Annotated in this window: 56 protein-coding genes and 1 pseudogene; 30 read left to right on the top strand and 27 right to left on the bottom strand. The window is 70.2% G+C overall.

Features of this window, described 5'->3' with window-relative positions:
* Positions 1-159: 159 nt before the first annotated feature.
* A complete protein-coding gene (locus tag C3492_RS39615) occupies positions 160-1,389 on the bottom strand; it encodes an IS110 family transposase (RefSeq protein WP_103817448.1) in 1,230 nt (409 codons plus the stop codon).
* A 391-nt stretch (positions 1,390-1,780) separates the two neighbouring features.
* Positions 1,781-1,918 (bottom strand): annotated as a pseudogene (locus C3492_RS39610) (IS5/IS1182 family transposase); the annotation flags it as partial.
* Between the two features lie 34 nt (positions 1,919-1,952).
* On the opposite strand from C3492_RS39610, the gene C3492_RS39605 reads away from it, so the two are divergent.
* Positions 1,953-2,387 (top strand): NucA/NucB deoxyribonuclease domain-containing protein, encoded by a 435-nt coding sequence (locus C3492_RS39605; RefSeq protein WP_181140793.1) that lies wholly within the window; start codon positions 1,953-1,955, stop codon positions 2,385-2,387.
* 53 nt (positions 2,388-2,440) lie between these two features.
* A complete protein-coding gene (locus C3492_RS39600; RefSeq protein ID WP_103817447.1) occupies positions 2,441-2,944 on the top strand; it encodes a hypothetical protein in 504 nt (167 codons plus the stop codon).
* 549 nt (positions 2,945-3,493) lie between these two features.
* On the opposite strand, the gene C3492_RS39595 is transcribed toward C3492_RS39600, so the two are convergent.
* The gene (locus tag C3492_RS39595) at positions 3,494-3,928 is read right to left on the bottom strand and encodes an ATP-binding protein (protein WP_103817453.1); all 435 of its coding nucleotides are present in this window, start codon (positions 3,926-3,928) and stop codon (positions 3,494-3,496) included.
* A 21-nt stretch (positions 3,929-3,949) separates the two neighbouring features.
* Between C3492_RS39595 and C3492_RS39590 the strand changes: the two genes are divergently transcribed.
* Entirely contained in the window at positions 3,950-4,750 is an 801-nt protein-coding gene (locus tag C3492_RS39590) for an aminoglycoside adenylyltransferase domain-containing protein (protein WP_103817446.1), read from the top strand.
* 793 nt (positions 4,751-5,543) lie between these two features.
* Here the strand turns inward: C3492_RS39590 and C3492_RS39580 are convergent.
* Both C3492_RS39580 and C3492_RS39575 read right to left on the bottom strand, forming a co-directional pair.
* Complete coding sequence (locus C3492_RS39580; RefSeq protein WP_103817445.1) at positions 5,544-6,041, bottom strand: Pycsar system effector family protein; 498 nt, start codon at positions 6,039-6,041, stop codon at positions 5,544-5,546.
* Entirely contained in the window at positions 6,025-7,266 is a 1,242-nt protein-coding gene (locus tag C3492_RS39575; RefSeq protein ID WP_103817444.1) for an adenylate/guanylate cyclase domain-containing protein, read from the bottom strand. The genes C3492_RS39580 and C3492_RS39575 overlap by 17 nt, the downstream gene beginning before the upstream one ends.
* Before the next feature lie 622 nt (positions 7,267-7,888).
* On the opposite strand from C3492_RS39575, the gene C3492_RS39570 reads away from it, so the two are divergent.
* Complete coding sequence (locus C3492_RS39570; protein ID WP_103817443.1) at positions 7,889-10,432, top strand: helix-turn-helix domain-containing protein; 2,544 nt, start codon at positions 7,889-7,891, stop codon at positions 10,430-10,432.
* A gap of 505 nt (positions 10,433-10,937) precedes the next feature.
* Here the strand turns inward: C3492_RS39570 and C3492_RS39565 are convergent.
* The gene (locus C3492_RS39565) at positions 10,938-12,296 is read right to left on the bottom strand and encodes a glutamate--cysteine ligase (RefSeq protein ID WP_103817442.1); all 1,359 of its coding nucleotides are present in this window, start codon (positions 12,294-12,296) and stop codon (positions 10,938-10,940) included.
* Positions 12,297-12,371: 75 nt separating this feature from the next.
* Here C3492_RS39565 and C3492_RS39560 point away from each other — a divergent pair, with 75 nt between their 5' ends.
* Positions 12,372-13,793, top strand: coding sequence for an NAD(P)/FAD-dependent oxidoreductase (locus C3492_RS39560; RefSeq protein ID WP_103817441.1), 1,422 nt, complete (start codon positions 12,372-12,374; stop codon positions 13,791-13,793).
* Between the two features lie 164 nt (positions 13,794-13,957).
* Here the strand turns inward: C3492_RS39560 and C3492_RS39555 are convergent, their stop codons facing one another.
* The 4 genes from C3492_RS39555 to C3492_RS39540 all read right to left on the bottom strand — a co-directional run bounded on the left by C3492_RS39555 (position 13,958) and on the right by C3492_RS39540 (position 17,003).
* Complete coding sequence (locus tag C3492_RS39555; protein WP_103817440.1) at positions 13,958-14,431, bottom strand: hypothetical protein; 474 nt, start codon at positions 14,429-14,431, stop codon at positions 13,958-13,960.
* Positions 14,432-14,578: 147 nt separating this feature from the next.
* Positions 14,579-14,914, bottom strand: a complete 336-nt coding sequence (locus C3492_RS39550) for a carboxymuconolactone decarboxylase family protein (RefSeq protein ID WP_014669719.1) — start codon at positions 14,912-14,914, stop codon at positions 14,579-14,581.
* Positions 14,914-15,468: a hypothetical protein gene (locus tag C3492_RS39545; RefSeq protein WP_103817439.1), complete on the bottom strand. Its 555-nt coding sequence runs from the start codon at positions 15,466-15,468 to the stop codon at positions 14,914-14,916. Before C3492_RS39545 ends, C3492_RS39550 begins: the two co-directional genes overlap by 1 nt.
* Before the next feature lie 179 nt (positions 15,469-15,647).
* On the bottom strand, positions 15,648-17,003 hold the full coding sequence (locus C3492_RS39540; RefSeq protein ID WP_258056174.1) for an MFS transporter: 1,356 nt from the start codon (positions 17,001-17,003) through the stop codon (positions 15,648-15,650).
* 76 nt (positions 17,004-17,079) lie between these two features.
* Between C3492_RS39540 and C3492_RS39535 the strand changes: the two genes are divergently transcribed.
* Positions 17,080-17,961, top strand: coding sequence for a LysR family transcriptional regulator (locus C3492_RS39535; RefSeq protein ID WP_103817452.1), 882 nt, complete (start codon positions 17,080-17,082; stop codon positions 17,959-17,961).
* A gap of 506 nt (positions 17,962-18,467) precedes the next feature.
* A complete protein-coding gene (locus C3492_RS39530) occupies positions 18,468-18,725 on the top strand; it encodes a hypothetical protein (RefSeq protein WP_258056173.1) in 258 nt (85 codons plus the stop codon).
* Between the two features lie 40 nt (positions 18,726-18,765).
* Here C3492_RS39530 and C3492_RS39525 read toward each other — a convergent pair whose 3' ends face one another.
* Entirely contained in the window at positions 18,766-19,746 is a 981-nt protein-coding gene (locus C3492_RS39525) for an Lrp/AsnC family transcriptional regulator (RefSeq protein ID WP_103817438.1), read from the bottom strand.
* Between the two features lie 116 nt (positions 19,747-19,862).
* Between C3492_RS39525 and C3492_RS39520 the strand changes: the two genes are divergently transcribed.
* The 3 genes from C3492_RS39520 to C3492_RS47060 all read left to right on the top strand — a co-directional run bounded on the left by C3492_RS39520 (position 19,863) and on the right by C3492_RS47060 (position 22,085).
* A complete protein-coding gene (locus tag C3492_RS39520) occupies positions 19,863-21,317 on the top strand; it encodes a carboxylesterase/lipase family protein (protein ID WP_103817437.1) in 1,455 nt (484 codons plus the stop codon).
* 88 nt (positions 21,318-21,405) lie between these two features.
* Positions 21,406-21,780 (top strand): DUF6338 family protein, encoded by a 375-nt coding sequence (locus tag C3492_RS39515; RefSeq protein ID WP_374938423.1) that lies wholly within the window; start codon positions 21,406-21,408, stop codon positions 21,778-21,780.
* Entirely contained in the window at positions 21,672-22,085 is a 414-nt protein-coding gene (locus C3492_RS47060) for a CHAT domain-containing protein (RefSeq protein WP_374938424.1), read from the top strand. Before C3492_RS39515 ends, C3492_RS47060 begins: the two co-directional genes overlap by 109 nt.
* A 608-nt stretch (positions 22,086-22,693) precedes the next feature.
* Here C3492_RS47060 and C3492_RS44995 read toward each other — a convergent pair.
* Positions 22,694-22,894 (bottom strand): hypothetical protein, encoded by a 201-nt coding sequence (locus tag C3492_RS44995; protein WP_181140792.1) that lies wholly within the window; start codon positions 22,892-22,894, stop codon positions 22,694-22,696.
* Between C3492_RS44995 and C3492_RS39505 the strand changes: the two genes are divergently transcribed.
* Both C3492_RS39505 and C3492_RS39500 read left to right on the top strand, forming a co-directional pair.
* The gene (locus tag C3492_RS39505) at positions 22,875-23,072 is read left to right on the top strand and encodes a short-chain dehydrogenase (protein WP_219822130.1); all 198 of its coding nucleotides are present in this window, start codon (positions 22,875-22,877) and stop codon (positions 23,070-23,072) included. The genes C3492_RS44995 and C3492_RS39505 overlap by 20 nt on opposite strands.
* Before the next feature lie 39 nt (positions 23,073-23,111).
* Positions 23,112-23,411: an SDR family oxidoreductase gene (locus tag C3492_RS39500; RefSeq protein WP_258056172.1), complete on the top strand. Its 300-nt coding sequence runs from the start codon at positions 23,112-23,114 to the stop codon at positions 23,409-23,411.
* A 413-nt stretch (positions 23,412-23,824) separates the two neighbouring features.
* Here the strand turns inward: C3492_RS39500 and C3492_RS39495 are convergent, their stop codons facing one another.
* From C3492_RS39495 to C3492_RS39485, 3 genes are all read right to left on the bottom strand, one after another.
* On the bottom strand, positions 23,825-24,721 hold the full coding sequence (locus C3492_RS39495; protein ID WP_219822129.1) for an alpha/beta hydrolase: 897 nt from the start codon (positions 24,719-24,721) through the stop codon (positions 23,825-23,827).
* Between the two features lie 36 nt (positions 24,722-24,757).
* The gene (locus C3492_RS39490) at positions 24,758-25,576 is read right to left on the bottom strand and encodes an enoyl-CoA hydratase/isomerase family protein (RefSeq protein WP_103817435.1); all 819 of its coding nucleotides are present in this window, start codon (positions 25,574-25,576) and stop codon (positions 24,758-24,760) included.
* A gap of 74 nt (positions 25,577-25,650) precedes the next feature.
* Positions 25,651-26,247: an enoyl-CoA hydratase/isomerase family protein gene (locus C3492_RS39485; protein WP_219822128.1), complete on the bottom strand. Its 597-nt coding sequence runs from the start codon at positions 26,245-26,247 to the stop codon at positions 25,651-25,653.
* Positions 26,248-26,594: 347 nt separating this feature from the next.
* On the opposite strand from C3492_RS39485, the gene C3492_RS39480 reads away from it, so the two are divergent.
* Positions 26,595-27,080 (top strand): helix-turn-helix domain-containing protein, encoded by a 486-nt coding sequence (locus tag C3492_RS39480; protein ID WP_103817434.1) that lies wholly within the window; start codon positions 26,595-26,597, stop codon positions 27,078-27,080.
* A gap of 372 nt (positions 27,081-27,452) precedes the next feature.
* Here C3492_RS39480 and C3492_RS39475 read toward each other — a convergent pair whose 3' ends face one another.
* Together C3492_RS39475 and C3492_RS39470 are read right to left on the bottom strand one after the other, a co-directional pair.
* Positions 27,453-27,821, bottom strand: a complete 369-nt coding sequence (locus C3492_RS39475) for a DoxX family protein (protein ID WP_103817433.1) — start codon at positions 27,819-27,821, stop codon at positions 27,453-27,455.
* Positions 27,822-28,003: 182 nt separating this feature from the next.
* Positions 28,004-28,480: a MarR family winged helix-turn-helix transcriptional regulator gene (locus C3492_RS39470; RefSeq protein ID WP_103817432.1), complete on the bottom strand. Its 477-nt coding sequence runs from the start codon at positions 28,478-28,480 to the stop codon at positions 28,004-28,006.
* A gap of 280 nt (positions 28,481-28,760) precedes the next feature.
* Here C3492_RS39470 and C3492_RS39465 point away from each other — a divergent pair, with 280 nt between their 5' ends.
* The 3 genes from C3492_RS39465 (at position 28,761) to C3492_RS39450 (ending at position 31,705) form a co-directional block, all read left to right on the top strand.
* Entirely contained in the window at positions 28,761-29,228 is a 468-nt protein-coding gene (locus C3492_RS39465) for a MarR family winged helix-turn-helix transcriptional regulator (protein WP_103817431.1), read from the top strand.
* A 690-nt stretch (positions 29,229-29,918) separates the two neighbouring features.
* Positions 29,919-31,016 carry a CE1758 family FMN-dependent luciferase-like monooxygenase gene (locus C3492_RS39455; RefSeq protein ID WP_103817429.1) on the top strand — a complete coding sequence of 366 codons (1,098 nt, stop codon included), beginning with the start codon at positions 29,919-29,921 and terminating at the stop codon, positions 31,014-31,016.
* Entirely contained in the window at positions 31,013-31,705 is a 693-nt protein-coding gene (locus C3492_RS39450; RefSeq protein WP_103817428.1) for a CE1759 family FMN reductase, read from the top strand. The genes C3492_RS39455 and C3492_RS39450 overlap by 4 nt, the downstream gene beginning before the upstream one ends.
* Before the next feature lie 153 nt (positions 31,706-31,858).
* Here the strand turns inward: C3492_RS39450 and C3492_RS39445 are convergent, their stop codons facing one another.
* Positions 31,859-32,617: an SDR family NAD(P)-dependent oxidoreductase gene (locus tag C3492_RS39445; RefSeq protein WP_219822127.1), complete on the bottom strand. Its 759-nt coding sequence runs from the start codon at positions 32,615-32,617 to the stop codon at positions 31,859-31,861.
* A gap of 781 nt (positions 32,618-33,398) precedes the next feature.
* Between C3492_RS39445 and C3492_RS39440 the strand changes: the two genes are divergently transcribed.
* From C3492_RS39440 to C3492_RS39390, 11 genes are all read left to right on the top strand, one after another.
* Positions 33,399-34,298: a VOC family protein gene (locus C3492_RS39440; RefSeq protein WP_103817426.1), complete on the top strand. Its 900-nt coding sequence runs from the start codon at positions 33,399-33,401 to the stop codon at positions 34,296-34,298.
* Positions 34,299-34,483: 185 nt separating this feature from the next.
* Entirely contained in the window at positions 34,484-35,191 is a 708-nt protein-coding gene (locus tag C3492_RS39435) for an alpha/beta fold hydrolase (RefSeq protein WP_103817425.1), read from the top strand.
* Positions 35,192-35,331: 140 nt separating this feature from the next.
* Positions 35,332-35,730 (top strand): Zn-ribbon domain-containing OB-fold protein, encoded by a 399-nt coding sequence (locus tag C3492_RS39430; RefSeq protein WP_219822126.1) that lies wholly within the window; start codon positions 35,332-35,334, stop codon positions 35,728-35,730.
* 13 nt (positions 35,731-35,743) lie between these two features.
* Complete coding sequence (locus C3492_RS39425) at positions 35,744-36,538, top strand: crotonase/enoyl-CoA hydratase family protein (RefSeq protein ID WP_103817423.1); 795 nt, start codon at positions 35,744-35,746, stop codon at positions 36,536-36,538.
* Between the two features lie 47 nt (positions 36,539-36,585).
* Complete coding sequence (locus C3492_RS39420; protein ID WP_219822125.1) at positions 36,586-37,368, top strand: enoyl-CoA hydratase; 783 nt, start codon at positions 36,586-36,588, stop codon at positions 37,366-37,368.
* 340 nt (positions 37,369-37,708) lie between these two features.
* Positions 37,709-39,508, top strand: coding sequence for an FAD-dependent monooxygenase (locus tag C3492_RS39415; protein ID WP_181140791.1), 1,800 nt, complete (start codon positions 37,709-37,711; stop codon positions 39,506-39,508).
* Entirely contained in the window at positions 39,508-40,350 is an 843-nt protein-coding gene (locus C3492_RS39410; RefSeq protein ID WP_103817420.1) for a fumarylacetoacetate hydrolase family protein, read from the top strand. Before C3492_RS39415 ends, C3492_RS39410 begins: the two co-directional genes overlap by 1 nt.
* A gap of 221 nt (positions 40,351-40,571) precedes the next feature.
* A complete protein-coding gene (locus C3492_RS39405) occupies positions 40,572-41,735 on the top strand; it encodes a steroid 3-ketoacyl-CoA thiolase (protein WP_103817419.1) in 1,164 nt (387 codons plus the stop codon).
* Positions 41,736-41,829: 94 nt separating this feature from the next.
* Positions 41,830-43,446, top strand: coding sequence for an AMP-binding protein (locus tag C3492_RS39400; protein ID WP_219822124.1), 1,617 nt, complete (start codon positions 41,830-41,832; stop codon positions 43,444-43,446).
* A 263-nt stretch (positions 43,447-43,709) separates the two neighbouring features.
* Positions 43,710-45,236, top strand: a complete 1,527-nt coding sequence (locus C3492_RS39395) for an MFS transporter (protein WP_103817418.1) — start codon at positions 43,710-43,712, stop codon at positions 45,234-45,236.
* A gap of 47 nt (positions 45,237-45,283) precedes the next feature.
* Entirely contained in the window at positions 45,284-46,471 is a 1,188-nt protein-coding gene (locus tag C3492_RS39390) for a thiolase family protein (protein WP_103817417.1), read from the top strand.
* 56 nt (positions 46,472-46,527) lie between these two features.
* On the opposite strand, the gene C3492_RS39385 is transcribed toward C3492_RS39390, so the two are convergent.
* Both C3492_RS39385 and C3492_RS39380 read right to left on the bottom strand, forming a co-directional pair.
* Positions 46,528-47,436, bottom strand: coding sequence for a LysR substrate-binding domain-containing protein (locus tag C3492_RS39385; RefSeq protein ID WP_181140790.1), 909 nt, complete (start codon positions 47,434-47,436; stop codon positions 46,528-46,530).
* A 318-nt stretch (positions 47,437-47,754) separates the two neighbouring features.
* Entirely contained in the window at positions 47,755-48,519 is a 765-nt protein-coding gene (locus tag C3492_RS39380; protein ID WP_103817415.1) for an SDR family NAD(P)-dependent oxidoreductase, read from the bottom strand.
* A 228-nt stretch (positions 48,520-48,747) separates the two neighbouring features.
* On the opposite strand from C3492_RS39380, the gene C3492_RS39375 reads away from it, so the two are divergent.
* Complete coding sequence (locus C3492_RS39375; RefSeq protein WP_258056171.1) at positions 48,748-48,936, top strand: hypothetical protein; 189 nt, start codon at positions 48,748-48,750, stop codon at positions 48,934-48,936.
* A gap of 6 nt (positions 48,937-48,942) precedes the next feature.
* Here the strand turns inward: C3492_RS39375 and C3492_RS39370 are convergent, their stop codons facing one another.
* The 4 genes from C3492_RS39370 to C3492_RS39355 all read right to left on the bottom strand — a co-directional run bounded on the left by C3492_RS39370 (position 48,943) and on the right by C3492_RS39355 (position 52,568).
* Complete coding sequence (locus tag C3492_RS39370) at positions 48,943-49,461, bottom strand: isochorismatase family cysteine hydrolase (RefSeq protein WP_308461182.1); 519 nt, start codon at positions 49,459-49,461, stop codon at positions 48,943-48,945.
* A 327-nt stretch (positions 49,462-49,788) separates the two neighbouring features.
* Positions 49,789-50,274 carry a lipocalin-like domain-containing protein gene (locus tag C3492_RS39365; RefSeq protein ID WP_103817414.1) on the bottom strand — a complete coding sequence of 162 codons (486 nt, stop codon included), beginning with the start codon at positions 50,272-50,274 and terminating at the stop codon, positions 49,789-49,791.
* Between the two features lie 90 nt (positions 50,275-50,364).
* Entirely contained in the window at positions 50,365-51,942 is a 1,578-nt protein-coding gene (locus C3492_RS39360) for an aldehyde dehydrogenase (NADP(+)) (protein ID WP_103817413.1), read from the bottom strand.
* The gene (locus C3492_RS39355) at positions 51,939-52,568 is read right to left on the bottom strand and encodes an isochorismatase family cysteine hydrolase (protein WP_103817412.1); all 630 of its coding nucleotides are present in this window, start codon (positions 52,566-52,568) and stop codon (positions 51,939-51,941) included. Before C3492_RS39355 ends, C3492_RS39360 begins: the two co-directional genes overlap by 4 nt.
* Before the next feature lie 171 nt (positions 52,569-52,739).
* Between C3492_RS39355 and C3492_RS39350 the strand changes: the two genes are divergently transcribed.
* Positions 52,740-53,330 carry a TetR/AcrR family transcriptional regulator gene (locus C3492_RS39350; protein ID WP_103817411.1) on the top strand — a complete coding sequence of 197 codons (591 nt, stop codon included), beginning with the start codon at positions 52,740-52,742 and terminating at the stop codon, positions 53,328-53,330.
* A 380-nt stretch (positions 53,331-53,710) separates the two neighbouring features.
* Here C3492_RS39350 and C3492_RS39345 read toward each other — a convergent pair whose 3' ends face one another.
* From C3492_RS39345 to C3492_RS39335, 3 genes are read right to left on the bottom strand one after another with little or no spacing between them, the layout of a single operon-like run.
* Positions 53,711-53,983 (bottom strand): hypothetical protein, encoded by a 273-nt coding sequence (locus tag C3492_RS39345; RefSeq protein WP_103817410.1) that lies wholly within the window; start codon positions 53,981-53,983, stop codon positions 53,711-53,713.
* Positions 53,984-53,986: 3 nt separating this feature from the next.
* Positions 53,987-54,679 carry a DedA family protein gene (locus tag C3492_RS39340; protein WP_103817409.1) on the bottom strand — a complete coding sequence of 231 codons (693 nt, stop codon included), beginning with the start codon at positions 54,677-54,679 and terminating at the stop codon, positions 53,987-53,989.
* A gap of 5 nt (positions 54,680-54,684) precedes the next feature.
* The gene (locus C3492_RS39335) at positions 54,685-55,458 is read right to left on the bottom strand and encodes a hypothetical protein (RefSeq protein WP_146075785.1); all 774 of its coding nucleotides are present in this window, start codon (positions 55,456-55,458) and stop codon (positions 54,685-54,687) included.
* A 188-nt stretch (positions 55,459-55,646) separates the two neighbouring features.
* Between C3492_RS39335 and C3492_RS39330 the strand changes: the two genes are divergently transcribed.
* The coding region (locus C3492_RS39330; RefSeq protein ID WP_146075784.1) for an LLM class flavin-dependent oxidoreductase at positions 55,647-56,016 on the top strand (370 nt) is incomplete at its 3' end.

Genomic DNA, 56,016 nt, shown 5'->3' with positions numbered 1-56,016 from the left:
AGGCCCCGGCGAGAGCCAGAACGATCGGTGGAGATCGCCGGTCAGCGGGCGACTTCCCGGTTCGTCAGGACGAGCAGGGCCCGCACCAGCCCGGTCACCCACCTCCGGTCGGTGCGGACCTTGCCGAGCACGCACCAGACACCTCACGTTGCCAACGCGTCAAGCGGCGGCGGCGAGTTCGGTGGGGAAAGCGGTGCGTTCGTCGAACAACACGCGCAGCTGAAGACAGTGATAGAGCTGTCCGAGCATTCGACTGAACAGATTCCGCAGGGCGGCCGCGTGCCAGTCTCCGCGCTCGTCGCGGCGCCGACGGTAGTGGGCCTTCGCTCCAGGTGATCCGTTCGGAGCGGCGAAGGCCCAGAGGTAGCCGGCGTGGTTGAGCCGGCCGTTCTTTACCCACCGCCACGTGATGCTCGACTTCTTGCCGGAGGCGCGGGTGATCGGCGAGGAGCCCGCGTATGCCTTCAGTCCCCGGGCGTCGGCGAAGCGGGTGCGGTCGTCCCCGATCTCGGCCAGGATCCAGGCGGCGAGCTGAATGCCGAGCCCGGGGAAGCTCAGCAGGATCTCAACGTCCGGATGCTGCGGGAGCGCGTCCTCCACCGCCTTGGCGAGCTGACCGGCGGCGGTGCAGGCGGCATCGAGCTGCATGAGGAGGACGAGCATCCGTTTGCCGAAGGCGTCCTCGACAAGCGGCGGCTGGTGGGCCCACTCGGCGCCGAAGATGTCGCGGATCCGGTCCGCTTCGGCTGCGATGCCGCGCTTGCGGCCAGCCCGCTTGAGGGCGGCCTGGAGCTGGGTACGGGTCAGGCGTGCCGCCCGCGCCGGGGTCGGGGCGGTCTTGAGGAGTTCACGTGCCTCGGGCCGGCACAGGCCGTAGGTCCAGGTGGCGAAGGCATCCTGGGCGGCCGGGTAGTACTCGCGCAGCAGGGAGCGGAGCTGGTTGGCGAGCTGCTGCCGGTTCCACAGTGCGTCCTGCTGAGCGCGCGCGAGGACGGCGATCGCCCGGCCGAGGTCGGAGTCGTCGGGCAGCGGCCTGTGGGCGTGCATGTCGGTGCGCAGGATGTTCGCCAGGACGAGGGCATCACCGGCGTCGGACTTCTTGCGCGAGGCGCTGCGCCGGCCGCGGTAGCGGGCGGCGGCCAGCGGGTTGATCGCGTACACCTTCCGCTTGCCGGTCCGCAGCACGGCAACCAGCAGGCCGCGGGAGGTCTCGATGGCCACCGGGATCGGGTTCTCCTCGGTGTCGCCGTGCTCGGCGAGAAGCTCCAGCAACAGCTCGTAGCCAACGGCGTCGTCGGTTATGTGCCGCTTGGCGACCAACGTGCCGGTGTCGTCGACCAGGGCGACGTCGTGGGTGCGTTCGGCCCAGTCGATTCCGCAGTAGATCAAGGCAGTTCCTTCCCGACGTGCTGATGATTGCGCTGGTCACGAGCGCATGCGGGCCACGCGTCGCACTAATCCCAGGCATCAACCGCTGCGCGGATGTGCCGCCACCTCACGAGCCGTTCGTGGCACCAGCGCATCCCACGAGCCTCGGTCTGCGCGGGAGCTCGAAGGCTCGGGCGTATCAAGAGGTCACCGCGGAGTGGGCTCGCACCACCAACACCAACGAGTGGCCGAGGTGATAGGTGTTGACGCTCGCGGGTGCTGGATGTCACCGGTCTGGCGAGAGGCATCGAGGCCCGTTCTTCAGAAGGCATACATCCAGCACCCGGCTCGAACATCTGAGGAACTGCGGGACTCCCTCGGCACTCCCACGGATGCCCTTGGCAAGAGATCAGTTCTTCAGGTGCGCGAAGCCGTGCTCGACCGGGGCCCGGACCGCGGCCAGCGCCTTGTTGGGCAGCTTCTGGCCCCTGGTCAAGGGCCGGTTGCGGGTCGCCTTGTAGCCGGTGATCACCGCCGGGTCCGCGTCCGGGCACCGTGCGGGGACGGGGACGGGGAAGGCCAAAGTGGAGGGTGGTCCGCTGGGTGAGACGGGCGGCGTCAGCCTGCTTGGTGCGGAGGAAGGTCAGGGTCAGGTCGATGCCTTCGATCTCGCCCAGCCACTGTTCTTCGAGTGCGCGTTGGCGCCGCATGAGGAGGTCCTTCTCGATGTCGGCAAGCCGGGACAGCATCTTGGGATTGATCTGGAGCATGGGGCAGCGGATGCATGCATCCTCACCAACAAGGACAAGATCCGGCAGAACCGGAACAAGGCGTGCCCGTCAAGCCGGCCCCGTCCCGCGGGCGAGCAGTGCGATGAGTACCCGTTCGCCTCCACCTGGCAGGGTGCTTCCACCGGCGGCCAGTTCAGCCGGCGCATGATCAACGCCAAGCAGAACGAAGAGGGCGGCAAGGCACTTGGCCGCTTCTACCGCTACAACCGAATCCAGGAGCAAAGATAGGTTCCTCGTCTGGATCAAGCCCTGACCACGTCTGCGATCACCAGGAACACTCCATGACCGACCAGGCCGAGCAGGGGCGCCGGCTTGTGCCCGTGCAGTACCACCAGTTCCAGATCAGCGACGAGGACGGCCCCGCCGGCCCCGATCTGCCTCGCGAGCACAACGGCCTGATCGAGGTGCAAGACGGCATCGCCACCATCCACACCGGCATCCACACCGGGCACGTCGACGTCACCGTCACCTCTCACACCCAGGCCCCGCAGCCCCGGGACGACGTGTGGGAGGAGATCGTCGAGGTGTCCCTGCACTCGGTGTCGGGAGAGCTGATGGTACGAGGACTGATGGACGACCTGGACGAGGAGCTGCCGATGCTCTCCTTCGCCGGCCCCGGCGACTACCGGCTGCGCATCCATGCCCGAGACCGGGACACCGCCATCGACCTCGCCCCGGACGAAGTCACCGAGTGGTACCTCATCCAGGTATGGCCGGCACCGCCACAGGACGTGGCCGTACGCCGCCAGACCGACACCTACGGAGCCTCCGTCCGAGCGCACTGACAGCGCCGCTCTCGCCCGCCCCCTGCCCCTGGCGATCGGCGACCTTCTTCACGGTGCTGCGAGCACGTCCTGTTCCGGCGGCCGGGCGTCTCACCAGGTGCCGTTGCCGACCAGCGGCGGCTGCCGCCATACATCCGCTGCCGACCGGACACGGCCCTCGGGCATAGATGGGTGAAGCACCGAGCCCCGGCCAGCATGCTGGCCGGGGCTTGAACCCGCGTGCGGGTGTGATCGTAAAAGGCGGTCGCCTACGCGGCGAAAGGCAATGCGAGGCTTCAGCCGAACGATCGTCCTCGCATGCGATTGATGAGGCCCGGGGACACAGTTCCCTTCACCATCACGCCCGCCTCAACCACACCGGCCCGCCGGGCATTCCCGGTGCGGCAGGGGAGCATCACGTGCGAACCGACGCGCTCGCCGCAGAAAGCCCCCTCACGCCGATGGGTGCAGCTCAAAACAGGGCGTCTGTCTGTGCGGTCCTGGGAACTGCAGCCTTGGCGCGGCACGCTGCCGGACCGCATCCAGCCTGAGGGACAGGCTCCGGTCGTCTTACAGCGGGCGGCGCCCGGAGACGGCGCCGCCCGGGTCGTCGGCCAGGGCAATGCGGGCGGTGATGCGTTTGCCGACCCGCTCGCGCTGCGCCTCGAAGCCCTGGGCCACGGCCATGACGATCTCCAGGCCGTACTGACCGACCCGGCCGGCGTCCGCGGCCCGGGCGATCGGCAGCACGCGGTCGGAGTCCCACACGACGACTTCGACCGTGTCACCGGTGATGCGCAGGTCGAGCAGCACCGAGCCGGGGGCGTATTTGTGAGCGTTGGAGACCAGTTCGCTCACCACCAGCTGGGTGAGGTCCACACGCTCCGAGACGGGCAGGCCATGCTCGGCCTGGACTGGAGTGAGGAAACCGGCAACCAGATGGCGGGCGTGGGCGATGTCCTCGCCGTCTCCGACGAACCCGGCGCGACACTCGGCCCTCGACATCGAGTACTCCATACTGGCGGGATGGACGCCAAGACCGAGCCGTTTCATGCCGTTCCTGCCGAGGTGCGGCCCTACCTGACGGAGCTCGTACGCCGCACGCGCGCGGTGTGCGGCTCCCGGCTGACAGGAGTGGTCGCGGTCGGTTCCCTCGCGCTCGGCGACTACCGGCATGGCCGCAGTGACATCGACGTCACGGTCCTCGTAGAGGGCCCGCCTGAGGCCGCGACCCTGCGGGCACTGGCCCACGCTCTCGATCACCGGCAGCTGCCGTGCCCGGCGGCTGGGCTGGAACTGGTCGTCTACGCGGCGGACTTCGCCCGTGTCCCGTCCGGGGAGGCCGGCTACCTGCTGGATCTCAACACTGGCGCTCAGCTGCCGGGCCGGACCGCCTTCGACACGGCCGGGGGACCGTCGTTCTGGTACGTCATCGACCGCTCCGTGGCCCATCAGGACGGGATTGCGCTCTACGGGCCGCCCGCATCGCAGGTGATCGCGGCGCCCCGGCCGACGGACTTGTACACCGCGATCCAGGCCTCGGTGCGCGAGCACAGCGACGGTGAGGGGCATCTCGCCGACAACCGGGTCCTCAACGGCTGCCGCTCCGTGGTCTACTGCCGCACCGGGCGCTGGTTCGCCAAACGCGACGCGGCCATGCAAGTCGCCACCGAGGAGGAGGACTTCCGTCCGCTGATCGAGGCCGCGGTCCGCAGCTTCGAACGTCCACGCGCCGCCGCGCTGCCCCTGCCCAGCCCGCAGGTCCGGACGTTCCTCGGCTGGGTGCGAGCCCTCGTCGACGAGAACGCCGCGGCGGCCGGCGCCTGACAGCGCATTGCCGCGGTGGACGACCAAGAGACCGCGGTATGCCTTGACGGCATTCCCGCGTAGCCTGCGCAGACGAGACCGGGTCGACCGTCTGGACCTGTTCGGCTGACGGAAGCAGCTGCACATGATCACGCCACCTGTTCAGCTCCGTGTGCGGGGGCCGGCAAGGGGGAACTCCGCTGTGTGCGTTGCGAATGCCCTCCGGGCGGGTTGTGTCGCGGCCGGTCCCCGAGTCCGGTCGCGGCACCCCCACCGGTACGCCTGTTGCGTATCCGCACGGTGTGAGGGCTGCCTGCCGCCCAGCTCGCCGTCGCGCGCAGCACGGAAGGTGGGCCGCCCCCGCACGAGGCGACCCACCCGGGAACGCGTGCGGCTCACCCGCTGGCATCGTCTACCGCCGCGCGAGATCAGTCGCGTGTCCGTCGCGGCGGTGGTCACCGCCGGGACGCCAGCCGTCACCCCGGTGTCCGCCGCCGTGATGCCAGTCGTCGCCGCGGTGGCGGTCGTAGCCCCAGGAGACCTCGTCGACGAACCGGTCGCGGTCGTTGCGCAGGGCCGCTGTGTCGGAGTGGCTCGACTCCGCCCACGTTAGCCGTTGTAAGAGTTCACGGTACCTTCCCGGGTGCTGCACCGCTTCCATCGTCGCCGCGAGACAGCCAACTCGGTCGGGTGAACACGGCAGGAGGCGAGAACTGCGGGAGGTGTCGGCGCGTGGTGCCCGGTATGAAGCCGATCAGCAAAGAATGCGCCACCGAAACCACACCAAACAACTCTGCCGGGACAAAACGCTCTTTCAGTGCACGGCGTCTAGAACAATTGACCCGGCCATCAAAGGTAGTGCGCAGCCCAGAAGGTCCACGGCTCGCGCAATGAGCTTGTATTTTCGTGTGGCGAGCAGAGATAGCTCGATAAGTTGAGAGCATCTGTCTAAGTCGGCATCTGGGCAAGCAGCCATGTGCGAGACCAGTTCAGGGGCTCTGCCCACATACTGAGCGTAGAACACGAAGTACGGGCTAGCACCTGGGCGAAGCACGCCCCCGGGGCGAATACAGACGAGCAGATGGAAAAGGCTGGCCGCCATACAGCTGATACCAAGCCATGCTAGCCATTCCACCCCGTTCCAGAAGCTAAAAAGTCCCGCCCTCCGGACAGTCAGCGTTGCAACGGAGCCTGCGGCGATGGCGGAGAACAGTGCGAGCAGGGTCGCAGCCTTCTGGTCAGCACGGGCAAGCTCTGTGCGCACATCAGACAATGCAGCGGAAAGAGCCTGAGGATCAAGCGGGTTCGCCATCAAGCGAGCTCCAGTCTGCGCCCGTAACTACCTTCTCCGCTCCAGTGGATCTTTCCGTGATCAGCTGACCGGAAATCCCCTTTCGGTTTTGAATGATTTCCACCCAGATTTGATCACCAGTCCGGAGCGTTTCGGCAGCCGCCCCTACGTAGACATGAAGAGACTGGCGGTTGCCGCGTGAATCGGTGACGTCGACGAAGGTGAAGGTTTTACCCGGGAACGTACGCTGAATCTTTCCTTCCAGTCTGTGCCCCTCTTGCACTGCACAGCCGGCCAGTGGCTGCTTCCCCTCCTTGATTGGTGGCAGAGGAACGAAGCGGACACGACCACCCTGGGTGAGATCCCCCTCACCCACCACGTAACGGCGATCGACGTAGTAGTCGCCCCCTTCACCCAGTGGTGCGATGAACCCCCAGCCCGTGTCCGTGTGCCAGCGCTTTACGATCCCCTCTGCGACCGTCACTGGTGGTGCCCCGTAGTGCGCAGAGCCACCTGCGAATGCACCCATCTGAGCAGGAAGGCTAGGCTGCTGACGCCTAGCGGTATCGGCACTCTCCTGCTTCTCGATGGTCTCGGTCAGCACTCCGCTCTTCACACCGACGGGAGCTTGCCGCCAGATCACTTCCCTGTATTTGACATGCTCACTGAACCCCTTTGCAGGCACCTTCTGCTCACGGTCCAAGTAGTCGTCCGGCCCGAAGTCGAGGGCTTGCCCGAGCACGGAGTGGACCTTAAGCATGTTCGCGCATACGACCGTGGCGGCGTCGATCCAGATTGCTTGCGGGGCACCAGCACTACAAAGACGTGCTGCACGGTCGACGACTGATCCGACGTAGTCCACCCCACCCCCGGGGGCCTGGTACTCGACAACCGGGCCTGTGGCAATGGCAACTGTGGCCAGACATCCCTTGAGGGAGTTGTTCTTGTTTTCGTCGTACAGCATCTCCTGGATGCGGATCGACGCATTGATCGCGTCCGCTGCCTGGTCGTCGTTGAAGACAGCGAGTGTCCCGTCACCCAGGTACTTGAAAACCTTTCCACCATGAGAGGTTACTGCTTCAGTGGTGATGTCAAGGAACTTGCCGATTGTTGGCAACCAGTTCACCTCCGCAGTCTTCTCCTTCATTTCCGTCGAACCTGAGAGGTCAGCGAACATAATGACTCGTTGAGGCCGGTCTTGTCCTCGCGATGCCTCCTGGAAGAGGCCGAAGTGGTCTGTCGTCACGTCTTCTCCTGAGTGATACCTAAAAGCTCAGCACATGGGATCTGCTTGCTGGCCTGACGAGGGGAACGCCCAGCAGCACCGGAACGGGACGCGTCTCGCACCCCCGGGCGCCCGGTATTTTTGTCGGCTCAGCACTTGACGCCGACCCCCTCGATCGGGGCGATGATGCCGCGATCCAGGGCTCCTGGGTGTCGTGGACGGCGCCGGGCAGAGCGCTGACGTCCGCAGCAGTCGGGCAGATCGCACAAGGCTTTGCACGTCCATCCCGTCTTGCTTGCGCTCCCGGAGTAGAACGGCCGATCTGCGGCGATCCGGTCTATCGGTAGCAGGGTCCCCGCCTGCAGGACGGACGTCTTCGTCGAGGCTGTGCTGACCGCTTCCGCAAGAGGCGGGGCGAGCGCGGCCGGCACCTCCACGGCCGGACACACTCCGGCCCAGCAGTCACCGTCGATGACGACCGCCACCCCCGTCAGAATGCTCGTTTCCACATTCGTCCTTCCCCTATCGCCATGTCACGCAGCGGCGTCAACCCGAGCATCGGGGGCAGCGAAGGTTGTTCACCAGGGAGGGAGAGCGGCCATAATCAACGAATCAATCGAAGCGTCAGGGGAGGTCGACCTAGTTGGCAGGCAGACCAGGCCGCCCGGAACAGCCACTGGATCCGGAGTCAGGTCCCCTGGAGCGATTCGCGTTAGACCTGCGCGCACTCCGCCGGAGGGCTCAGCTCACCTACGCGCAGATGGCCGCCTCGACCCATTTCTCGCAAAGCGCATTGTCTCAGGCGGCAGCCGGCCAGCGGCTCCCCAGTCGCGAAGTCCTCCTCGCGTACGTCCGTGCGTGCGGTGGAGATCCGCGGTGGTGGGAGGAGTGTTGGGAGCGCGTACGGCAGGAGCTGTACCGACTCGAGGTTGCGCGGGAGACCGGCACGTTCGCCCTGCAGAGCTTCCGTGACGCGGAAGCCACCAGTTTCGTGGGCCGCGAGACCGAACTCACCGAGGCCACGGCTCTGTTGGAACGCTGTCGGCTGGTCACGTTGGTCGGTGTGGGCGGTGTGGGGAAGACGCGGCTGGCCAAACGCATCATCCATGAGGTAAGCGAACGGTACACGGACGGCGCCTACTGCGCGGAACTTGCTGAACTCAGCAGCGACCATGCTGTCCCAGAAGCGGTCGCCGCTGCCGTCGGCGTGCATGCCAGGGCAGGGCAGGACCCCTTGTCCGCACTCGCCGAGGCGCTGCGCAAACGAAGCGTTCTCCTTCTCTTCGACAACTGCGAGCATGTGCTCGGCGGATGCGCCCGCACCATTCAGGGGCTGCTGCCGCTGCTGCCAGAACTGCGTGTCCTCGCGACCAGCAGGCAGCCCCTCGACCTCGATGCTGAGCATGTGCTGCAGGTAAGACCGCTGGGCCTTCCTCCCCTGCCCCAGAACGAGTCACCGTACGAGATGCACGCCGGAGAAGAGCGCGCCTCGGCAGAACGCGCCGTGGACTCGCCAGCCATGACGCTCTTCGCCGACCGGGCCGAAGCCGCCTGCCCCGACTTCCGGGTGACCGATGCGAACCGGCACGTTGTCGCCAAGGTGTGCCGAAGGCTGGACGGTCTGCCACTCGCGCTGGAGATCGCCGCCCGACGGCTGCGCACTTTGGCCCCCGAGGAGCTTCTGGAGCGGCTCGATCACAGGTTCCGCTTGCTGGGGCCCGGTGCCGGCGAACGCACCGCACCTCCTCGCCACCAGGCGCTGCGTGCGCTCTTCGACTGGAGCTACGAGTTGTGCACCGAAACCGAGCGGGCAGCCTGGGAGCAACTGTCGTTGTGTACCGGTGGGGTGCTGCTGACCGATGCGGAACAGCTCTGCGCACCCGCTGGGCAGGGTGCCGTCTTCGAGGCCACCGCCGAGGGCGGGGCATTCGAGGCCTTGGCCGGACTCATGGATAAGTCACTTCTCACCCGTGTCGAGACGCATGGCCGCACCCGTCTGTACATGCTGGAGACCGTTCGCGCTTACGGGCAGGAACGCCTCGTGGAGAGTGGACGGGCGCAATTGGCCCTGCTTCGGCACCGTGCCTGGTATCTCCGGCTTGCCGCGCGGGCGGGGCTCTCCTACGGCTCGTCCGCACAGGCATCGTGGCTACGCCGGCTGCGCGCGGAGCACGCGAACCTCCGGCAGATCGTCACCTCGCCTCCGCCGCCCGGTGAACCTGCGGAGACCTTGCTACGTGCGTGTCTCGGCCTCTGGCTGCACTGTCTGACCTCGGCCAACGTGGGCGAGGGCGCGGGGTGGATGCGAGGAATTCTTCAACGGCACCCTCGACCTCCCTCTCCCGAGATCACCGTCCTCTGGTGCCAGGCGGTGTGGGTGGCTGCGTTTCTGTTGCTTCTCCAGGGAGACTACGACAGCGCCCAGGAGGTGATCGCCCAGGGTGAAGGGGCATTGGCCGACATGCCTGCCGCGAACGGCACCGCGTCCGGCACCGTGGCGAGCGGCTTGGCGGACCAGTCAGCCCCCGAGGAACTCACCGCAGCGTTCCTTCAGTTGCGTGCTCTCCCGGCACTGTTTGCCGGAGAAACGGAGACCGCTGTGAGGTACACAGAGGCCTCTCTGGCGACCGGCCAGTGGTCCGACGCACTGTTGACTCGGGAACAGTGCGTCGCTCAGCTCGGTTTCGCCGCCGTGATGCAGGGCGACCATGCCCGCGCCACCGCCCTGCTCGAACGAGCGCTGAGGTTGTCCGAGGCCCGGGGCGAGGTGTGGCATCGGTGCTATCTCTTGTGGGCCCTAGCCGTCAACCACAGCGAGGCGGGGCGGCCCGAGCTTGCCCTGGAACCCCTCAAACGCGCTCTCCAGTACACGAGAGAGATCGACGAGCACTTGGGGGAAGCGGCCCTCAGCGAGACCCTGGCCTGGGTGCTCTCCTCCTGTGGCGACCCGCGCTCAGCGGCAGTCGTACTGGGAGCGGTGGACCGTGTTTGGCATCCGTCCGGCGCTCCTCGCCTCTTCGGTTTCGCGCTCTTGACCGCTCATCGTGAGCGCGGACTTCAAAGCGCGCGCGGACTGTTAGGTGAGAGCGAGTACGAGCGAGCGTACCGGGAAGGGCAAAGCCTGGGCCTGCGCGCCACGTTGGAGAGGGTATTCTCAGCCGGTGAGCGGCTCTGCCGGGGAGCTTGAGAACGCCCCGGCGGCAGCGCCAACGCCTACGAATACTGCAACGGCGATCTCCTCAACCCGTCCGACCTCGCCGGGCAATGGAGCTGGCGGAACTGGCACGGAAAACGGGCAGGTGGGCCTGGCGGCACAAGTGGGACATCGCAGCCACCGCTGCGACTTCCACCCCCGGCCTCGGAGAAGCTGTGTGGGCCTGCTGCGGATACCGCGCTCACAAGGCACTGACCTACACCAGCCGCTTCGGCGCTTGGACGTCCCGCTCCGGCTGGGCCGGAACCGGAAGCGTCTCTTCGGCGACATCCACCGCTCCGGACGCATGGGTTGGCTGAACCGAGGCAGCCGCTTCGCCATGGGCTGGAGCGCCCACGGGTTCAAGCGGCAGTGGGGTGTGAAGATGACCCGCACCGTCTTCCGCGTCAAAATCTTCCCGCCGGCATTACGCCTGGTTCCACGGAGGGTTCCTGTAATGCAACCGAGCAGTCCCGCCCGATGGGCAACAGCAGTGGAATCAGCTCTCACGAGGGCTGAGGCCGCTCCGAACACCGTCACCCCTGAAACGACACAAGTCGGTGGCTGGTCCATCAACTGGGAGGGGCAGCGACGCCGGCCCCTGCGAGCGCAGAGCACGTGGACCGCCCTCCTCCCACGCCTGCCGCCATCGCTGCACCGACCGGACACTGACCCGCAGATCCTTGGCGATCACCGAGCTCGCGTCCCCCTGGGCGAACCGCTCGGCTGCCTGGAGTCGTAACTCCTCACGGAACTGCTGGCGGTCGGCGCCGGTTCCTTCGGTGCGCAGGCGCTGCCATTGCTCGCGTGTGCGGTCGAGGTCGTCGTGCCGGCGCAGTGCTGGGGCGATGGTGTGCAGCAGTTTTTCGACGAGCGTGGTCTGGGCGACGAGGTGACCGGTGAGGGGGTCGATGCCGGTGCCGGCCAGTCCGTCGCGTGCCGCGCGCCAGCAGGCTGCCCGCAGGACTTCCGGTGCCGGGCGTGGGGCCGGTTCTCCGGCCCGGATGTGCTGGAGGGCCGTGGCGGTCAGGGCGCGTACGACGGCAGCGAGCATGAGGGTGTCGTCGGGGGTGAGGGCGGCGTCGGCGACGCGGACTTCGATGGTGGGCAGGTGGTGGGAGGGGCGGATGTCCCAGTACAGGCCGCCGCGGTCGAGGAGTGCCTCAGTGTTGAGGAGGGTGCCGACGAGGTCGTCGAAGTGGGCGGGTGATGTGAAGTACGGGGGCGGGCCGGCGAAGGGCCAGCGCCCCCAGGTGGTGGTGCGCCAGCTCGCGTAGCCGGTGTCCTGACCGTCCCGGAACGGGGAGTTCGCGCTGAAGGCGATCAGGGTCGGCAGCCAGGGCCGTAGGTGGTTGCTGACGTACACGGCGTCACGGGGGTCGGGCAGGCCGACGTGGATGTGGCAGGCGCACGCGGTCTGCTCGTCGTCCAGAGCGCGGAAGTGCGCGACGCTGCGGGCATAGCGGGCACCGGGTGTGATCGGGACCGGGGACGTCTGGCCGAGCACCGGGGTACCGGTCGAGGCGAGGCGCACGCCGAGACGGGCAGCGGCGCGGGCGACCGCCACTCTTGTGGAGCGGATCTGCTCGGCGGCTTCCTTCAGGCAGGTGTGCGGATCGGTCCGCACTTCGACCTGATAGCGGGTCAGCTCGGTGCCGACCCGGTCACCGAGTTCACCGGCCGCCTCGCTCACCACCTCGGGTCCCTGCGGACTGAGGGTGCGCGTGAGGGGATCGACCAGGAGGAGCTCCTCCTCGACACCCACGGTGAGCGGGGCCTGAGCGTGACTTGATCCGAAGGTGCGGGTGGGCGCGAGGGCGTCTGTCGGGCCGGCCCCACCGTGAGGTTCACTGCTCATAGTGATGGCACTGTCTCAGAAAGTGCTCGACCGGCGAGTGGAATCGTCTGGTTGCCGAAGGTTGAGGAGCACCGCATGCGTGAAGAGACCGACGTCCTGGTGGTCGGAGGCGGTCCGGCAGGCGCGACCGCCGCGGCCCTCCTGGCCCGCCAGGGCCATCAAGTGCGGGTGCTGGAGCGGGAACGGTTCCCGCGCTACCACGTCGGGGAGTCGCTGCTGCCCTCCCTGCTGCCCGTGCTCGACGTACTGGGGGCGCGCGAGGTGGTCGAGGCGCACGGGTTCGTCCGCAAGACGGGGGCGTTCTACGGCTGGGGCGGCCAGGAATGGTCACTGGGATTCGACGAACCGGGCAGACCGGCGGCCTACAGCTTCCAGGTCATCCGCTCCCAGTTCGACCACCCGCTGCTGGAACACGCCCGCTCTCAGGGTGCCGACGTGAGGGAAGAGGCCCGCGCACACCGGGTCGGCTTCGAGGCCGGCGGCGAGACCGGCCCGGCCGGCCGGGCGGTAGGAGCCACCTGGGCCGGCCGGGACGAAGCCGGGGGGCACATCCGCTTCCGGCACCTCGTCGACGCCTCCGGCCGCGCGGGCCTCCTCGCCACCCGGCACCTGGGCTCCAGGCGCGTCCACGACGCCTTCCGCAACGTGGCCACCTGGAGCTACTGGCGCGGCGCCGCACCCCTTGCCGCCGCCCCCAGCGGCGCGATCGGGGTGTTCTCACTGCCGGATGACGGATGGCTGTGGGCGATCCCGCTGCACGACGGCACCCTCAGCGTCGGCCTGGTCACCGACAAACGCTCCTTCGCCCACGCCCGGCAGCAAGCGGGCGGCTCACTGCAGACCGTCTACGACGAAGCGATCGCCCGCTGCCCACTCCTGGCCGGCCTGCTCACCAGCGCCCACCAGACAGCGCCGCTGAAAACCGAGAGCGACTACTCCTACGTCAGCGAGACCTTCAGCGGACCGGGCTGGTTCCTCGCCGGCGACGCCGCCTGCTTCCTCGACCCCCTGCTGTCCACCGGCGTGCACCTGGCCATGTACAGCGGCCTGCTCGCCGCCGCCTCCATCAACAGCATGCTGCTCGGCGACGTCGACGAGGACGCCGCCCGCGCCTTCTACCAGCAGGCCTACCAGCACGCCTACGAACGGCTCCTCATCCTGGTCAGCGCCTTCTACCGCATCCACTCCGGCCGCGACAGCTACTTCCGCACCGCACAGCGGCTCAGCCACCGCGACCAAGCCCCCTTACGCCTGCACGAAAGCTTCCTCAACATCATCACCGGCGCCGAAGACCTCCACGACAGCCAGACCGACGACCCCGTCGACACCTTCCTGCGCACCGTGCGTCAGCCCACAGGCGGCCAGTGCCCGCAGGGACTCGCGGGCCACGGAACGAGCCACCTTCTCCCCCTGCCGACCACCCTCGCCCACGCCAGCGCCGGCCTCTACCTCACCCTGCAGCCACACCCTCACCTGCGCCCCACCGACCACACCTGACCAGGGGACTCAGGCGTCTCTCCCGCGACCGGCGCCCTGCGTCCGCTGCGCGACCCGGACGCGCCCGAGCTGAACGAGGACGAACTCCCACTTGTGATCCGACAGTTCATAGCGACGTATCACCCGGCCGTGATCCACCACCGAAGATCATCCGAAGACACCGCCTAGGGACTCGAAGTCGCTGACCTGGCTGCGGGGGCGGGTGCTGACCTGGCTGGACCTGGCTGGTAGGTCACCAGGAGCCCTGATCCCATAGCGCCCACAGCGGTACCCGCGGCCGGCGTCACCGCGTTGGCGAGGGTTCCCGCCGAGCGACTGACGTCGATCATGCCGGCGCCCACGGCGCCCACGACCGTGCCGGTCGCCACCCCCTGGAGAATCCTGCCGCACACCAGATCGGGCACTCCGTCGGTGCCGGCGAAAACGACCACCGCTGCCGCCTGGACCACGAGGGAGCCGAAGATCACCGGCCGGCGTCCGACATGGTCGGAGAGCGAGCCGACGATGAGCAGGGCGAGCGGAGTGGGCGCGCTTGCCCCGGCGAGGAAGAAGACCCCGACCGAGGCTTGGAGACAGAACGCCTGCCAGGGGGCCGACTGCCGGAAGGGTCCGGCCGCCCGTTCCTCGTCTGTCGTCATCGGACCTCCTGCTGCGCGGGACGCAGCTGGTGCGGTCCTCGACGTACGGGGAAAGACGGGAACGGGCGGTGGCCCCGCAGACCCGCGGTGTGCGTTCTCGCGTAGACCCGCGGTGTGCGTTCTCGCGTAGACCCGGGGGGTGCGTTCTCAGTCCGGGAGGGTGCGAGCCGCGATGGCCGAGGCGCTGATGGCCGCGGGGAAGCCCGCGTAGAACGCGATCTGTGTGATGAGCGCGCCGAGTTCCGCCCGTGTCACCCCGTTGTCGACAGCGCGCCGCAACTGCGCGGGCAGTTCTTCGGGGCGGTACAGCGCCACGACCGCGGCGACGGTGGCGATGCTGCGGTCCCGCGGGCTGAGAGCGGGATCCGCCCAGACCTCGCTGTACAGGGGATCCTCCACCAACTCGGTCAGGGCCGGGGTGAAGGCGCGGGCCATCTCGCGCGGCGACAGCGGCGTGGACGGTGTCTCGGGCTGCGTGGTCATCACGAGTTCCGAGCGAGGGCGTGGCGCGCGATGCTCGCGGCGAACAGCGGGGTTTCCCGCCGGTTGTGGTCACCGGAGGCGGCCTGCCGTGCGGCGGCGGCCTCCTCGAAGGTGATGCCGTTCTTCTCGTTGAACTCCATGAACTCCTGGGTGGGGTGGCTGGTGACCTGGTTGGTGTAGGTGACGGTGCCGTCGCCGTTGTCCTTGACCGACAGGTCCCAGATCACCTGGACCGTCGTCCAGCCGTGCGGGGTGAGCACGTCGGAGAGGGACACCATGTGGCAGTGGTGCTTCTCGGCGATCTCGGCGACGTAGTGCTGGATCACCAGCCCGGTACCGATCACCTCGACGTTGATCGACATCGGCCTGCCGTCGTCGGTCGTGGTGTACCCCGCCGCCTTGTGGTCGGGCGGGGCGCAGCGCTGGTACTCCTTGTCGGGCAGGTTCAGCAGCCAGTCGGCGATGTCGATCGCGTCCCAGGGTGCGTCGAGCGGCGCGTGCTCCGTCGAGGTGGACAGCACCAGATCGGTCAGGACCTTCTTCGGATCACTCATTGTCTGCTCCTTCGGTGAGGGCCACGGAGGGAACCGGGCCAGCTTGTGCGGGGAAGGCCGACCGGACACTGCCGGTTCGGCCGCCCTCGGTCACCCGTCGACCGCTTCGCGCCCCAGGACGGGGGCAGGGTGAGAATGTGGTGCGGGCCGGGCCGTCACCGCGGGTTCCAGCACCGAGATCACCGGCGCGACGGCGTCGGTTCGGTTTCTTCGGATGCCGCAACCCTAGAACCGGTGCACCGGTGACGCTTGTCCGTCAGCGCACCGCCGATGTCGCAGCTACGCACTGCGTACGGTGCCTCCAAAGATGCACGCTTCGCTACGCTCTGGCGGCGAGCATGGCACCGAGCGCGGCCAGGGCTGCGGCGACCAGGATGGTCAGGGTCCAGCCGATGTGTGCGAACAGCAGCGCTCCCGCCGCGGAACCGACGGACCCGGCCGCGAAGTAGGTCGTCATGTAGAGGGTGTTGAGACGAGCGCGCGCTTCGGGACGCTGCCTGAGGGCGTGCGTCTGGTTGGCGACGTTGCTCACACGTGCACCGGAGTCCAGCAGCAGTGCCCCGACAATGAGCGCGCCGGCCGACAGCCCCCCACAGACCGGCGATGAGAAGACCAAGAGCCATCACACCAGCGGCCGCCACGGCGAGGCCCTTGTGCGCACCCCGATCGAGGAACCGGCCGGTGACCAGCACCGTGGCGGTGCCCACGACGCCCACCAGTCCCAGCAGGCCCGCACCGGTCGTCGACCAGCCGTGCGCCGGGCCGGTCACATACAGCGTGACCGGCGTCCAGAAGAGGTTGAACGCGGCGAAGCCGGCAGCGGCGGTGAGCGCCGCCCGCCGCAGACCACGCTCGCTGCGCAGGAGCGGAAGAAGCGACCTCAGAAGGGCCCGGTAACCCAGCGCGTGACGCAGGGGCGGCTCCGGCAGCCGTCGCAGAGCAAGGTGCACGATGAGCGTCGCGAGCGCCGACAGCGCGTACACCGCACGCCAGCCGAGGAGGCCGTCGAGTGCCCCGGCGAGGACGCGGGCGCCGACGATGCCACCGAAAAGGCCGGCCGTGACGCGCGCCGTGATACGCCCCACGGCCTCTGGCGGCACCAGCGACGCGGCCGCCGGCATCAGGATCTGTGCCAGCACACTCGTTGCTCCCAGCAGCACCGACGCCACTGCGAACACCGGATAGCCCGTCGCGGACGCGGCCAGAGCCAGGGCGAACAGCCTGCCTGCGTTCAGCCAGCGCATCAGCCGGTGCAGCCCGGCCGTTTCCAGGACGGGCACTACCAGGAGCAGCCCTGCGGCGTAACCCACCATGGTGATCATCGGCAGCAGGCCGGCGAGTGCGTCGGAGACCGCGAACGAGGTGGCCAGCGGTCGCAGCAGAGGCTGCACGTAGTAGATGTTGGCGACGCTCACGCCGGCCGCCATCGACATCCATGCCACGTGCCTGCCGCCGAACTCGGCCCGCTCAGAGGTGCCCGCGGTGTTCGGACCAACCTTGTCGAGGCGCTTCGGCGCCTGCCTCACATCCGCCATGCCTCTACAGTGAAGATTAATCAGAGCGAGGTCAAAGACCTGTTTTCGATCCCAGTAATAAATGAGGTGAATGATCGTGGAATTGAGAACCCTGCGGTTCTTCGTTGCCGTGGCCGAGGAGCAGAGCTTCACCCGCGCCGCCGACCGACTGTCCGTCGCACAGCCCGCCGTGAGTCACCAGATCCGCTCCCTGGAGAAGGAACTCGGGGAAGCGCTCTTCGAACGCAGTCCACGCATTGTCCGCCTGACCGAGGCCGGCCGGGTGCTGCTCCCCCTGGCCAGTCAGACCCTCGCCGATGCCGACAGGGTGACCGCGGAGTTCGCCTCCCGCACCGCGCTGGTCACCGGCACGCTCCTCCTGGGCACCGTGGACGGGGTCCAGCACACCCGTCTGCCCGCGCTCCTGGGAGCCTTCCACCGCCGGTACCCGGGCGTCACGGTGCAGCTCGTCGAAGGGCGCAGCGCCGGGCTCATCTCACGCGTCGAGAACGGCGAGCTGGACGCCGCCGTGGTGGCCCTGCCAGAGCACCCCCTGCCCCAGGGCATGCGCAGTGTGGTCATGCTCGAAGACGAGATCGTGGCCGTTGTCCTGGCGGACTCCGCTCTGGCAGGTCGCACCAGCATCCCCATCGAACTGCTCTCCGGAAAGACCCTGATCAGTTACGGCCAGGACAGCGGACTACGGCCATGGCTGAAGTCCGCGTTCGACGCTGCCGGCATCGACTTCGCCACCCGGTACGCGACCAACGACGCGGCCCTCCACGTCGCCCTGGTGGAGGCCGGCATCGGCGTCTCCCTGACGGTGGGCACCGACCGGGCTCTCGCTGACAACCCCCGCGTCAGTGCCGTACCGGTCACCCCCTCCCTCACTTACCGCAAGGCACTGATCTGGCGGGGCACACCGCAGCCCACCCGGCCACTGCGGGCCCTCCTGGCCCTTGGTCCCGCAGCGCCATGACGCCGCACCCCATCGACACAGTCGGCGCCGACCCGGCAGAGCACACAGGTGAAACCGACACCTACGGCCGGCCCGAAGCCGCCGTAGGGAAGTCGCCAACTCGACCAAGCCACACACACGCCGGCCATCGTCAACAGGCATGGTGCCCGTCGCGCACCAACCAGCTGTTCGTCCGACTTCGGAACCAGCCCAGCCGCTGATACACCGGAAGCAGCGCCGAGCTGTTGGCCGTCGGCATCCAACCGCTCAGCCGTCCACTCCGCCTCCTCCCCGGCCGACGAAGAACGGCTGCAGCTCGTCCGAGGTGATCAACCGGCTGAACCGCGGACACGCGGTCGGCTCGATCGAGATCACGACCCACCCCGGCCGAGGATCGCGACCAGTTATTGATCTTCATAGCGGCTCCCGCAGGCGACCCGCCCGGCAACCGGCGGCGGCGGCTCTACCCGATCGGGGGTTACGTCCGACCATCGGCGCGCGCAGCGGGCCGCTCAGGATCCGCTGCCGTGGTCCAGCTCCCCGATGAATTGATCAAGCTCGAGCGATCCGCGGACAAAGAATGCGCCCAGCTCGCCGGACTGACCGGTGAGGCGGACGACACGCAGTGGCGCCGCTGGCGCGAGGCGTCCGAGAAGGTGCAGGCCGCCGTCACCGCACACGCCGAATCCGCCGAGAGCAACCGGCATGAGCTGGAGCAGGCCGTGAAGAAGGCTGTGCGGCACGCTCAACAGGAGGGCTTGCTCTTGTCCGTTGTCCACTGCTGAACGTGCATGAGGGCCCGCCTGACCGGAACTTGTGATCGACTCAGAGGCTGCCGGGGCGGACCAGGCCGGTCCTCTTCACTCCGGTCAGGATGGGGGTGACTTCAAGGGTGGTGATGTGTTCGAGGGCGCCGACGGTGTCGCTGAGGAAGTGATACAGCGTGTTGAGGTCGGTTGCCGCGACGGCCACGAGGAGATTGGCGTGGCCGGTGGTGGCGGAGGCGAAACGGACCTGCGGGTGGCGGCTGAGCCGGAGGCCAGTCTCCTCCAGTCCCCCGGGTGCGACGGTGATCCACAGGAGGGCTTCGGCCCGGATGCCGAGCCGGGCCAGGTCGACCTCGGTCGCGAGCCTGAGGACCTGGCCGCCCACCAGTGCCTCTACCCGGCGGCGGGCGGTGAGGGCGGTGGTGTCGGCGCGGCGCGCGAGGTCGGTGTAGGAGGCTCGGCCGTCCTCGGTCAGTGCGGTGATCAGCTGGTGGTCGAGGGGCTGGAGGACGGGGCGGGTGGGTGCCGCGGGCATGTCCGGCCGCAGACTGGTCAGTTCGGTCTGCCTCAGCAGGCCGCCGCTCCAGTCGAAGGCGGCTGGGAAGACCCGGAGCAGGACGTGTGAGGTCCAGGACTGGACCGCGGGGGTGGCGGGCAGGTCGCGCAGCAGCAGGTTGTTGCGGGCGTCCGGGCCGTCCAGGAACAGAATGGTGCAGATCTCGTCGCCGCCGCCGAGGACGTCCACCCAGATCGTGTCGGGACGGCGGGCCAGGGTGGCGGCGATGGCGCTGATCCGGTTGGGCTTGCACCGGATGCGCAGGGCTAGCGGGATCAGCTCGGGGAAGTGCGCGGGGTTGCGTACGGCCGTGGCCCGCAGGGTGCCGTCGCCGAACAACGGTGCCGCTCGGCGTACGACGGTGCGCTCCGAGATGCCCAGGACGCGGCCGACCGTGCGCCAGGAAGCACGCGGTGCGGCCAGCATCGCGGCGGCGATCCGGCTGTCCGTTTCATTCAGCCGGTGGTGGCGCACTTTCTCCATAGAGCAAGATTCTATGTCCTCTTTTCTCCTCCAATGCGGCTAATTCTGGCTCAGATGCTCACGTCGCCCTAGAAAAGTCTCAGAGCAACCGAGACGAGAGAAAGCAGGTGAGCACGATGACCGGCACCGAGCACACGGTGGTGGACACCGATCGGGGCAAGGTCAGGGGAATCACGGAGGGCGAGACGGTGTCCTTCCGGGGTGTCCCGTACGCCGCGTCGCCGGTCGGAGAGCTGCGGTTCGCCGCGCCTCAGCCGCACCCCGGCTGGACGGACGTGCGGGACGCGGCCACGGCCGGCCCGTCCGTGCCGCAGGCGGCCTCCCGGCTGGAGAGGGTGCAGGGGCAGCGCGTACCGGACTGGAACGAGGACGGCAGCCTGACCGTCAACGTCTTCACCCCGCGCCGGGCGCTGGAGGACGGCGCCGCCCGCCCGGTGCTGGTCTGGTGGCACGGCGGCGGCTTCACCAGCGGTTCCGGCGGCTGGGACTGGTACGACGGCGGCCGCCTCGCCGCACTCGGCGACATCGTCGTCGTCACCGCCAACTACCGGGTGGGCCCGCTGGGTTACCTCTATCTGCCCGAGATCGGCGCGGCCAACATCGGTCCCCAGGACCAGGCCGCCGTGCTGTCCTGGGTGCAGGACAACATCGCCTCCTTCGGCGGCGACCCGCGTACGGTCACCGTCGGCGGGCAGTCCGCCGGAGCGTACTCGGCCCTGTCGCTCGCGCTCGACCCCGCGACGAACGGAGGCGTCACCCGTGTGCTCCTGCAGAGCGGTCCCTTCGGCCTGGACCCGCAGGATCCGCACCAGGCCGCCGAGAACGCCGAAGCCTACCTGCGCCTGCTGGGCATCCCGGCCGGCACGGACACCGCGAAGGCCCTGCGCGCCCTGCCGGCCGAGCAGTTGCTGGACGCCTACGGCCGCCTCTCCGCCCAGCTCGCGGCTCCGGGCAACGCGGCTCCGCCGATGTACCCGGTCCTCGGCGCCCCCGGCATGCCCCGCACCCGGCAGCAGGCCCTCACCGACGGCGCGCTGGAGGGCAAGTCGCTGCTGATCGGCACCACCCGCGACGAGGCGACGGCCTTCTTCGCCTTCGACCCCCGCATCCAGAACCTCACCACCGACGCCGCCCTGGACGTGCTCACCGCCCAGGTGGGCCGGCAGACCGCGCAGGAGGTCTACCAGCAGTACGCCGACCGCCTCCCGAAGGCGACACCGGCGCAGATCTTCACCTCGGTGCAGACCGAGGGCCTCTTCCGCACCAGCTCGCTTCAGATCGCCGACCACCACGCGGCCGGCGGCAACACCACCTACGTCTACCAGTTCGACTACGCCCCCGCCGAGGACCCGTACGCCCTGGGCGCCACCCACTGCGCCGAACTGCCCTTCCTCTTCGACACCTTCGACGCCTACCCCGCAAGCCCGATCCTCGTCGGCGCCGGCGAACCCCAGCGCGCCCTGGGCCTCGGATTCGCGACCGCCGTCGCCGAGTTCGTCACCACCGGAACGACCAGCGACTGGCTTCCCTACGCCCCCGCGACCGCGGCCCGCATCCGCCACTTCGGCTGAGAGAGGCGACCGTCATGAAGCACATCTTCCGCACGCCGACGATGCCGCACTGGCCGCTCGTGGCGCCGGCGCCGGCTGGGACGGCTTCGTGGAACGGCCGCGAGTGGTCGGCTTCGTCGCCGTGGTGCTGTTCCTCGTCGTGCCGGCCGTGGCGGCGGTGACCGTTTCCCTGGTGGACCGGCAGCGGCGCAAGGCTCGGTTCCTGCGCACGCCCAACGCCTGGGACCACGCGTTCCGCGACCGCGAACCGTGCTTCGTGCGCGTGCGGCTCAAGGACGGCAACTGGGCGGGCGGCTGGTACGGCAACCGGTCGTACGCCTCCTCGTACCCCCATCCGGCCGAGCTGTACCTCGAATCGGCGCGCGTGATGGGTGCCGACGGGGCGTTCGGCGCGCGCGTGCACGGGACACACCCTCGGATGCCCCGGACCTGCCCGGCGCACAGGCCGAAGCCGACCACCTAGCCGCTCTCCTAGCCGGCGCCACGGTCCTGGTCGGCGCGGACGCGACTCGTGACGCCGTTCTCGACGCCTTGCCGGCCAGTGGCTGGGCGCACTTCGCCTGCCACGGTTACAGCGACCCGGACAACCCTTCGGACAGCCACCTCGCGCTGCACGACCACGACCGCGCGCCTGTCCGACGAGGCGATCCACCCGCTGGCGGCCTTTCAGATGGCCGGTTTCTCGCAGGTCGTCGGCACGCTCTGGCGCGTCGACGACGCCGTGGCACCAGCCTTCAGCTGGCAGTTCCGCGGCGAGTTGATCGCTAATCGATCCGGTGCACTGTGCGCGTCGGCAGCGGTCCATCGCACGGTCAGGCAGCTCAGGACGACGTATCCGAATCTGCCGTCTGTGTGAACCGCACACGTGCACGCGGGCGCCTGGACACGATCACTTCCATCGTATGGAGCCGCCCCGGGTTTCGTGGAGACCGCGATCGTGGGATCAAGGGGTCTGCGAGGCTTCCTCCAGTGGCGCCCGGTAGCCTGTTCGCACTCGTCGGGTGACACGTGTGCGCACGGACCTGCCGCCGGACGGCTGGAGATGGCCCTGTGGCGGCAGAGCATCAAGAAGAACGCCGATCTCATTCACGACTGGCTGAGATCGGCGCCTCCGCATCGGTCGGCCCGGTCGCGGACAGCTATGACAACGCAATGGCCGAGGCTCTGAACGGCAGCGGCCTGCGGTGAGCGCGACGGCGGGATCGGTGCGGCGCAGGACCGGGCTGTGCCAGGGAGCCCTCAGCAGGCCGCACGAGCGGTGGGCAGCCGGGGTGCGTCAGGGCCCGGCACGGCGATCGCGCAGACGGTTCCGGCCGGTCGGAGCAGCGCCCGTGCGCGCCCCCGGCCTGTCCGCCGCTCGGCCGGCTGGTGGCGGGCTACACCGTGGGGGACGCGTTGAAGTAGGTGTTGCGGTAGCCCTTGCCGTCGTTGTTCCGGTCCAGCTGGATGAGTCCGTCGGCCAGGTACTGCCCGAGCCGGCCCGGTAGGTGAGCGTCCCGGTCTTGCCGGACCCGTTGCCCCAGGTGTTGTCGCATCGCCCACGGCATCCAGGTCTCGATGATCAGCCCGGGCGTCATCGACACGGGCTGGGCGGAGAAGGTTTCCAACAGCGAGGGCAAGCAGATCGCCCAGGAACTCAACGAGGGCGCCATCCATCCCGACCGCGTGGCCGATGCCGTCGTCTACGCCCTGAACCAGCCCGCCGACGTCACCGTCAACGACATCGTCTTCCACCCCACCCGCCAGGACTGGTGAATCCACCCCCCGGCCCCGCACGCAAACGGAGCACCTCTGATGAGCAGCACCGCCTCCCCCCGCCCGCTCGCCCTGGTGACCGGGGCCTCCGCGGGCATCGGCCACGAACTCGCCAAGCTGTTCGCCATCAACGGCTTCGACCTGATCGCCACCGGCCGCAGCGAGCACACCGACCAGGCAGCAGCCGACCTCGCGCAGCACGGCGTCCACGTCACCCCCGTGCGCGCCGACCTCTCCCACAGCGAAGGTGTCGAAACGGTGTGGCGGGCGGTGGAAGAGACCGGCCGGTCGCTCGACGCCGCGGTCCTCAACGCCGGCCGCAGCATCGGCGGCGCCTGAGCCGGAACAGAGCCCGCGAGCCCCCGACCTCTGTCACCCGCCCGCACAGGCCCCGCTGGAGAACGCCCAGCCAGCGGGGCTCCACGCCGTCGAGGCCGGGTGACAGACGACCCGGCGGCTCGGCAAGGTGCCGGTTCACCCTGCTCCAGCCGATCCGTGCGTTGAAGTCGGCCACGGACAGCACCGGTTCCGGAAGGTTCGTGCACGCCGTGTCGGTGGCCGGGATGGCAAGGGCAGCGGGACCTGTAGCAACGTGGCGGCGTCGCACACGACGTCGGCGAACACGTCGCGGGCTGTGAGCGTTCGCAGGCGCGCACCACTGCTGCCGCAGTTCGTGACGCAACAGAGGCCCACCGGGCGCCCGGTGGGCCTCTGCGCGGCGTCCCGGCCGGTCACCGCCGGCCGTCGCGTCCTCAGGACAGGTGCTGCGCGAACCAGTCGACGGCCGCGCTGCCGGCCGCGTCGAACTCCTCCAGGTACGGCGAGAAGTGTCCGCCCGGGATCAGCTCCAGCCGCTTGGGCTCCAGCGCGCGCTCGTACGCGGCGAGTGCCATGTCGGTCGGCGTCATGGTGTCCTCACGGCCGACGATCATCAGCAGGGGCGTGGGTGAGACACGGTTGATGTACACCCCGGGTTCGTACCTACGGCTCTTCCGGCTGGATCGCAGCGTCAGCCTGTTCTCCCACGGGACGTCGGACTCGTACGGCCGGAGGTAGAAGTCGACGACCTCGGGAGCGTGGTACAGAGCGGGAACGGCCGGGTCCTTGCCGACGATCGTGACCGTCGCCGGGTCGCTCCCCCGCAACTGCGCGCGCTCGTCGTCGTACCGCCGTTCGATCTGCGCCTGATGCTCCGGCAGGACGCGGCGCAGGCCGATCTCCATGCCGCTGACGATGGGTATCTGCGCCACGACGGCACGCAGCCGGCGGTCGGTGGCACCGAGCACCAGGGCGTGGCCTCCGGCGAAGCTGGTCCCCCACAGACCGATGCGGCCCGCGTCGACCTCCGGCCGTGCCTCCAGGTAGGAGATCGCCCGGCGCCAGTCCGCGATCTGCTGCCACGGGTCGACATCGTGGCGCGGCGTTCCGGTGCTGGAACCGAAGGTGCGGTGATCGTGGGCCAGGACGACGAAACCTGCCTCGGCGAAGGCCCTGGCGAAGGGTTCGAGTCCCTGGTCCTTGATCCCGCCGAGCCCGATGGCCATGGTGATGGCCGGGAGCGGCGAGCCGGCACGGTCGGGCACGAAGAGCCAAGCCCCGAGGGTCGCCCCTTCCGCCGGTATCTCGACGTCGTGACGGGTGAAGGCCATGCGCATCTTCCGGGACCGTAACGGCCTGCGTGTGTCCTACTCGGCGATGTGGCGGCCGAGGTCGAGTTCCACGCCGTCGGGCCGCTGGAGCCCACGCTCGAACAGGGAGCGGACGCGGTGGGCGTTCTCCGGACGTCCGGAGGTCTGGAAGAAGGCTTGCAGGCTGGCGCCGTAGGACTCCTCGGCGGGCAGGGACTCCGCGTCGACGAGGGCCTTGGTCCGGGTGATCGCCGTCTTGTCGAAGCCCGCGACGCGGCGGGCGAAGCCGTCCACGAACCGCTCCAGTTCGCCGTCCGGCAGGACGCGGTTGACGTAGCCGTACGCCGCCGCGAGGTCGGCGGGGAAGTCGTCGGCGCCGAGCAGGATCTCCAGGGCGCGCCCGCGGCCCACCAGGTAGGGCAGCCGGCCGCTGGGGTTTCCTCCGGGGACGGAGCCGACGCCGACCTCGAACTGGCCGAGGACGGCGCCCGGTCCGGCGAAGCGGATGTCGGTCGCCAGGGCGAACTCGCTGCCGGCGCCACGGGCGCGGCCGTTGAGCTCGGTGATGGTGACGGCGGGGACCTTCCCGAGCCGGTACAGGTTGTCGGCGAACGGGTGCAGGCCGGAGGGAGCCGGCCGCATCGCGGCGACGCGGGACCGGTCGGCCAGCATGTCCCAGTGCGCCATGAAGAAGTCGGGGTTGGCGCTGCGGAAGACGACGGCGCTCAGCTCCGCGGCCTGCTCGATGCGGGTGACCAGCTCGGCCAGCTGCTCGATGGTGTCGGGGTCGATCAGGTTGATCTCCCCGTTGGAGAAGGTGACCCGCCAGTAGGACGGACTGACCTCTTCGACGGCGAACTGTTCGTGGGTGCTCACGGGTGTCTCCCTCGTGGGGGTGTACGCGGGTTCACGGAGCCGGGGCCGTGCCGCGACGGGCCGGGCGGGCGGGGTCACGACGAGGGGCGGCCCTCGGAGCCGGCCGGGCCGTCGAGGTCCGGCAGGTGCCGCCCCATGCGCATCTCGAAGTCGCCGGGCCTGCCCAGTCCCCGCTGCCCCGCGGCGTCGAGCCGGCGCCGGCTGGCCGGGCGGGCCGCGGAGGTCCAGAACGCGCGGCCGGTCCGGGCCTGGAGGGCATGGGCGGGAAGCGTGACCTCGCCGACGAAGTCCTTCACCTCGACGAGCGCGACCTTGTCGAAGGAGGCGATCCTCTCCGCGACGTCCGTGACGAGCGTGTCCAGGTCGGAGTCCGGAACCGCGCGGTCGACATAGCCGTAGCGCTCGGCGAGGTCGGCATCGTAGTCCTGGCCGGTGAGCATGATCTCCAGTGCCCGGCCGCGGCCGGTGAGGAAGGGCAGACGGTGCGTGGGGGCACCGCCCGCGACGAGTCCGAGACCAATCTCGGGCTGGGACAGCACCGCGTGCTCCCGGCTGGCGTACCTCATGTCGCACGCCAGGACGAACTCGCTGCCGGCGCCACGGGCGCGTCCCCGGATCTTGGCGATCGACACGAACGGGCCCTCGGCGACCGCGCCAGTACGTCCAGCCATGGGGGAAGGCCCGTGGGTCCGGCCGGCGGCGGGCTCTGGGGTATCGGAGCGTCGATGTCGTAGGGCGCCAGGAAGAAGTCCGGGACCGCGCTGTCGAAGACCACGACGCGCACGTCGGGATCCTGCTCCAACTCTTCTACGAGAGAGGCCGGTTCACTGATGGTGTGGCGGTCGATGAGGTTGAGCGGCGGATGGTCGAAGGTGATCCGCCACACCCGGGGATCCGACCTGTCCCTCACGAGGCGCTGCTGTGCGTTAACGGTGACCTCCGCGCATGCTGTGTCTGAGACCTGTTTTCCAATCTAGCATCTGGATTGGAAATCCCGTCCCAACGGTAGGATGGCGGTATGCCGAGAAGAAGCCATGCAGTCCCGACAGGTGAGACACGTTGCTCCATCGTTCGCTCGCTGGAGGTGTTCGGCGACCGGTGGAGTCTGCTGATACTGCGGGAGGCGCTGAACGGAGCGACGCGTTTCTCGGAGTTCAGGGAACGCCTGCGCGTGGCGAGCGATGTCCTCACCCAGCGGCTGGGCGTCCTGGTGGACGGCGGAGTGCTGGACAAGCGGCCCTACCGGGAGGCGGGCACCCGGTCGCGGATGGCCTACCACCTGACCCCCGCTGGGCGTGAACTCATGGTGGTCTTCGGCGCCCTCCAGCAGTGGGGCGACCGGTACTGCCCGCACCCCGACGGCCCTCTGGTACGCCGGGGCAGCAGGTCGAGCGGCCAGCCCCTGCGCGTCGCCTTCGTCGACGAGACCGGCCGGGAGACACCGCTGGAGGACGTCGACCTGGCCTCACCGGTCGATGCGGTTACCGAGCGGCCGGTGGCGTAGCGGCCGACGGGCAGGGGGCGGCCCAGGGCCTGCGAGGGCGATGCGGACCCGGTTGTCCAGTCCGAGCTCGGACAGGACCTGGGAGACATGTGTCTCGTCCGCCGGGATGCCCAGACGGAGGTCGGCGGCGATCTGTGCGTCGCATGGGTCTTCCCCTCGGCCACGGCGAGGGCGGCTTCGCGCCCACGGGCGTCCAGTCCGTCCAGCAGCGCCCGCGCGGCGGCCCGTCCCGGGTGGACCCGCGCGGCGTGCCCGTCCCGGGTGGACTCCCGCCGTACCGGCCCTTCCCCGGACGGCGGCCCCGCGACGCCGGCGATGAGCCGGCGCAGGGCCCTCAGGGAGAGCACCGGCCGCCGCCCGGCGCCGCGGGTCTCACTGCGAGGCGGCGAGGGTGAGGGCGGCCGCCACCGCGACGACGAGGAAGAGCACCGGAGCCATGGCACCGCCACGGCTCGCGCTGTCCCCGTAGTCGCCCCACTTGACGTGGTACCCGATCGCTCCCAGGAGCAGGACCGCCATGCCGACGGCCGCGGCGATGCCCAGGGGCTGCCACCAGATGCCCACGACGAGTCCCACCGCCGCGGCCGCCTCGGCGAGGCCGATGAAGCGGACCAGTCCGGCGCTGAGTCCCTTGGCCACGAGGCCGTTCGGGACGTCACCCTTCAGCTGCGCCTTGGGCGCGCCGGCGGCGAGGGAGAAGAGGGCGAGGAGAACGCTGAGAACAACGGCGGCAATGTACATGACAGTCCTTGACGTCGAGATGAGATGAAGATAGTCGGGTGGACACGAGGGAGGATGCTCATGTGTCCCCCGCGCGTTCGCCAGGCGGGGGACGCGGGAAGTCCTGCGGATCGGAAGACATGCGCCCACGCCCGGATCGGCACACGCCGGCCTCAGCCGGGCAGGGCGGACGCCCGCACCCGTCAAGTGCCGATCTTGCGCAGAGCCGCCGCCAGCCTGGCGAGGTCCAGGCCCGCGAGGTGGTCGAGGAAGTGGCGCCGGACGGATGCCAGGTTGGTCGGCCAGGCCTTCTCCAGCCGGGCGAACCCCGCGTCGGTGAGGCTCGCGTTCCAGCCGCGGGCGTCCTCCGCCGGCCTGACCCGCCGCACGAGCCCTCGCCTCTCCAAGCGGTCCACCAGGCGCGTCATACCACTGACCGACATCTCCACCGCGGCGGCGAGGTCGCCCATACGCATCTGCCGGTCCGGGGCCTCCGAGAGGTTCATCAGTACGAGGTATTCGACGAGAGGGAGACGTTGCTCCCGGACCATGTCGACGTCGACGGCGCGCGGCAGGGCGTAGATGACACGTCCGAGCGCCCGCACGACGGCCTCCTCGTCCGCGGTGAGAGCACGCGGTTCCCGCTCAGCGGGCTGCGAACGGCGTGCGTCAGAGGACATGTTGCCCACAGTACGTGCCCGACCGACCGAGACAGCCAGGGGCGGCGGGAGCGGCCCGGCCCGCGCCGGCCCCTCCGGCCGGGTACTGTCCGATCTGATCATGCCGAATCCTCCGCGAGGCGCGCCCGGCGACGGTCCGGGATATACTTGCTGCGACAAGCAATCTAGCGACTGAAAATTGCAGCGTCAAGTAAAGGGTGCGATGCTCCTTCAGCCGGGAAGTCGAGTGCACCCCGGTCGGCCGGCGCGGCTTTCACGAGCGAAACATGAGGATGTGACCATGGCACCGAAGCCCGCAGCAACCACAGACGGCGTCCGACCGCTGTCCGCGGACGAGGAGGCCGTCGTCCGGTCCCTTCCCTGCCTCATCTACGCCCTGCCGCGCGCGATCGACGCCGACATGATGCGTGAGCAGCGGATGTCCAACACGGAGTACCTGACCCTGATGCACCTGTCCGAGGCGCCCGACCGGCAGATGCGCATGGGCGCCCTCGCCAACGCCTGCGAGATGTCGCTCAGCGGCATGACCCGGGTCGTGCAACGCCTGGAGAGCCAGGGGTACATCCAGCGCGTGCGGTGCGACCAGGACGGCCGCAGCTGGCACGCCTACCTCACCGACAGCGGGCTGACGCGCCTGGAGGAGGCGTGGCCGAGCGCGCTCGCCGCCATACGCCGGCACTTCCTCGACCATCTGGAGGGTTTCGACCTCGCCAAGCTCGCCGCCGCCCTGCGGAACGTCGCCGTCTGATTCCGCGCGCCCCGGCCGGGGCAGCCGGCCGGCCGGGGCGGGCATGCGCGCCCCCAACATGTGACGCACAGCACAGGTCCCGGCCGGGCGACCGGCGAGATACGTGCTTATATTTGCTTCGCGCAGCAAGTTATTGGGGACCGTGTATCCGGTCCCGTCGGCGGCGATGGCTCACGCCTGACGAGCGCACGTGGCCCGCCGGACACCCGATCGTTCTCCACTGCCCAGCAGTGCACACCACGTAGGAAGAAAGAGATGGCTCCCAGCATCACCGACGTCCCGTCAGAACGTGTCCGCACCTTCGGGGGAACCGGCCGGCACCGGGGCACACACGCCGACGAGGACCGGTGCGCTCCCGCCGGCGACTTCGTGGGCCACGGCCGTCACCGCCGACCGGCGGGCACGCCCCTGATGCCGCCCGCCACACTCCTCGGAAGCGGCGACGACCGGACGGCAGGCCGGCCCGGCCGGAAGTGAGACCGGCCGGCCCGAGCGCCGTCCGGCCGGTGGCAGCGGACGACCCCGCGGTCGTCACCGCGGCGTCCGCACCCCGCGGACAGCCCCCTACCTCTGTCGCGGCCCGCACCGCGCGTCGTGCGCCGGCGCAGAACAGCCGGTGACTCAGCCGAGGAACCCTCAGTCCATCACGGCGGCCGACACAGCCGTCGACACGACAGGCAGGACACACGTATGCACTTCGGGATCTTCGGTGTGGGCGACGTGGCGCGCGACCCGCTGTCCGGGCGGACTCCCCCGGAGCACGAGCGGATCAAGGCACTCGTGGAGTACGCGAAGCTGGCGGAGGATGTCGGGCTGGACGTCTTCGCGATCGGCGAGCACCACAACCCTCCTTTCGTCCCGTCCTCCCCCACCACGCTGCTCGGGCACATCGCGGCACGGACCGAACGGATCCTGCTGTCGACGTCCACCACGCTGATCACGACCAACGACCCGGTGAAGATCGCCGAGGACTACGCGATGCTGCAGCACCTCGCGGACGGCCGGGTCGACCTGATGCTCGGCCGTGGCAACACCGGCCCGGTCTATCCCTGGTTCGGCCAGGACATCCGCAACGGCATCGAGCTGGCGGTGGAGAACTACGCCCTGCTGCACCGGCTGTGGCGCGAGGAGGTGGTGGACTGGAGCGGACGGTTCCGTACCCCGCTGCAGGGATTCACCTCCACTCCGCGCCCGCTCGGCGGTGTTCCGCCCTTCGTCTGGCACGCTTCCATCCGCAGCCCGGAGATCGCCGAACAGGCCGCGTACTACGGTGACGGCTTCTTCCACAACAACCTCTTCTGGCCCAAGGAACACGTCCGCAGGCTGGTCGACCTCTACCGGAGCCGCTTCGAACACCACGGACACGGCCCCGCCGACCACGCCGTCGTCGGCCTCGCCGCGCACCTGTTCGTGCGCAGCAACTCGCAGGACGCCGTACGGGAGTTCCGCCCCTACTTCGACGGCTCCGCCGCGTACGGGAACGGTCCGTCGCTGGAGGACACGATGGCCCGGACGGCGGTGGTCGTCGGAAGCCCGCAGCAGGTGATCGAGCGCGTCCTCGCCTATCGCGAACACGCGGGCGGCGACTACCAGCGGCAGTTGTTCAACGTGGACGGCATCGGCGTCCCGCACAGGACCGTACTGGAGCAGATCGAAGCGCTGGGCGAGATCGTGCCCGTCCTGCGCAAGGAGCTCGCCGGGACCCGGCCCGCCCACGTTCCGGACGCCCCCCTGCATCCCTCCGCGGGCGCGGCGGCCGGTGTCGCACGCGGTGCGGGCGGACGATGAAGCGCACACTCGCCGTGGTCTCGGCAGGCCTGCGGCTGCCGTCCACGACCCGGATGCTCGCCGACCGGCTCGCCGACGGTGTCCGCGAGGAGCTGGAGGGGCGCGGCGCACAGGTCGACGTCGACGTCGTCGAGGTACGCGACCACGCGCACGACCTGGTCAACCACCTGATGGCGGGCTATCCGTCACCCCGGCTGAGGCGCGTGTTCGGCGCCGTGACGGCCGCGGACGGCCTGATCGTGGTGACGCCAACCTTCACCGCCTCGTACAGCGGGTTGTTCAAGATGTTCTTCGACTGCCTCGAAGACACCGCCCTGGTGGACAAGCCGGTGCTGACAGCCGCCACCGGAGGCACCGGGCGGCACTCACTCGTCCTGGACCACGCGGTGCGACCCATGTTCACGTACCTGCGCGCCGTGGTCGTGCCCACGGCGGTGTTCGCCGCGACGGATGACTGGGGCCGCGGCAGCGGCGACACGCAGGACCCGATGGTGCGGCGTATCGGGCGAAGCCGCTCGGAAACTCGCCGACGCGGTGGCCCGGCGTGCGGCGCCGCTCGTCGAGGATCCCCACGACGGTCTCGTACCGTTCGCGCGTCTGCTGGGGGGCGGGGAGTGAGGTGGGCCGCGGCGGGGCGGTGCCGGCCGGTTCCCCGCCGTGCCAGGTGCGGCCCCGATCGCAAGGAGTGAGGGGCGACGGCCCCGGCGATGCCGACGTGTGCATGGCGCCGGGGACGCTTCCCTACGTGCCGGGTCGAGGCGTGCCGTGTGGGCGACGTGCGGCCCCACTGGGTGTGCCGGTCGCTCGGGCACGGCCGGGCCGTGGCCGGGCACGGCGGCACCTCACCAGGCCGCGGCGCCGCCGTCGACCAGGTAGTCCGTGCCCGTGATGTACGCGGCCCGGTCGGAGGCGAGAAAGGCCGCGAGTTCGACGATCTCCTCGGGACGGGCGAAGCGCTTGAGGAGCGTCTTGCCGGTGATCGCGTCCCGCGCCGCCTGGTCGGCACCGAGATCCCGCTCACTGGCCGGCGTGCTGACGGGCCCGGGGCTGATGGACACGGCACGGATTCCGTGCGGCGCCCCTTCGAGCGCGAGTTGTCTCGTCATGCCGACGACGCCGGCGTTCGCCGCGCAGTGCGCGACCATCGGCGGCACCTGTCCCGCGATCGAGCCCGCGACGGAGGCCACGTTGAGGACGACGCCTCCGCCGCGCCGGATCAGGTGTGGCCAGGCGAACTTCGTGACGAAGAAAGGGACGTTGAGCTCGCCGGCCATGGTCGCGTTCCAGTCGTCGACGGAGAAGTCGGCCACCGGCCCGAAATACTGCACGGCCGCGTTGTTGTAGACCACGTCGAGCCCGCCGCAGGCCGTCACGGCGTCTTCGACGACCTGCCGGGCCTGTGCGGGGTCCCGTAGGTCGACCGGCGCGACGTCCGTCGCCTGACCACCGGCGCGACGTACGAGTTCGGCCGTCTCGCGGCTGGCGTCCTCCTGTAGGTCGCAGCCGACCACCCAGGCGCCCTCCCGTGCGAAGGTCAGCGCGGCGACACGCCCCAGTCCTCCCCCGGTCCCAGTGATCAGTACCACTTTGCCATCGAGCATTCCCATGGAGATCCTCCCGGTCGGCGGCTCACCCGGGCGGCTTGGTGCGCCGGGCGATCAGGGCTGGTGAAGCGCGATGCGAGGCACACAGGCGGAAATCGTCGTCTTCGATCCCATCGCGCGGGCCAACACTGGGCAGCGGGGGATTGCGTCGTCAAGACAGGAAAACCGGGACATGCGGTGGAGGAGGGCTTCCGTCAGACAGAGTGTGTGGCCGCCACATAACCAGGGACGGCGACGGACGAGCGCGCGCCCGGCGGATCCGGTCCCGGCGGTCCGGGCGGTCGTCGCCCTCCCGAGCCGGCTGTCGTCCGACACGGCCTAAAACACCTCCGGGGCGTTGTCCAACACCGAATTGACGCACCTCTGATTCGCCTGCCGTACTCAATCGCCTCTGACCAGGGCGGATGACGACGACGGCGACCCGCCGGCGCCCGGGCGAACCATGCCGCGGCGCCGGTGCCTCCCGGATCGTGTTGACCTCCCCGCCGGGCCGACTCAGAATCCGACTACGCGAGTCGAGGGACCGGGTCGCCGAGGCCCGGTCCCGCAAGCCGTTCGCTCGCCCCACGCGAACAGGACACAGCCGTGTGCGCCCCGCGCACGCGGGCGGATGTCGCGGACGGCACCCGGAGCACCGAGGCGCTCCGCAACCGTTCTCACCATCGGAGTACGGCCCGGAGGGACCGGCGGAAGCAGACCGCGGCCCCGGGCCATGTCCCCCACCGCGCGTGACACGCCGTCGACGCGCCCATGCCTGGCCACAAGGGAGTACCCAGCCGTGTCGCTACACCGTCTGACCGACATCACACTCGGCGTCCCCAACGTCGCGGAGACGCTCGAGTACTACACCGCCTACGGCCTCATCCCCCAGGAGCCGGACACCCCCGGCGAGCACTGGTTCGGTACCGTCGACGGAGGTCCGCGCCAGCTCCGCATCGTGGAGGCGCCGGTCCGCAGGCTCATCTCGCTGGGCATCGGTGCCGACGATCGGGACGACCTCGGCCGTATCTCCGCCTCCCTGTCACGTTTCGGCGTGAACAGTGACGTGGACGGCGACCGGCTCACGACCACCGAGCCGGTCACCGGCCTGAGCGTGACGGTGTCGGTCGCGCCGCAGATCCCGGCGAGGCCGGCTCCAAAGGCACACCCCGCCAACCACCGGGCCCCCTCGGTGTTCGCCACCGATCCCGTGCGTCCGCGCAAGCTCGGCCACGTGTTCCTCGGATCGACCGACGCGGCGACCACACAGGGATTCTTCACGGACGGCATCGGCTTCAAGATCAGTGACGAAGTGCGCGACGCCGCCACGTTCATGCGCTGCTCGACGGACCACCACAACCTGGTCGTGGGTGCCTCGCCGGTGAACTACCTGCACCACAGCTCCTGGGAGGTCGCCGACGTCGACGAGATCGGCCGCGCGGCCAAGGCGGTCCTGGAGGGCCACCCCGAGCGGCACACATGGGGGTTCGGGCGACTGGCGATCGGCTCGAACTACTTCTACTACCTGCGCGACCCCGCCGGTAACCAGTGCGAGTACTACTGCGGCATGGACGAGATCACCGAGGACCAGCTGTGGAAGCCCGGCGTGCACGAGGGCGGCGCCGTCTGGGGCCCGCCCATGCCCGCCTCGCTCATCAGCCCCGACGACCTCGCCGAACTGATGGCCGGCGCGCACTGACGGCACGGCGCCCTCCCGTGCGCGGCGCGACGTCCGCCACGGGCGCTGCCGGATCCAGGCCGGCCGGCTGCACCGCGCCTGTGCCTGGCCGCACGGTCGCCGGGCGCGGGTCCGCCCGGTCCGCCGGCCTCGCTCACCGTCCCACCAGCCGAGCACCTCGGCACCACCCCGGGAGACCAGTTTCCATGACCAACGCCCCCCTGCCCCGGCCGGTCGATCTCTACCCCGGCCTGCCCCTCACCGTCACGAAGGCCGGTTCCGGCCGGCCGGTACTCGTTCTCCACGGCGGCCACGGCCCCGCCAACACCGTGGCGATCCAGAACCATTTCGAGAGGACGTCCACCGTGATGGTGCCGACGCATCCAGGGTGGAACGGAACGCCCCGGCCGGCCTGGTTCTCCGGAGTGGACGACCTCGCCGACGGCTACCTCGACCTCCTGGAGGACGAGCGCCTGCACGACGTCCTGGTCGTCGCGACGTCGTTCGGCGGCTGGATCGCCTCGGAGATGGCGGTGCGCGACCGCGGTCACCGGATCGGCCGCATGGTGCTGATCGACCCCATCGGACCGGAGATCGACGGTTTCACCATGCGGCTGGACTGGGAGCAACCGGGCGGCCGCCCCATGCCCGCCAACATGCACCTCGTGTACACCTACGCGGGGCGGTCGCTGAGCGATCCGAAACTGCTGCGGCGGCTGGGGCGGGTCCGGACGCCCACGCTCGTGCTGTGGGGAGAGAACGACCCGGTCCATACACCGGAGTACGGACGTGCCTACGCCGAGGCCTTCGCCGACTCACGGTTCGAGATCGTCCCCGGTGCCCAGCACATGCCGGTGGTGGAGGCACCCGAAGCCACCTTCGCCGCCATCGACTCCTTCCTCACGGGCTCATGAGCCGCCCGGACACGGAAGACCGCGCACGAGGTACCGGCCGTCGCCCGGGGGCGTCCGCGTCCGGGAAGGAACCCGCCTCTGGCCCCGGACGCTCAGGGGCAGCGCCCGGGCCCCGGCCATGGGACGGAACGGCGCAGGCCGTGGGGCCCGTCGTCCGCGACAGGGACTCGGCGGAGTTCTTCGACGGAACGCGGCGGGGCGTGTTCCTCCTCCGTCACAGCCGCACGGGTGAGTACCTCGATCCGACCACGGTGCCGGCCCTCTCCGAGGAGACCGGTCTCACTTCCGTCGCCGCGTCGGGCACCGGACGGATCGTCACGTGGGCGACCGTGCACGGCGGCGGCGACGGCCGGGCGCCGGTGCGCACCGTCGTCGGCATCGTGGAACTGGACGAAGGACCGTGGTGGTGGAGCCGGATCGTCGGAGTCGATCCCGACGAGGACCTGTCGGACCTCCGCGTCGAGGTCGACTTCGTCGCCTCCGGTCCCGACCCCCGTCATGAGGCAGTGCCGGTCTTCCGGCCGGCGGCGACCGCTTAGAGAAGGAGGGCCGATGAGCGACACGGAGCCCGCAGCGCTGACCGAACGGCGCGGGCACGTCCTGGTGATCACACTGAACCGGCCGCACGCGATGAACGCGGTCAACGCCCCTGTCAGCGCCATCGTCGGCGAGGCACTGGCGCGCGCCGAGGAAGACCCCGGCGTACGGGTCGTCGTCCTGACCGGGGCCGGCACCCGGGCCTTCTGCGCGGGTGCCGACCTGAAGGCGGTGTCCCGCGAGGAGCCGGTGGCGGACGTCCGGCACCCCGAGTGGGGCTTCGCCGGCTATGTCCGGCACCCCGTCTCCAAACCGACGATCGCGGCGGTCAACGGCTACGCCCTGGCCGGAGGGATGGAGCTGGTACTGGCCAGCGACCTCGCGCTGGCGGCCGAGTCCGCGACGTTCGGCCTGCCGGAGGTCGCCCGAGGGCTGCTCGCCGCGGCCGGCGGACTCTTCCGGCTCCCCGAACAGATACCGCGGAAGGCGGCCATGGAGATGCTTCTCACGGGTGAACCCATCGACGCGCGGCGCGCCCTGAGCCTCGGGCTGGTCAACCGGGTCGTCCCGGACGGCACCGTCCTGGACGCGGCTCTGCTGCTCGCCGAGACGATCTCACGCAACGCGCCTCTCGCCGTCCAGGCCAGCAAGCGCGTCGCCACCGGTCAGAGCCGGCGCACGGTGCCCGCCGAGGCCGATGCGTGGCTGCGTACCGGCCAGGAGACCGCCCTGGTCAAGGCCAGCGAGGACTTCAGGGAAGGCACCAAAGCCTTCGTGGAGAAGCGGCGGCCCTCCTGGCGGGCGAGATGAGCGCCACTCCCCGCTCGCCATCGACGCCGGACCGAAGCGAACGGACCGTGACACCCGGACCCGGTCTGCGCCTCGATCGGCACGGCTCGGTGCTGCGCGTGACGTTCGACCGCCCCGCGACACTCAACGGGCTCACCGCGGAGTCGCTGAACTCGGCGGCGGAAGCGGTGGAGACGGCCGGCGGGCACTCCGGCCTCCGGGCGATCGTCCTCACCGGTGCCGGACGGGCCTTCAGCTCCGGCGCCGACCTGCGCGGGAGTCCGAACCCGCCGCCCTCGGCCGGACCGGGCACTCTCGAGGCCGTGAACCGCCTGGTACGAGCGGTGCGGGTGGTCCCGATGCCCGTGCTGGCGGCCGTCAACGGGCCGGCTGTCGGCGGTGGTTGCTCCATCGCACTCGCGGCCGACATCGTCCTGGCCCGTGAGTCGGCCTACTTCATGCTCTCCTTCACGAACATCGGGCTGATGCCCGACGGGGGCGCCAGTGTCCTCGTCCCCGACGCCGTCGGACGTGCCCGGGCGGCGCGCATGGCGATGCTCGGCGAACGGATACCCGCACCGCTCGCCGCGGACTGGGGACTGATCGCTCACGCGGTCCCGGACGAGACGTTCGACTCCGAGGTGGAACGGCTCACCACCCGGCTGGCGCAGGGCCCCACGATGGCCTACGCCCAGACGAAACGCGCCCTCAACGCCGCGGCGCTGGACCGTCTGGAGCAGGCGTTCGCGATCGAGGCGGCAGGGCAGACGGTGCTGAAGGGCACCGCCGACTTCACGGAGGGCGTCTCGGCTTTCCGGCACAAGCGGAAACCCCGCTTTCTCGGCGAATAACCCCCGCCACGCCACTCGACACCCGTCATTCCATGCGGCCGGCGCACGGACACATCCGGTCCGAGGCGCCCATTCGGCCGCGGAAACAATGTCCCGCGCGCATATCAGAGCGAGAGTCATTCGGAATTGGACGGGCCTGTCCGGCGGGCCTACCTTGGGGATGTCACCGAGAACGCACCCCCCTTCGCTCGCGAACGACGCGCTTTCCGTCCGGTGGGGGCCGCCGCGAAAACGCGCGGGGTCACTCGGTATTCCCGTCCGGCGGCCGCACCCGTCCGGAAAGCAGTCCTGGTCCCCCCAGCCCCTGTTCCCGAAAGTCACACACAAGGGAGTGCACAACGTGACTCAGACAAGCGACGTCGATGTCCCCGTCCTCATAGTCGGCGGCGGCGGGGCGGGGCTGACCTCCTCGATCCTCCTGTCCAGGCTGGGCGTCCGCTCGCTGCTCGTCACCCGTTATCCGCAGACCACGCGGCTGCCACGGGGGCACATCCTCAACCAGCGCTCCATGGAGATCTTCACCGACATGGGGGTCGCCCCGGAGATCAAGGCCAAGGGTACGCCCCCGGAGAACATGAGGGGTGTGGCCTGGTACTCGGGGCTCGCGGGCGGCGGCCCGGAGGACGGGCACGGCCGCCTCCTCGGCTTCGTGGAGGCGTGGGGCGCGGGGTACACCGACCCCGACTACATCGCGGCGAGCCCTGAGCCCTGCGTCAACCTTTCCCTGCTGCGCACGGAGCCGATCCTCAAGTCGCACGCGGAGAGCTACCCGGAAGCAACGGTCCGGTTCCACCACGAGCTCGTCGGCCTGGAGCAGGACGCCGACGGGGTGACCTCGACCATTCTCGACCGGGACTCCGGCGAGACCTACACCGTCCGCTCCTCCTACCTGCTGGGCGCCGACGCCGGCCGGACCGTGGCCGAGCTGGCCGGCGTCAAGGTGACCCTGCACGAGCGGTTTCGCAAGCTGGTCAGCCTCTACCTCGCCATGGACCTGTCGCAGCACCTGCCGGGCGACGACTCCGTCCTCACCTGGGTCTTCAATCCGGAGTACCCCGAGCACCTCGACTTCGGCGCCGTGCTCGTGCCGCAGGGCCCCGAGCGGTGGGACCGCCACTCCGAGGAATGGCTGCTGGCCGTGTCACGCCCCGATCTGGACGGGTCGCAGCCCGAGAAGATGCTGCGCTGGGCGAGCGAGGCACTGGGCATCCCCGACCTGGACCCGGAGGTCCTGGGGGTGAGCGAGTGGTACCTGGAGCGATTCCTCGTCGAGGACTTCCGGGCCGGCCGGGTGTTCCTGCTGGGTGACGCCGCACACCGTGTGCCCCCGTCGGGCGGTCTCGGTCTCAACAGTGCCGTCCAGGACGCCTACAACCTCTGCTGGAAGCTGGCCGCCGTGCTGGCGGGGCGCGCCGGGGACGGCCTGCTCGACACCTATTCCGCCGAACGCAGACCGGTGAACCTCAACAACATCGAGGCCTCGACCAAGAGTGTCAGCGGCCAGGTCTCGATGGCCTCGGCCCTGGGGTTGTCGACCGGCAAGAGCGCCGAGGAGAACTGGGCGGAGCTGAGCCTGTTCTGGGAGGACGGCGCGCCGGGCGCCGCCGAGCGGCGGCACGCGTTCAACGAGTGGCTCGCCGCGAGCACCCTGGAGTACCACCAGCACAACCTCGACTACGGCTACGTCTACGAGTCCGCCGCCGTCGTCGCCGACGGGACCGGGAAACCCGTCTCCCCGGACGAGATCCGTCTGTACCAGCCGAGTACGAGACCCGGTCACCCGCTGCCCCACGCCTGGGTGGAGCGTTCCGGTGAGCGTCTCGCGCTCCGCTCGCTCATCCACGGCGGTCACTTCGCCCTCATCGCCGGCGAGGACGGCCGCCCCTGGATCGAGGCGGCGGAGAAGATCGCCCGGGCACGGGAACTTCCGCTGCGCAGCGCACGGGTGGGTCTCGACAAGGTCGACCTCATCGACATCCGGCTGGCGTGGCAGCGGAACCGCGCGATCTCGGCCCAGGGCGCTCTCCTGGTCCGTCCCGACGGGCACATCGCCTTCCGCTCGATCGGGGCCGCCGACGACCCGATGGCCGCCCTGACGGCCGTATTCGACCAGATTCTCGCCGTGGAGAAGGAGGCCTGATGCGCGTCGGAAACCTGTCGGGGCGGCTCACCGTGTTCACCACGGCGGGCGCCGTCGACGTCGAGAAGGCCAGCGGCGGGCGGTTCGGATCCGATCCCCACCACGTGTACGACCAGTGGGCGGATTTCACCGCGTGGGCCGCCGAGGCCGTCGGGGAGGCCGATGGTGTCCCCTTCGCGGCGGAGGACTTGGCTTCCCCCTCTCCGCGGCCGGCCCAGGTGTTCGGTATCGGCGCGAACTACCGTGCGCACGCCGCGGAGGCCAGGCTCGCGGCACCCGAGTTTCCCGTCGTCTTCACGAAGTTCCCCACGTCGATCACCGGCCCCCGCAGCGAAATCGTGCTCAGCGGGCCGAGGGTGGACTGGGAGGCGGAACTCGTCGTCGTGATCGGCAGGCCGGCCCGGAACGTGCCGGCCGAGCGGGCCTGGGACCACGTGGCCGGGCTGACGGTCGGTCAGGACATCAGTGACCGGACCGAGCAGATGAAGAATCAGATGCCGCAGTGGAGCCTGGGCAAGTCCTTCCCCGGATACAGCCCCATGGGCCCGTGGCTGGTCACGCCGGACGAGTTCGCCGACCCGGACGACCTCGAACTGAGCTGCACCCTCAACGGGGAAGAGGTGCAGCGGACGGTCACGTCCCACCTGCTGTTCCCGGTGCCGGTCCTGATAGCGGAATTGTCGGCGAAGCTGCCGCTGCTCCCCGGTGACGTCCTCTTCACCGGCACCCCCGCCGGGATCGGAGCCGCCCGCAAACCACCTGTCTTCCTGAAGCCGGGCGACGAACTCGTCACCACCATCGAGGGCATCGGCGACATCAGGCAGCGTTTCCGCACCGCCTGACGCGGGCGTTCGGCGGCGGGTCACCTCGGGGCGCCGTCGCGCCGCCGGCGGGACCCGGCCCTCCGCCCGGTCCGGCCCAGCGCGACCGGGACCCGCCCGACGGCACCGAGGGGCCACGCCCGCCGCCACACGGCATCACCGGCAGCGCCGTACCCACCCGTACGCCCCGGTCACGCCCCTGACGACCGCAACGTCACACATGTGCTCCCGGAAAGGCAACCATGGGCAACCCAGTCATCGTCGATGCCGTACGCACGCCGTTCGGCAAGCGCAACGGAGCTCTGTCGGGGATGCACCCGGCGCATCTGCTCGGCCGTGCCCTCACCGAGATCTGCGACCGGTCGGGAATCGCGCCGGGTGACGTCGAGCAGGCGATCGGCGGCTGCGTGGACCAGGTGGGCGAGCAGTCCAGCAACGTCACGCGCAACGCCTGGCTGGCCGCCGGCCTGGACCCGGCCACGGCCTGCAGCACCGTCCACACTCAGTGCGGCTCGGCCCAGCAGGCCGTGCACCTCGTGGCCGGCCTGATCGCCGCCGACGCCATGGACGTCGGTATCGCCTGCGGAGTCGAGGTGATGAGCCGCGTCCCGCTGCACTCCTCGATCAAGGCAGGACCCGGACACCCTCGTCCGCCATCCTGGTCGGTCGACCTGCCCACCCAGTTCGTGGGTGCGGACCGCATCGCGCGGGACTTCGGTCTCTTCCGGCGGGATCTCGACGCCTGGGGCCTGCTGTCCCAGCGGCGTGCGGCCGAGGCCTGGCGCGAAGAGCGGTTCGGGTCCGAGGTGTTCCCGGTGGAGGTGCCGGAGCTGGACGCAGAGGGAGGACCGACCGGGAACACCGTCGTGGTCTCCCGTGACCAGGGCCTGCGCGACACATCGTTGGAGGCCCTGGCTGCGCTGCGCACCATTGAGGAGGACGGCCTGCACACGGCGGGCACCACCTCCCAGATCAGTGACGGCGCCACGGCGGTGCTGCTGATGAGCGAGTCGGCCGCCGCACGGCACGCGCTGCCGGCCCGGGCCAGGATCCGCGCCCAGGCCGTCATCGGCGACGATCCGTACTACCACCTCAACGGACCGATCGCGGCCACCGCACGGGTTCTCGACCGCGCGGGCATGACCCTCGGTGACATCGACGTCATCGAGGTGAACGAGGCGTTCGCCGCAGTCGTGCTCAACTGGATCCGGCACTACGACGCCGACCCCGCGCGCGTGAACGTCAACGGCGGAGCCATCGCCCTGGGGCATCCGGTGGGCGCCAGTGGAGGGCGCCTCGTGGGCACGGCCGTGCACCAGCTCGAACGCACCGGCGGAACGACCGCCCTGGTGGTGATGTGCGCCGGTGGCGCCCAGGCGACGGCGACCGTCATCGAACGGCCCTGAGTCCGCTCGCGCGCGTCAGCGGCCCCCGCCCGGAGGACCTGGTCCCCTGCTGCCGGTCCACCGGCCTCTCACCGTCTAGTCGACAAGGATCACCATGGGACACTCCCCCCACATCACGCGTTCGCTGCTGCCGGCAGCCGGCACCGCACGCACCATGGACTGGCTGCTCCAGGTGCGGGCGGGCGACAGGCCCACCCACCCGTTCCTCGTCTGGGTGCCGCTGGAGGGCACCGGACGCACCTGGACCTACGCGGAGTTCGCCCGTGAGGTCGCGGCGGTCGCCGGGGGCTTGCACCGCAGCGGTGTCCGGACGGCCGACAGGGTGCTGATCCACCTCGACAACAGCCCGGAGTTCCTCCTCACCCTGTTCGCGTGCGCGCGGCTGGGTGCGGCGACCGTCTGCACGAACACCCGTTCCACCGAGGACGAGTTGAGCTACTTCGGCAGCCACTCGGGGGCCTCGGTCGTGGTGACCCAGCCCGGCCTGGCCGCGCTCGTGAACCGTGCCGTCCCGGACGCCGAGGCGGTGTACGTCACCGACCACGACGCCGGCGAACCGGCAGCGGACCTCCACCCGCCCGCCCGTGCCGATCGCTTCGCGGCACTGCTCGACGGCGAGCCGGTCCCCGCCCAGCCGGTCGACGCCCTCGACCCGGCGGTCATCCTCTACACCTCGGGGACCACCGGCCGGCCCAAGGCGGTCGTCTGGACGCACGCCAACACCCTGTGGGCCGCGAAGGTGAACGGAGCGCACGTGCGCCTGGGGCCTTCGGACATCACCCAGACCTACCTGCCGCTCTACCACACCAACGCACAGGCTTACTCCCTCCTGCCCACCCTGTGGGCGGGCGGGACGGTGGTCCTCCAGCCACGGTTCTCCGCCTCGCGCTTCTGGGGCGTCGCGCTGGAGCACGGCAGTACCTTCTGCTCCCAGATCTACTTCGCCCTCCGTGCGCTGGCCACCCGGGACGTGCCCGGCGAGCACGGCTTCACACGCTGGGCCACCGGCATGAACCACCACCCCACCCAGGCCCACTTCCGGATACCCGTCATGGGCTGGTACGGCATGACCGAGACGGTCGGCGCCCCGCTCGCCGGCGACCTGCTGGTCCCGGACCGGCCGGGGACGATGGGCCGCCCCACACCGCAGTACGAGGTCGCCGTGGTCGACGACCGCGGGGAACCGGCCGGGATCGGCGTGATCGGGCACCTCCGTGTCCGCGGCGTTCCCGGGATCTCCCTGTTCGGCGGCTACCTGCACGACGAGGAGGCCACCCGGGCCGCCTTCGACGAGCAGGGATGGTTCATCACCGGGGACCGGGCGACGGTGAACGACGACGGCTCCGTCAGCTTCGTCGACCGGGACAAGGACATGCTGCGGGTGGCCGGCGAGAACGTCGCCGCGTCCGAGATCGAGCGGGTCGTCACCCGTGTCCCGGGGGTCGCCGAGGCAGCCGTCGTCGCCGCCCCGGACGCGATGCGGGACGAAGTGCCGGTCGCCTTCGCGGTGGCCGAGCCCGGTCTGTCCGATCCCGGGGACCTGGTCGCACGGGTGCTCGCCGCCTGCCGCCGGGACCTGGCGGACTTCAAGGTCCCCCGCGAGGTCAGGGTCGTCGCGGAACTGCCCCGCTCCACCTTGGAGAAGGTGGCGAAGCACAAGCTGCGCGCGATCCTCCAGCACGAGGCGTCGGAGCAGCCGCCGCGCACCTGACCCACCGTGGCTGCCGGCGGCGCACGATCGCCGGGCGCCGCCCGGACGAGTACCGCCCGGCCGTTGACGAACGCGACCGGCCACCGCGGCCGGCGGCACGGCAGCACCACGGAGGCGCAGTACGGCAGTACGGCGCCGCGGAGGCACGGAAGTACGGCCACACGACAGTACGACCACGCGACGGCGCGACGGCACAACAGGGCGGCGGCACGGCCCGGCCTCGGGGTGCACCGGGTCCCGCCGCCCATTCTCGAAGGGACACCATGGCCATCCATCGACATCGCGCGGTCACGAGCGGAAGCGCTGCCGCCGTACGGTGGCTCGTCCTGACCCTGTGTTTCGCGGCCTTCCTGCTCTCCGCGCTGCAGACGCTCGTCGTCCCCGTGGTCGGCGACATCGGCCGTTCGCTCGGCACCAGCGCGGACGCGACGAGCTGGGTCGTCACGTCGAACCTCCTCGCGGCGGCCGTCGGTACGCCGGTGCTCGGCCGGCTCGCGGACGTGCGCGGCCGGCGCCCGGTGCTGCTGGGTGTGCTCGCGGCCGTGCTGGCCGGGTCCCTGATCGCCGCCGCCGCCCACAGCCTCGCCCTCCTGCTGGCCGGCCGGGTGTTGCAGGGCGCCGGCTACGGGGTCTTCCCGATCGCCGTCGCCCTGGTCCGGGACGAGATCCCGGCGGAGCGGGGGGCGCGGGCGATGGCCGGCATCAGCGGCATGCTGTCGGTCGGCGGCGGCGTCGCCCTGGCGGCGACGGGCCTGCTGACCCGGCACGGCGGGGACTACCGACGCGTCTTCTGGCTCGCCGCGGGGCTCACCGCCGTAGCCTTCGTCCTCGCCTGGCTCGCTGTCCCGGCCCGCCGCCCCGAGGCCGACGGCCGGGTCGACTGGCGCGGGGCAGCGGTGCTCGCCGTCGCGCTCGTCCTGCTGCTCACTCCCCTCTCCCAGGGAAACCGGTGGGGCTGGCGCTCGCCCGGGACCGTCGCCGGTCTGACCGGAGCCGCGGTGATGTTCGGCGTGTTCCTCCTTCTCGAAAGGGCGACACCGCATGCGCTCATCGCGCCCGGGATGTTCCGCCGGCCACCGATCGTCGTCGCCAACATCGCCGGACTCGTCCTCGGACTGTCGAACTTCACCGGCCTTCTCGGGGTGACGGCGCTGGTCCAGACTCCACGGGAGCCGGCCGGCTACGGCTTCGGCGCGACCGTGCTCAGCACCAGCCTCGTCTATCTGCTCCCCGGTGCGTTGTCCGGTCTCGTCACCGCTCCGCTGGGCGGCGAACTCCTGCACCGGCTGGGGGCGAGGGCGACCCTGGCCCTGTCGATGCTCCTGTCCACGGTGGCGTTCACGGCGCTCGCCTTCTTCCACGAGGCCTCGTGGCAGGTCGTCCTCGCGACCGCGGGCACCTTCATCGCGGTCCTGCTCGGTTACGCCGCGCTGCCCGCACTGCTCGGCGAGCACGTCAGCCCGGCGGACACCGGCATAGTCAACAGCGTGAACTCCGTGGCGCGCACGGTGGGCAGCGCACTCGCCAGTGCCTTGCTCGTCGCCCTCCTCACCCGCGACCACATCCCCGGCCTGCCGGTCGCCGTTCCGCGTGACCACCAGTACACCGTCGTCTTCCTGACCGGTGCGGGCGCCACCTCGTTCTGCGCCCTGCTCGTCGCCCTCCGGCCCGGGACAGCGGGTCCCGCCCGCGTCCGTGCCGCCCGGTCATGGCGCAGCGGAAAAGCCCTTCTTGACCCCGCCCTCGACACCAGGCGCACGCCGGAAACCGACCGGTGCCGAACGCGATGACACACCCCCACCCTCATACGGCACGACCAGGCAAGGCGAGGACACGGATGGACAGAAGAGTGGACCAGCCGGCGAACCGCAGGGCCGCGATCGCCGGCCTCGGCCTCACCGGGATGGGCAAGGTGTACGGGCCGACCGCGCAGCAGTTCGCGGCCGAGGCCGTACGGCGAGCCGCCGCCGACGCGGGGATCGGCCTCTCGGACATCGACGGCCTGCTGGTGTCGGCAGGGGTGACCAACGCGGTGAACCTGAGTCTCCAGGTCGACCTGGGCCTGCGTGATCTGCGGATGCTCACGCAGATGCAGGCCTTCGGTTCCACGGCGGGCGCGATGGTGCAGTACGCGGCCATGGCCGTGGAAGCCGGCATGGCGGAAACCGTGGCCTGTGTGTTCGCGGACGCTCCGCTCCAGCCGGGACGCACCACTGGCGAGGCGTACACGGCCCGGTCCGAGCCGATCGGCTGGGCCGGCTTGCGCGAGGCAAGCGGATTCGTCAACCCGAGCACGCAGTACGCCCTGGCCGCGCGCCGCCACATGCGGGAGTTCGGGACCACCAGTGAGCAGTTCGGGGCGATCGCGGTCGCGCAGCGCGCCTGGGCCGCGATGAACCCGCTGGCGCAGTTGCGCACACCCATCACGCTCGCCGATCACCAGGCGTCCCGCTTCGTCGTGGAGCCGTTCCACCTGCTCGACTGCTGCCTGGTGTCCAACGGCGGAGCCGCCGTGATCGTCACGTCGGGCGAGCGTGCCGCGGAGCTGGCCCAGCCCCCCGTGTCGGTGCTGGGCTGGGGGCAGGCGCATCCCGGCCACCGCTGGCGCCGCGACGACGCCTTCGGACTCGTGAGCGGAGCCGCCCGGTCCGGCCCCGCGGCACTGGGTATGGCGGGCATCGGCGTCGACGACGTCGACGTCGTCGAGCTGTACGACTGCTACACCTACACCGTTCTGCTGACACTGGAGGACTACGGCTTCTGCGAGAAGGGCGAGGGCGGTGCCTTCGTGTCGACGCCCGGTGTGCTGGGACCGGGGGGCTCGCTGCCGCTGAACACCGGAGGCGGCCAGCTCTCCTCGTACTACATGTGGGGGATGACCCCGCTCGCCGAGGCGGTCATCCAGGCCCGCGGCCAGGCGGGAGAACGCCAGGTGGACCGGCACGACGTCGTGCTCGTCTCCGGGAACGGCGGATTCCTCGACCACCACAGCACCTTGGTGCTCGGCGGCCACGCCACTTCGTGAAGCGGTCCCGGGCATCCGCCCCGGGGCGGGCCGCCGCCCGGGAGACGGACAGGGCGCTACGACACCAAGGAAGCGTCCGCGAGCCCGGCCTGCACGTCGTCCAGCAGGTCCACGAGTGACAGCAGTGCCGGATTGGTGTCGTCCGCGCGCCAGGCCAGAGCCAACGGCAAGGGCGGGATGTCGGGCACCGGAACCAGGGCGACGCCGGGCAGCCGGATGTGACCCGCCGACATCGGGGCGAATCCGATGCCCGCACCAGCGCCCACGAGAGCCAGGAGGGTGTGCACGTCGGACACCAGCTGGACGATGTGCGGGCTGATGCCGCGGCGCAGGAAGGCTCCTTGGATCAGAGTGGGAACCGTGCCGCCCAGATCGCTCCTGTAGCCGATCACGGGCTCGTCGCGCAGTTCGGCCAGATCCACCCTCGGGCGGTCCGCGAGGGGGTGCTCGGCCGGCAGGGCCACGGCCATCGCGTGCCGGGCGATCTCCCGGAACGCGATGCGGGAACCCCGCACCGGCAGCCGGAGGAGGCCGGCGTCGATCTCGTCGCGATCGAGCTGCTCGACCAGTTCGGTACCGTGCAACGGGCCGGCCACGTCGAGCCGGACGTCGGGACGGTGGGTGCGGTACATCTTGGTCAGCAGCATCAGCACCTCGGGCGACGCGGCGCCGCCGAACCCCAGGCGGACGCCCCCCGTCTTGCCGTCGACCACCTCCTGGGCCGCCCGGCGTGCGGCGTGCACTCCCTGCACCGCGCGCCGCGCCCGGTGAAGGAAGGCCTCCCCGGCGGGGGTCAGCGCCACGTGGCGGGTGGTGCGGCGCAGCAGGACGGCTCCGACGTCGCGCTCCAGCCGCTTGATCTGCTGCGACAACGGCGGCTGAGCGATGTGCAACCGCTCGGCGGCGCGCCGGAAGCTCAATTCCTCCGCTACCGCGATGAACGCCTCGATGTGGCGAAGTTCCACAGGCGGCCCTCCCCTTTCACACGTGTGCCGCGCTGCTGCCCCAGGCACCGCGACACGCCCTACGCAGCCCCCGGGGCGCCTTTGCGCACCGGTCGGCAAGTAGTTGCTGCGACAAGTGAATGACCGATGTTGTTGCAGTGTCAATGATGTAATCGAGAATGGCCGTCTTCGGTCCATCGGCGGCTGCGGCGCGCAGGAGAACGGCGGGTCCGGGGCCGATCGGAGCCTGGATCCGGCGCACTCCCCGGGGCGCCGCCGGAGTACGGGACACCGGCAGCGCCGCCACGGGGATGGGGGCACCACCGTGAGCGGGCGGTGCTACCAGGCGCTCGCACCACCGTCGACCGGGTAGTTGGCACCCGTGATGTACGACGCCCGGTCGGAAGCGAGGAAGGCGGCCAGCTCCACGATCTCCTCGGGCCTGGCGAAGCGCTTGAGCAGCGTCTTGCTGGTGACGGCGTCCCGGAGGGCCTGGTTGTCACCGAGGTCGCGGTCGCTGGCCGGGGTCAGCACCGGACCGGGGCTGATCGCCACCGCGCGTATTCCGTGCGGTGCCCCTTCGAGCGCGAGCTGCCGCGTCATTCCGATGACGCCAGCGTTGGCCGCGGTGTGCGCGACCATCGGGGGGTTCGAGCCGGCGATCATGCCGGCCTCCGACGCCACGTTGATGATGACGCCGCCGCCACGCCGGACCAGGTGCGGCCACGCGAACTTCGACACGAAGAACGGGATGTCGAGTTCACCGGCCTCCGTCGCCCGCCAGTCTTCGACCGAGAACTCCGGCATGGGGCCGAAACGCTGCATGGCCGCGTTGTTGTACACCACATCGAGCCCGCCGTAGGCGCTGACGGAGCCCTCGACCAACTGCCGCGCCTGCTCCGGGTCGGTCAGGTCGATCGGTGCGATCCCCGTCATCTCGCCGCCCGCGCCGCGGACGAGCCCGACCGTCTCGTCGTTGAGGTCGGCCTTGAGGTCCGACCCGACGATCTTGGCACCCTCCCTGGCGAAGATCAGTGCCGCGACGCGCCCCATGCCGCCCGCGCTGCCGGTGATGAGCACTACCTTCCCGTCGAGCATTCCCATCGCGATTCTCCTTGTCTCAGGATGCCGGGACCGGTCCTTGACTGATCAATCATTTGCTTGACGAAGCAAGCTTGCGCCTGCACCGGGCGAGCGTCAAGCGATCCAGGACCGCGCCGGCACGCCGTGACCGTACTCACAGCCGACGCACTGCGACATGTCTCACCCTGTCGGCACCCCACGCGGCAGACAGATCTGTCTAATATGGGCGCCGAGGCCTATCGGTCCTGGGTGCGTGAGCTGTTCGCCGAACTGGCCGCCGCGTGCGGGTACGCCGAGCCGGAGGAGCTGGCCCGACAGCTCCAGCTGCTCTACGACGGCGCGTGTCAGGCCGCGCGGATGGACCGTGACCCCGCCGCCGCCACGACCGCCCGCGGTCCGGCGGCGGTTCTGCTCGACGCGGCGCCGCTCACCCGCTGAGTCGCGCTACCTGCTGTTCTTCAGGACCCGCACGAGGCCCTGTGCCGTGGTGATGCTGTGGGCGAAGGTGGGCCCGTTGAGTTCGTGGGCAGCGTGCATCATCTCGGGTGTGAAAGCGGCGGTGGCGTCGCGGACGAGGGTCACGTGGTAGCCCAGCTCCATGGCGAATCGGCCGGTGGACTCGATGCAGGTGTTGGCGAGCAGCCCGATGAGGACGACGTGTGTGATGCCGTGCTGCTTGAGCTGGAAGTCCAGATCGGTGTTGGCGAAGCCGCTCTGGGCCCAGTGCTCCTTGATGACGACGTCCGTGTCCGCGGGCTGGAGGTCGGGATGGAACTCACCGCCCCACGTGCCGTCGGCGAAGGTGTGCTTCGTGCGGACGGCCTGCTGGGTGGGGTTCGGGTAGGCCCAGCCGTCGTAGTCCCCCTCCCGCCAGCGGCGGTGGGGCACGAAGAAGACGCGGACGTCGCTCTCCCGTCCCGCCGCGACGATGGCCCGGAGGTTGTCCAGCAGCCCCACCTCCACAGCGACACGCCTGACCGCGGGCCAGACCTTGCCCCCCCTCGGAGAGGAAGTCGTTGTACGGGTCGACGAGACAGATCACCGTGTGCCGGGGATCGTAGGTTTCGGTCATGGCAGTCCGAGCAGGGTCGTACATGAGTCGTGCAGCGTGAGCGACCTCGGCCCTCGGTGTTCCGTGCGGCCGTGAAGGCGACGTACACACCGGTGCGCCGAGCCGTGAAAGTCCACTACACCCTATGAGTGAGTGACGACCTCCGTATCCCGCGGGGGCTGCCGGCGGGAGGGACAACGCCGCGGGGCCGGCGGGCGGGGGTCCCTCACCGGCGCTCGTCAGGTCAGCCTGTGCCAGGTGAGTTCGGCCGTGCGGTCCGCACCCCACAGCCGCGTGGGAGTGGCGAGGCCGAGCCGGAGGAACGAACCGGCGAAACGGACCGTGCGGACCTGGGACCGCCCGATCCAGTTCGGGAAGAGGCTGGTGGTGACGTGGTGCTCGACGGTGGTGGGATCCACGACCTCGAACGGCCCGCCGTAGGAGACGTAGCCGGCCGCCGCCCGCGCCAGTTCGCCAGCCTCCGCGTCCTCCAGGCGCGCCGATCCCAGGGGCGGGCGGTCGCCGCGCCCCAGCTGGGCGGACATGTAGCCCTCAGGGGTGTAGACGATCAGGCCGTACGGAGCGGGTCCGAGGGGATGGATGACCTCTCCGTCGGAGCTTTCGGCGGTGTACGACAGGAGCTGCCATGCGCCGAGCAGTCTGCGGCGCACCTCCTCGCGGGCCTCGCGTGCGTCGTCCGCGGCGGCTTGGTCGGTGGCGGTCACGGAAGGGCTCCTTTCCTTGGTGGGGAGCGATCCCCCTGTTCCGGGGCGGGACGGGCCCCGTCCGGTGGCGGACGGGGCCGTGGGGGCGGTTCAGTCCTGGGTGAGTTCGCCGTCGACGACCCGCCACAGGTTCAGCGGGTTGGCCTCCCGCAGCGGCTGCGGGAGAAGTTCGTCGGGGAAGTTCTGGTAGGTGACCGGCCGTATGAACCGCTCGATCGCGCCCATGCCGACGGAGGTGAAGCGGCTGTCGGAGGTGGCCGGGAACGGACCGCCGTGGGTGGTGGCGTAGGTGACTTCCTGCGGGATCGAGAAGGCGTTGAACACGATGCGTCCCGTGCGGCGCTCCAGCACCGGCAGGAGCTGCTCGGCCTCGGTGCGGTCGGCGGCGTCGGCGTGGAGGGTGGCCGAGAGCTGTCCGCGGAAGGCGCGGGCCACCTCCGGCAGCTGTTCCGGTCCGGCCAGCCGTACCAGCAGGATTGCGGGGCCGAAGACCTCCTCGCGCAGGGCCGGCTCGGCGAGGAACCGGTCGCCGCTGACTTCGTACAGCTGGGACTGGCCGTCCCACGCGCCGTTCGGGGCCGCTCCCGCGGCGATCCGGGTGGCACCCTCGTCCTCGAGGCGCTGCGCGTTGCGGGTGAAGGCGTCGTGGATGCCGGGCGTGAGCATGGTCCGCGCGGCCACCTTCTCCACCTCGGCGGCCGCTGCGTCCCGCAGTTCCCGGAAGCCGGGTCCGTCGACGGCGAGGAGGACGGCCGGCTTCAGGCAGGCCTGCCCGACGTTGTACATGGCCCGCTGGACCAGGCCGTTGCCGATCTCCGCTCCGCGTGCCGCCAGGGCGGCGGGCAGTACGAAGGTCGGGTTGACGCTGGTCATCTCGGTGAAGACCGGGATAGGGTCGGGGCGCTTCCGGCCCCGGCGGTACAGGGCCATGCCGCCGATCTCTGAGCCGGTGAAGGTGACCGCCCGGACCAGGGGGTGGTCCACCAGCGCCTCACCGATCTCGTTGCCCGCGCCGCGGACGAGGGAGAAGACGCCCTCGTGCAGACCGGCCTCGGCGACGGCCTCCTGGATGACCCGGCCCTCGATCTCGGAGGCGCCGGGGTGCGCGTTGTGGGCTTTCACGATGACGGGGCAGCCGGCCGCCAGTGCCGAGGCGACGTCGCCGCCCGCCGCCGAGTAGGAGATCGGGAAGTTGCTGGCGCCGAAGACCACGACCGGGCCGAGGGCGACCTTCTGCAGCCGGTGGTCCAGGCGCGGTGCGGGCTGCCGGTCGGGCTGCGCGGGGTCGATGGTCGCCTGGAGGAAGCGGCCCTTGCGGACGACGACGGCGAACTTGCGGAACACGCCGGCGGTCCGCACGGCCTCGCCCTCGAACTGGGCGGCCGGGAGGCCGGTCTCCAGCTCCAGACGTGCGGCGAGTTCGTCCTTGACCGCCTCCAGCTTGTCCGCGACGAGTTCGAGGAAGGCGGCGCGTTCGGCCAGGCCGGTGTGGCTGTAGCTGTCGAACGCCTCGTCGGCCAGGCGGACCGCGCGGTCGGCCTCGGCCGCGCCGCCGAAGGCGAACTCGGGCTCGATGAGTTCTCCGGTGGCGGGGTTGAGCGCCTTCATGGTTCCCGCGGTCGCGGGCACCCGGGACGCTCCGATCAGCAGGTCTCCGGTGAGGATCATGCGGGTGCTCCCTTGAACGCGGTGGTGAGCTCGTCGGTGGTGGTGATGGCGTGGGCGTAGGTGGGGCCGTTCAGCTCGTGCGCGGCGTGCATCATCTCGGGCAGGAACGCCGCGGTGGCGTCGCGCACCAGCGTCACGTGGTAGCCGAGTTCCATGGCGAAGCGGCCGGTGGACTCGATGCACGTGTTCGCCAGCAGACCGACGAGCACCACGTGGGTGATGCCGTGCTGCTTGAGCTGGAAGTCGAGATCGGTGTTGGCGAAGCCGCTCTGTGCCCAGTGCTCCTGGACCACGGGCTCACCCGGCTGCGGCTGGAAGTCGGGGTGGAATGCGCCGCCCCACGTGCCGCGGGCGAAGCTGCGGCGCTCCATGATGCCGAGCTGGGTGGGGTTGGGGTGGTCCCACGTCTCGTAGTCACCAGGCTCCCAGCGGCGGTGCGGGACGAACACGACGCGGACGCCGTGCTCGCGGGCGGAGGCGACCACGGAGCGCAGGTGGTCCAGCAGCCCCACCTCCCGCGCGATGGGTTCCAGGCGCGGCCAGATCTTGCCCCCCTCGGAGAGGAAGTCGTTGAAGGGGTCGACCAGCAAGACGGCCGTGCGACGGGGGTCGTAGGTCCGGGTCACGGTGATGCTCCGTTCTGGATGATTGGCAACATCCAGAATTCAGATTACGTAGGTCATCCAGAAAGTCAAACGGATACGTCAAACGCTTGTATTGACGGGGGAAGGTGTATGATGTACGTCATCCAGTGACGTGTTGTTCTCACCGCGTCGCTCCACGAAAGGCAGGGTCTGATGGGCCACTCGCAGGCGGAGAAGGCGGCGACCCGTGAACGGGTGCTGCGGATCACCTCACGCAAGATCCGCGCCGAAGGCGTCACCCGCCCCGGGATCGCCGAGCTCATGAACGAGGCCGGGCTGACGCACGGCGGTTTCTACAAGCACTTCCGGTCGCGGGACGATCTGATCACTCAGGCCGCCGCCTTCGCCCTGGCGGAGGGCACCTCGAAGATGGAGCGGTCCGCGCGGAAGAACGAGGAGGATCCGCGGGCGGGCCTGATCGAGGCCTACCTCGCCAAGCAGCACCGGGACGCACCGGCCACCGGTTGTGCGCTGGTCACCCTCGGTGCCGCCGCCGCGCGCGGCGGCCAGGACGTCAAGGAGGCCTACGAGAAGCAGGTCCGCACCTACCTGGACCTGATCGCCGGCCTCGACGACGACAGGGAGGACGCCCGGGCGGACGCGATGGTCACCCTGAGCGCCCTCGTCGGCGCCGTGCTCATGGCCCGGGCCGTGGACGACCCGGAGTTCTCCGACGAACTGCTGGAGACGGTCACCGCCCGGCTGTCGCGGCACACGTCACACGACACGGATGCGGCCACCTGATACGTGTCCCGGAACCGGGTCCTCTGCGGGATCGCCCGTTTCGACTGCTCACCGGCGGTTCCTGATCTGGTCGAGAGCCGGTGCCTGGGGCCGGCTGCACCAGGCCGAGCTGCACCGGCTAGACGACGTCGGCCTCATCAAGAGGACGAACACACAGGTCCGAGCCCGTGGACCGGGGCAGGTCGGGTTCCAACGGTTCTTCAAGCCCCAGCCTCCGCATGCGGACAAGGCCTACGACCGCGCCGACCTCACCACAGGGGACACGGTCTCAGTCCGCGTCCTCGTTGACGGCCGCCGTGGAGCGCCGACGCCCCGCCGGTCAGACTGGGCGGAGGCAGCGCCGGCATTCACCGGGTGGCGTGCGACGAGCTGCTCCGCGCTCACTCACCGGCGGCGGCCCTCGACCAGCTCGGCCAGGGCCTCCCCCGCGGCGCTGGTCTCGTCAGCCAGCAGCTCCTCGCATGTGCCGCGGACAGCACCTGCCGTCCCCGGGCGACAGCGTCGAGCAGCCGGCCGCTGAGCATGTCCGCGGTGGCGGGGAAACCGGTCAGGGCGCGGCCCCCGTCCGCCATGGGATCGACGGCCGGCAGCGGCGGCGCGGATCGCAGCCGGCCCACCCGCCAGGCCGCCCAGTCCGCAGCCTCGAAGGGCATGACTCATCTCTCCTGTGCCTGGGTGAACTCACGTGCAGCGCCCCGCGCCGGCGGGCGCCGCGGTCCGCCGCACGCCACGATCCTGGACCTGGTGACCGGCCGGTGGCGCCGGCGTCGTGCGACGACGTGGACGACGAGTGCCGGAACCGTTACGGCCGCCACCGCGGCGACGGCCACCGCGCCGGCCGTGCGCAGCAGTCCGGTCGCGGCGGCACCGGCGAAGAAGCCCAGCAGTACCGTTCCGGTGCCCCAGACCAGCGACGCCGTGGTGCTGTAGAGAAGGAAGCGCCGGTAGGGCATGCCCGACGAGCCGGCGGCGTAGGGCAGGAAGGTCCTCGCGAACCCGATGAACTTGCCCGCGAACACCGCGGCTCCGCCGTGGCGGGCCAGGAAAGCCCGCGCTCGTCCGTCACGGTGGCCGACGAGGGCTCTGAGGGGCCGCCGGCCGGGCCGCCGCGCACACCTGCGGCCCAGGGCGTAGCCGAGGTTGTCGCCGGTGACGGCGCCCGCGACCACGACGGCCGCGAGAAGGGGGGCGTTCAGCTCGCCCCGGCCGGCGACGGCCGACGCCAGCAGGACGGCCGTCTCGCCGGGCACCAGAAGGCCGATGAAGGCGCTGGTCTCGCCGGCCGTGAGGACGAACACCGCGGCGTACGTCCACCATCCGGCCGCCTCGATCACACGGTCGGGGTGCATGGCCGTCAGCCCGCCTGCCGCAGGGCCGCGGAGGCCGCGCCCGGTAGGCGCTTCCGGGTTCCGGCGCGCCCGCGCACCGGCTCGGCCCGGCCTTCCGGCTCCCAGGCGTCCGCGGGGCCGCGGGTCCGTGTGCCCCGGCGCGAGAGGCGTCCCGCGAGGAGCCAGCTCACCAGCGGCACCCCCGCGGCGAACGTGACGGCGAGCCCGATGTGCTCCGTGGTCAGGACGGACATCGCGACGGCGCCCAGCGCCGTGGTCATGACGGCGACACGCGCTCGGGTCGACGAGACCGCGCCGATGACCCCGAGCGCGATCAGCAGGCACCACCCCGTCAGCGCACCGGGCATGGCCAGGTAGTCGCCGAGGAGGCTGCCCTCACGAGCCGGGAGGTGATCGAGAGGCATCCAGTTGGTGTAGGCGAGCCCGGCCGCGCCCGCCGACAGCAGTGCGAGAGCGGCGCGGGCGTAGGCCGCCGGCCGCTGGTGTGCCAGCCACAACAGCACCAGGGCCGTCAACGGCCAGGGAGCGAGGAGGCGGACGACAGCCATGGTCTGCGCCGTGTCCAGCCGGTCGGGTTCCAGCGGGGAGTCGGCCGCGGAGGAGACGCCGAGGAGAGCCGCGTGGAGCAGTGCGAGCGCCGCGGCCCCGGTCGCCAGGTGCCTCAGGGTCCTGCGGGTGACGGTCTCCTGCCCGTGCCGGGCGTCGCGCGGACGGTGTGCCTGCCGGCGCTCGGACGCCAAATCGGTGGAGCCGTGCGGTTTCGTGGTGTGGGTTACCACTTGGTCACCTCACTAACTTGACCTGGCAACCATTGCATTATTTGATCCGTCAAGCAAGTAGTTCATGTCCGCGATCTCTCCGGCGGAGCACCGGAGTCGACATGCGGCCGACGCCATAGGTACTTGACGAGTCAAATAGATGTGGTGGACAGTGGACTGCCGCAGCGAGGCTGCCCGAGGAGGACACCATGACGACCCCGGCCTTCGAGATAGGTTTGAACTCGTTCGGGGAGGTCGCCTCGGACGGCGGCCGGACACTCGGCGACGCCGAGACCGTCCGGCTGCTCGTCGAGGAGGCGAAGCGCGCCGAGGCCGCGGGACTGGACGTGTTCAGCATCGGCGAGCACTACCGGCCGGGCCACGTCGACAGCGCCACCCCCGTCCTGCTCGGCGCTGTGGCCACCGCCACCGAACGCATCCGCCTGGGAACGTCGGTGACGGTGCTCAGCACCAACGATCCCGTGCGGCTCTACCACGACTTCTCGACGCTGGACGCCGTGTCGCACGGCCGCGCACAGCTCGTGCTCGGCCGTGCGTCGGCCACGGAGTCGTTCCCCC

Source organism: Streptomyces sp. Ru62, assembly GCF_002920615.1.
Taxonomy (GTDB): domain Bacteria; phylum Actinomycetota; class Actinomycetes; order Streptomycetales; family Streptomycetaceae; genus Streptomyces.
This window is presented reverse-complemented; position numbering and strand designations above follow the sequence as displayed.

Bases quoted from the DNA above. Each gene is read 5' to 3' on its own strand.
- C3492_RS39595 (WP_103817453.1), bottom strand. From the start codon at position 3,928: ATGTCGAGGGCCGAGTGTCGCGCCGGGTTCGTCGGAGACGGCGAGGAC.
- C3492_RS39485 (WP_219822128.1), bottom strand. From the start codon at position 26,247: ATGGCTGGACGTACTGGCGCGGTCGCCGAGGGCCCGTTCGTGTCGATC.
- C3492_RS39475 (WP_103817433.1), bottom strand. From the start codon at position 27,821: ATGTACATTGCCGCCGTTGTTCTCAGCGTTCTCCTCGCCCTCTTCTCC.
- C3492_RS39425 (WP_103817423.1), top strand. From the start codon at position 35,744: ATGAGCGACACGGAGCCCGCAGCGCTGACCGAACGGCGCGGGCACGTC.
- C3492_RS39455 (WP_103817429.1), top strand. From the start codon at position 29,919: ATGCACTTCGGGATCTTCGGTGTGGGCGACGTGGCGCGCGACCCGCTG.
- C3492_RS39400 (WP_219822124.1), top strand. From the start codon at position 41,830: ATGGGACACTCCCCCCACATCACGCGTTCGCTGCTGCCGGCAGCCGGC.
- C3492_RS39560 (WP_103817441.1), top strand. From the start codon at position 12,372: ATGCGTGAAGAGACCGACGTCCTGGTGGTCGGAGGCGGTCCGGCAGGC.
- C3492_RS39545 (WP_103817439.1), bottom strand. From the start codon at position 15,468: ATGAGTGATCCGAAGAAGGTCCTGACCGATCTGGTGCTGTCCACCTCG.
- C3492_RS39340 (WP_103817409.1), bottom strand. From the start codon at position 54,679: ATGCACCCCGACCGTGTGATCGAGGCGGCCGGATGGTGGACGTACGCC.
- C3492_RS39520 (WP_103817437.1), top strand. From the start codon at position 19,863: ATGACCGGCACCGAGCACACGGTGGTGGACACCGATCGGGGCAAGGTC.
- C3492_RS39410 (WP_103817420.1), top strand. From the start codon at position 39,508: ATGCGCGTCGGAAACCTGTCGGGGCGGCTCACCGTGTTCACCACGGCG.
- C3492_RS39565 (WP_103817442.1), bottom strand. From the start codon at position 12,296: ATGAGCAGTGAACCTCACGGTGGGGCCGGCCCGACAGACGCCCTCGCG.
- C3492_RS39550 (WP_014669719.1), bottom strand. From the start codon at position 14,914: ATGACCACGCAGCCCGAGACACCGTCCACGCCGCTGTCGCCGCGCGAG.
- C3492_RS39525 (WP_103817438.1), bottom strand. From the start codon at position 19,746: ATGGAGAAAGTGCGCCACCACCGGCTGAATGAAACGGACAGCCGGATC.
- C3492_RS39470 (WP_103817432.1), bottom strand. From the start codon at position 28,480: ATGTCCTCTGACGCACGCCGTTCGCAGCCCGCTGAGCGGGAACCGCGT.
- C3492_RS39360 (WP_103817413.1), bottom strand. From the start codon at position 51,942: ATGATCCTCACCGGAGACCTGCTGATCGGAGCGTCCCGGGTGCCCGCG.
- C3492_RS39500 (WP_258056172.1), top strand. From the start codon at position 23,112: ATGAGCAGCACCGCCTCCCCCCGCCCGCTCGCCCTGGTGACCGGGGCC.
- C3492_RS39395 (WP_103817418.1), top strand. From the start codon at position 43,710: ATGGCCATCCATCGACATCGCGCGGTCACGAGCGGAAGCGCTGCCGCC.
- C3492_RS39580 (WP_103817445.1), bottom strand. From the start codon at position 6,041: ATGGCGAACCCGCTTGATCCTCAGGCTCTTTCCGCTGCATTGTCTGAT.
- C3492_RS39600 (WP_103817447.1), top strand. From the start codon at position 2,441: ATGACCGACCAGGCCGAGCAGGGGCGCCGGCTTGTGCCCGTGCAGTAC.
- C3492_RS39480 (WP_103817434.1), top strand. From the start codon at position 26,595: ATGCCGAGAAGAAGCCATGCAGTCCCGACAGGTGAGACACGTTGCTCC.
- C3492_RS39345 (WP_103817410.1), bottom strand. From the start codon at position 53,983: ATGCCCTTCGAGGCTGCGGACTGGGCGGCCTGGCGGGTGGGCCGGCTG.
- C3492_RS39390 (WP_103817417.1), top strand. From the start codon at position 45,284: ATGGACAGAAGAGTGGACCAGCCGGCGAACCGCAGGGCCGCGATCGCC.
- C3492_RS39435 (WP_103817425.1), top strand. From the start codon at position 34,484: ATGACCAACGCCCCCCTGCCCCGGCCGGTCGATCTCTACCCCGGCCTG.
- C3492_RS39555 (WP_103817440.1), bottom strand. From the start codon at position 14,431: ATGACGACAGACGAGGAACGGGCGGCCGGACCCTTCCGGCAGTCGGCC.
- C3492_RS39405 (WP_103817419.1), top strand. From the start codon at position 40,572: ATGGGCAACCCAGTCATCGTCGATGCCGTACGCACGCCGTTCGGCAAG.
- C3492_RS39590 (WP_103817446.1), top strand. From the start codon at position 3,950: ATGGACGCCAAGACCGAGCCGTTTCATGCCGTTCCTGCCGAGGTGCGG.
- C3492_RS39445 (WP_219822127.1), bottom strand. From the start codon at position 32,617: ATGCTCGATGGCAAAGTGGTACTGATCACTGGGACCGGGGGAGGACTG.
- C3492_RS39380 (WP_103817415.1), bottom strand. From the start codon at position 48,519: ATGGGAATGCTCGACGGGAAGGTAGTGCTCATCACCGGCAGCGCGGGC.
- C3492_RS39450 (WP_103817428.1), top strand. From the start codon at position 31,013: ATGAAGCGCACACTCGCCGTGGTCTCGGCAGGCCTGCGGCTGCCGTCC.
- C3492_RS44995 (WP_181140792.1), bottom strand. From the start codon at position 22,894: ATGACGCCCGGGCTGATCATCGAGACCTGGATGCCGTGGGCGATGCGA.
- C3492_RS39495 (WP_219822129.1), bottom strand. From the start codon at position 24,721: ATGGCCTTCACCCGTCACGACGTCGAGATACCGGCGGAAGGGGCGACC.
- C3492_RS39465 (WP_103817431.1), top strand. From the start codon at position 28,761: ATGGCACCGAAGCCCGCAGCAACCACAGACGGCGTCCGACCGCTGTCC.
- C3492_RS39540 (WP_258056174.1), bottom strand. From the start codon at position 17,003: ATGGCGGATGTGAGGCAGGCGCCGAAGCGCCTCGACAAGGTTGGTCCG.
- C3492_RS39350 (WP_103817411.1), top strand. From the start codon at position 52,740: ATGGGCCACTCGCAGGCGGAGAAGGCGGCGACCCGTGAACGGGTGCTG.
- C3492_RS39505 (WP_219822130.1), top strand. From the start codon at position 22,875: ATGATCAGCCCGGGCGTCATCGACACGGGCTGGGCGGAGAAGGTTTCC.